This window comes from Legionella jamestowniensis (genome assembly GCF_001467745.1).
Lineage (GTDB): Bacteria > Pseudomonadota > Gammaproteobacteria > Legionellales > Legionellaceae > Tatlockia > Tatlockia jamestowniensis.
On record NZ_LNYG01000013.1, the window covers coordinates 1,537,240 to 1,591,109 of the forward strand.

Here is a 53,870-nt window from a genome sequence, read left to right on the forward strand (position 1 = left end):
ATTAACTTCCCTGGCGATAGGGGAAGCTTTGGTAAGTGCCTTGGATGCAAAAGGACAACCAACGCCATTGGTGGAGTGTTTGGTGAGAGCACCTGAGTCGCGTATGGGGGTGCTTAGTGAACAAGAATTGAATCGTGCAGTGGCAACATCGACACTGCTGCCTAAATACGAACAACGACAAGAACGAAGTTCCGCAAAAGAGATCTTAGCCGCTGGGGTAGCTATTAATCGTCAAACTGGCCCGTCTACCGATGCAAAAACTAAAAAAGCAAAAGAAGAGCCTTCAATGGTTGAACAAATCACTAAAAATACATTGTTTCGCCAAATAATAAGGCAAATTATGCGTGATCTGACGCGAGCAGTCATGTCGGCTTTAGGTATTAGGCGAAAACGCTGATCGAGTGTGTACTCTGATAAGCACCATACAAGAGGGGCTTCCCTTACTGGGTAGTAAGTAAGAATCGAAGTGTTAAGATTAGCGTTTCAGCGACCTGGGCTATCGATTGATCAGTATTCATCAAGGCCTGGTTATTTTCAACTTCCAAACCCACATAGTCCTCTTCATTAAATCGTGTACGTAAGAAACTGGTAAATCCATCGGCAATGCCCAGATAGGGATAATTAAGGCGTACCCGATATTGACCAAACTCCGCTTTAATAACAGCTTGCCATGCACGGGCTAAGATTTTTTCTTTATACCGCTTAGGATCATAAAGAAAACCTAGATCAGTATTTCGGGGGAGATCATTCATTACTGGAGTAAAACTGTGAATAGACAGGTGCCATACTTCGCACCCTAAATTAATATAGTATCGAACACTATTGATCACGGCTTCACGAAAAGGTTGGTAGTATTCTTCAATAATGACTTTTTTTTCTGCTTTAGGTAAAGCTGCAGTGATTTCTGAGAAACAGGCTGGATGAGTTAATCGACGGTTGCAATCAATCAATAATCTGGTCGCCTCCGCTTGTACTAAAAGGCAATCGAATGCTTTACTTAAATGCCTGGCAACGGCTAGAGCGCCAAAATCGATGCCACGATGCGTATGTAATAGTGCTTCATGACCATCAAAATATTGTTGGTAAGCTTCTGGTACGGTATTAACCGCATGCTCACAACTTAAAATAAGCACACGCTTTTTCATGTTGGATTAAATAATTGATTGGCCAATAAACAATGTGAAAGCTGTCGGTAAGTGCGCGTGAGCGTGGCATGATTAATTTCATTGCCACAGGCATTTAAAAGACGCTCACTTAAATTACCGTGGTTTAAAATAAACTCTAATGTCTTTTGGGTTGTATAATCGAGCTCATGGCTTATTTTTTCAATTAAATGCGACCAGATACTGCGTACGCTCATTGAGCGTTTAGGCAACAGCCATTGCCTGGCTAATTCTGCATCTTCTATCTGTACTTGAAAACCCGCATTCACGGTTTCTTCATAAACCGTTTTTAGACGTTTTGTTTCACAGGGATTATCTAAATAATAAGAGGACTTCATGGACCAATATTTTAAAATCGCATGAATTGTCAGTGCGATGGCTATATCTGCCTGTACACATTCCTGCGAGTCAAGAATGCGGATTTCAATGGCTTTATACTCAAATTTAGGGATGGCTGCCCTGGAATTCAGCCATTCATATTGCAAAATTCCCTGTGGATCATGAGGATGGATGGCCCGATACATCGGCTCTAATATCTCTTTTTTATATTGGTCTTCACTGCTTATAAATTCAGGAATAATATCGCCACTAATGGAGGGGATACGTTGCTGATTTTTTCCATAAAAGTATAAGCGGGAGTCATTTAAGCCCGTTTTTTTACCCTCTAAAAAAGGGGTACTGGCAGCTAACGCCGGCAATAAAGGAAGGACTAATCGAATCGCATTATGCAAATGGTTAAATTCCTCGTCATTAGCAAATGGCAAATTAACATGCATACTCTGTAGGTTTGACCAACCATGTCCCTGGCAATTAAAAATAGTATCAAACTGATGATAAATGTCCCTATTCCCATGTGGCCACCGCTTGGTTTCTTGCAAGGGATTCATCCAGGGATGGGCACCTGTTGGCAGTAGTTGTAAATTGCGTGCAGCAAGGTAAGGTTGCAATTTTTCGATGGCTTTTTGAAATTGCGCAGCAATAGAAGCATCAGGCGGTTTAGGACCGTTATTTTTTAGTTCAAGTACATGAAGCACCAGTTCATTGCTAATGGCAATGTCTCCTAATGCTACCTCGTTTACTAATTCACCGGCTAACTCTTTGAGAAGAAGATCACTTTGAGGTTGTACATTTAAGTGCTGGGAATCCACAAGCATATATTCAATTTCGATACCTAATACCGAAAAGAGTGAATAATCAGACATAGCCATGTTTCCTGCGGATGCGCTGCAAAAATACACTCATGACCAGTTGATAGAGTGATTCACCTAGAATTTTATCTTCAATGCCAAAATCGATGTTCGGATTGTCATTGACCTCGATAACATAATGTTTATCGCCTTGGCTTTTTATATCCACACCATATAAGCCATCACCTATTAGGCGTGTGCATTTTAAAGCGGTTTTTATAATGGCTTCCGGCACTTCATGTATAGGAATGGTTTCTGTATCCCCTTCCCGTTTCCCTTTGATAGCATCCCAGTTATAAATTTGCCAGTGGTTCGTTGCCATGTAGTAACGGCAAGCGAAAATAGGTTTATTGTCCAGGATGCCAATGCGCCAATCATATTCAGTAGGAATAAATGGCTGTACTAACACCAGATCGGAAATTTTAAAAAACTGGAGTAATGATTTTTGCAAAGCCTTATTATCATCAAGTTTAATCACCCCATGCGAAAAGGCACTGTCTGGTCTTTTTAATACGCAAGGAAATTGAATGTTTGGGATTTCTTTATCGTATTTGCTAATGAAGATAGTTTCTGGCGTTAAAATTTGATGACTGCGCATCAACTCTGCGAGGTAAACTTTGTTGCTACATTTTATAATGGATTGTGGGTCATCAATCACTACTAGATTTTCCTGGGCTGCCCGCCTTGCCATTCTATAAGTATAATGGTTGACGGAAGTGGTTGCTCGAATAAAAAGAGCATCGTATTCGGCCAGTGATTTTGTGTCGCTTTTCTCAATAAAATCAACATTTAACCCCATGGCTTCCCCGGTTGTTGCAAAAATATCAAGGGCTTTTTTATTCGAGGGTGCATTCGGTTCAACTGGATCAATTAAGATAGCAAGATCGTGATAGCGTTGTTTTTTGCGCCATTGGTGAAAGCGCTTTTTAGATAAATAATTTTTTGCTGCTTCTTGCATAAACTCTTTATGGTGTTCAGGAATGTCAGTTAATGACAGAACCTGAAGTGTTTTAATTCGCCACTGCTTCTTTTTTTCTAGGGTGAAACGCATTAATGGTAAAGGAAATAAACCATGCAATTTTTTAGCAAGATTGGCATGACACTTCGCCATGTTTTGCCCAAAATACAAACTTAAAACGAATTCTTCTCCTTTAATGTCATGCAAACTGTGCTGAATTTCTTCATCGACATCTTGAGAAATAAACTTGGATAATTCTGCATTAAGCGCATCCTGAATGCTATGTACAGAAGGAATGGCTTTATGATCACGGGCATGGGCGAGCAAAGATACATAATAGCCGATAGTCTGATGATTATAAGATTGGCAAAGATTAATAACGCGAATGGATTTACTTTGGTAATAACTTTCACTGGATAAATACTCTGACGCTTTAACAATGGCAGCAAGTGAGCCAAGAAATTTCCACCCCGAAGGGTCATCCGTTACGATTAATGTTTCCATTTAATCACTCTTTGGTTGAATTATTATTAAATTAGCATCATAGGTTAGAACACCGACCATGATAGCGTTAATTAAACGATTACTACTTACTTTATAATAGTTATCTTGGGAAATGGGATTTTCCCGATGTGGATCTGCGACAACAACAAGTCTTTTTTTGTCATCATAGCCACATAGAACAACAAAATGTCCACAGGGTGTACCACGGATATCATCGTAAATGGCTTCTCCATTTGCATAACGTTCGCGGGAGCTGCGATAGAGATAAGTAGCGCTTAACCCTGTAAGGATAGGAATTTTTTTTGAAAAATAGTCTTTTAGTAATTGTACGCTCAAGGTGCGAAAATGGACTTCACCGCCTAATTCAAGGTAGTCAAGATAAGCTTGGCTTGCTTGCAGGATGCCTTTAGTTCTTTTATACCTCATTTGCGCATGTAACTTAATTTTCAATAAATCGTGACAGGCCCTTCCTTGCTCAAAATCAAACCATGTTGGATCAAAAATATTAAGATTATTAATGTAGATTATCACCTGAAATCCGTGAAGGAGGGCATGTTTTCCCAACATGGGTGCCAAGGTACCTCCTGAAAGAGAGCGCTCTACATTTTTAATCACTTCTGACAAATCAAGATTCAAACCATAATAACGATAAATTGCGTGTAAACTAGTAGGACCGCATGTTTCATCATCAGGTTGTGTATGTATCGTCAGATCGATCATTCTTAAGACCAAAGTCAGTCAAAAATTTAATCCATTTATGCGTTTAACGTTAGACCTCGCCTAATCATTTGTCAATCGCTCTTTTACTGAGAGAAACATTAAAATTTCTTTCTTTCAATCGCTTATTTTTATGAAAGGAAGATCAAAGAGCCGTTCTAAAAAACTTAGTACAGGAATTAAAAAGCCAAAAGCAAAAATAATAATAATGACGGGATAATGTCTAGCACTTGCTGGAGCTCGATGAAAGCGTGTAATTGGTGTGTGTTCACGACTCAAGAGATAGATGAGAAGAAGTAAGCCATAAAAGTAGAATGAATAAATTGAAAATTTATTAAACAATTCGGTCATTTTTTTACTGGAAAGGTAATCAATAGGAAAATTCAGTAAAAACAGGCTTAAGAGCCATAAAATTTTTTGCTTGATGCTATCACCATGCAAAAAAAACATTTCCCAGGTTAATGCCAGGGGGAAAATAAGTAAGGAAAAATAATAAAGCCACCCAAATGGGCTTAATAACAGCATCATTGATAAAGTTAATGCAAAAAACTGTTTATCTCGGGAGGCGGTTAACAGCGTACTGGCTTTTTTTAAGTACCATAGAAGAAAGGCAATAAACAAAACTCCATAGAGAATATTGATATATAAGCGGCTTTGGGTCTTATCATGCACATCAACAAGGGTACGAAAAAGAAAACCATAAACTGAAGCATTCCAATTGTCACCATACCATTGAACCTTAGGCATCATTGCGAAATAGTAGGTATAAATATCTGTTCCATAGATGATCATAGGAAGAAGGGACAAGAACAATGCTATACCAAGCATTACAACAAAAACTCGGTAGCGTTTTTGCAGGAGGACATAAAAAAATAACAAGGCGGGAAAAAATTTAAGCGCAATAACAAATCCCCACAGTGCTCCTGCCCAATAATCCTTTTTTTTAGAATAAAAATGATAGCCGAGGATAATACCAAATAATAACAAGGCACCGAGTTGCGTAATCGCTCTATCCATTAAAATACCAAAAAATGCCAGGTAGAGAAGATAGAGGCTTGGCCAATTTTCTTGGTAAAAGTCGGCAGAAAAAACATGTTTAAATACAAGTCTGGCGGCAACCAAGGATAATATCAGCGAGATTATCCACCAAGTAGTGAGGGCTGCATGGTAATTCAGTTTGGCCAGGGGGCTGAATAACATCAGTACAAAAGGAGGATTTAAATTGCAAGCAAGTTTTTTTACTACCGGTAGATAGGTAGCCACTAGGGTTTGATAAGGATTATTCCCCAGCATTAACGTTTGTGAGGCAGAATAAAAGGAAGCAAAATCTATTCCTTGCTGGAAGGTGAGAATAAAATAGAACAGAACACCATAGCTAGCAAGGAGAAATAAAAATGCTGCACGCTGCCAAGAGGCTAAATTCATTAGGTAGTTTGGTTGTCACCAGAGTTTCATTTTATTGATAATTCAATAAAAATTGCAAATGGATACAGAATAATTACAACTATTAGGATATTCCTGAGGAGAAGTGCTAAATAATTTAATCGTATATGCCTACGTTCTGCGGCTTGCACGTAGAATTCAGCGATGTTGAGAGATTTTCGATGCTCTAGACAACCTTGACTGATAACTCAAGGATAAAATTTGCTACTTCCTCTGGACTATCTGGATAATTAATGAAGGCTTGAATGTCTATCGGTCTGTTAACCCGTTGCTGTGTCGCTTGAGATTCTTGAATCATCGCTTTAACAGTGTCGCCTTGAGAACAAATAAAATAAACATCGGTTTCCGGGCGACGTAAAAATTGGGCTTGAAAGGATTTAAAAACAACAGAAACTTTTAGTCTTGCTTGATCTGCATGATAAAAACTGTGCATGCCACCTGCCAAATCGGCCCCAACAGCTAAAGCGCCAAAATACATAGAATGTAAATGGTTTTTACTGCGACGAGTTAAAGGCAATTTAATAACGATTTGCTGATCAGTTAACTGAATTAATTTAGGTTTTAAATGACCAATTAAGGGAACTTTAAACCGTCCAAAGGTCCAAAGAAAAAGTTTAAAGCGAGTAAAGGTGTTCATGAAGCTTCCTTGTCAACCTCAAGATTTGAAATAATTTTCTTTACACCACGTACGGCGGCCACTCTTTTTATAATGGCGCTAATAGCTTTTTCTTGTTTTAAATGTCCAGATAAAGTTACTGTGCCGTTGGTAGTGGTTGCATTAATTCCAACTAAAGGGATTGACTCGTCATCGAATACTTTAGCCTTCAAAACTGCGGCTTCAACTTTGGTGGTAATATAGGCATCTGTAAAAGCAGTATTTACTTGTTTAATAATCAGTTCGTCCGTGTCTACTTCCTTCACGCCTTTTGTCATTTTTGCCAACCGTAATGCATCCACAAAGGCTTGGCGATCTTTAACATGCCCACGTAAAGAGACAACACCATTTTCAGTAGAAACATAAATTTTTAAAGGGTTTAAATGACGGTTTTTTGTAAATTTGGCAGTAATTTTTGTAGTAATGACTGAATCACTAAATTCTTGCTCGAATTCTTTTAAATTATTCTCAGCGTGTGCAAGGGCCACCCCAATGACAAGTATGAGACTAACAACAAATTTAAGGATTGTTTGCATACTAGGTTACCGTTAAAAAATCATGAAAAGAGTATACCATTTTCAACAGCTCTACCAAGGATTTTATCAGGAATTTACAAAATCTTAAAAGTTTAAAGACGTTGAAATATTTTTAAAAGTTTACTCAAAGAAAGTGGCCTTGTTCTGCTAAAACTATCGGCTTTCGTTTACTATTTAAGGCACCTTGGTTATTATTTGTCTTTTGATTGTTCAATAAGAAATTAAATGAAAATTACAGTTAAATACTTTCCAAGTGCTTGGACTTTTGAGTCAAAGGATTATAACCGGTGGCAAATAGAACAACGAATTGAATTGTCTTTATTAAATTATGTGAACGAGTGTAAAACAATTTTCCCAGAAAAATACCACCTTTTAGAAGAAATCGTTTTTACTGTGTCAAATCATGTGGCAATAGGAGATAATTGGTCCTTTGACTTTTATGAGCGCGGTGAGGGACTTTTAAAAAATGCTCTTATTAATCCTCGCAATCTAAACACACCAATAATTTCTGTTTATGAAAATCCCACTCACGGTGATGAAGAAAGCATGTCTTTGTCACAGTCTATTTAATTCTTACCACATTAATACTTTGGATGATAAATGGCGGGTTATTGGCTTTTATGACGATGAGAGAAAAATCTAATTTGGAATTCATCTCGGGAATTATAAAGGACTGATTAACGCGCCAATAATAAATTCCGGAAGTTACCCCTTCCTCAACAATGACAGGAGGGGTTAATGGAGAAGGATGTATAGCCAGATGTTTATTCTTGACCTCGGCAATTTCCTCGCTAAAAAAATTTTGCATTGCTAACCATGCATTTACCGTATAGCGTTTTCGCAAACCATCAAAATCAGCGGGGGTTTCTGTGTAGTTTATAGATAACGTGGCCATTAAAGTTTCTTGTGTCCAGGCTTTAACATTTAAATCATTGTCATTGCCATAATGGATAGAGGGGATAAAAAAGTAAATGAAAATTAGAAGGATTAGTCGCTCGTATTTCATAATGTTTCCTTATTATTTATCCCCGCGTTTTATCCTAAATTACTAATCGCAAAATGATTTGTTTAAAAAGTATAGCAGAGCTATAATTTGATTTTTTTTAAATCAAAATGTCCTATGCATTACATTAGTATCCGCGGCGCAAAAACTCACAATTTAAAAAATATCGATGTAGAAATTCCCCGCAATCAATTAACGGTAATTACAGGCCTTTCAGGGTCAGGAAAGTCCTCATTAGCCTTTGATACTTTATATGCGGAAGGACAGCGCCGTTATGTTGAATCTTTGTCAGCTTACGCACGGCAATTTTTATCGATGATGGAAAAGCCGGAAGTGGATGCCATTGAAGGATTATCCCCAGCAATTTCTATCGAGCAAAAGGCGACTTCACATAATCCCCGTTCAACTGTAGGTACTATCACAGAAATATACGATTATTTGCGCCTCTTATTTGCACGCGTTGGCGAGCCGCGTTGCCCTACCCATGGAATTAGTCTACATGCACAAACCATCAGTCAAATGGTCGATCAGGTTATTGCAATGCCTGAAGGGGCTAAAGCGATGATTCTCGCCCCCGTTATACGCGAACGTAAGGGGGAGCATGTGCAACTCTTGCAGCAATTACAGGCTCAAGGGTATGTTCGGGCGCGTATTGATGGTGAGATTTATGAGTTGGATGAGCCGCCAAAGCTTAGTTTAAGGCAAAAGCATACTATAGAAGTGGTGGTTGATCGCTTTAAGGTTCGCAAAGATTTAGCCCAACGCTTAAGTGAATCTTTTGAAAATGCTTTGAATTTGGCTGAGGGACTGGTAATGGTTTCTCCAGTTGACCATGAATTTGAAGAAATGGTTTTTTCATCAAAATTTGCATGCTCTGAGTGTGGCTACAGTTTAAGCGAATTAGAGCCCCGACTTTTTTCATTTAATAACCCAATGGGGGCTTGTCCATCTTGCGATGGTTTAGGAGTCAATCAATTTTTTGATCCCGAGCGAGTTGTCCATGAACCTACTGCAAGCCTGGCAGGGGGGGCTATTCGCGGTTGGGATAAAAAAACGACTTACTATTACCCCATGCTTGAATCATTGGCGCGTCATTTTAACTTTGATGTAGAAACCCCGTTTTGTGATCTGCCGGAAACCATTCAAACAATTATTCTCTATGGTAGTAAGGAAATGATTGATTTCCACTACCAGCGTCCCAATGGTGGCTTTATGTCTAAAAGACATAGCTTTGAGGGAATAATTCCCAACATGCAACGGCGCTACCGAGAATCGGATTCTTCCCTGGTGCGCGAAGAATTAGCCAAATACCTTTCGTCACGTCCCTGTGAAACGTGTAAAGGCGCACGTTTACGTGAGGAGGCAAGGCATGTTTTCGTTGATGATAAAAATTTACCAGAAATTACTGCCTACCCAATTGAACAAGCCTATGAATTTTTTCAAAATCTCGTGTTAACAGGCTATCGGGGTGAAATTGCAGCCAAGATTAATAAAGAAATCACCGAAAGGCTAGGCTTTTTAGTCAATGTAGGCCTGGATTATTTATCGTTGGCTCGTAGTGCTGAAACGTTATCTGGCGGAGAGGCGCAGCGTATTCGTTTAGCCAGTCAAATTGGCTCAGGGTTGGTTGGGGTAATGTATATTCTAGATGAGCCCTCTATTGGATTGCATCAACGCGATAATGATCGTTTGTTGAAAACCCTGCTGCATTTACGCGATTTAGGTAATACCGTTATTGTGGTGGAGCATGATGAAGATGCAATACGGGCAGCAGATTTTGTATTGGATATAGGCCCGGGTGCTGGTGTCCATGGTGGACAAATTGTGGCTCAAGGTGCACCTGAACGAATCATGCAAAATAAACAATCGCTCACTGGACAATACTTGGCAGGTATTCAATCAATCCCTATACCGGAACATCGTTTTCCAATGAATAAAGAGCGATTGTTACAGTTAAAAGGTGTCCAGTGTAATAATTTGCAAAATGTGGATGTAACTATTCCATTAGGTGTTATTACCTGCGTAACCGGTGTGTCTGGGTCTGGCAAGTCAAGTTTAATCAATGATACGTTGTATCCTATTGCCGCAAACAAATTAAACCGGGCAAGTTTATTAACGCCAGGTACGGTAAAAGAAATTAAGGGATTAGAATTTTGTGATAAAGTCATTGATATTGACCAAAGCCCGATTGGTCGCACACCTCGTTCAAATCCAGCCACCTATACTGGTCTATTTACACCGATTCGTGAATTATTTTCAGGCACACCTGAAGCCCGCGCCCGAGGTTATCAGCCAGGCCGCTTCAGTTTTAATGTTCGCGGCGGCCGTTGCGAGGCTTGTCAAGGCGACGGTTTAATTAAAGTAGAAATGCATTTCTTACCGGATATTTATGTGGCCTGTGATGTCTGTAAAGGGAAGCGTTACAATCGTGAAACATTGGAAATTCAGTACAAAGGCAAAAATATTCATGAAGTACTGGATATGACCGTTGAAGACGCACGACTTTTTTTCGATGCTATCCCTGTGGTCGCCCGAAAATGCCAAACACTAATCGATGTCGGGCTATCTTATATTCGCTTAGGGCAAAGTGCGACAACACTTTCAGGCGGTGAAGCCCAACGTATCAAACTCGCACGAGAATTGTCAAAAAGAGATACGGGTAATACGCTTTATATTCTTGACGAACCTACTACTGGCTTGCATTTCCACGATACCAAACAGCTACTTCATGTCCTTTTTCGTTTAAGGGAACAAGGAAATACCATTATTATTATTGAACACAATCTTGATGTGATTAAAACTGCAGATTGGATTATTGATCTAGGCCCTGAAGGCGGTAGCAAAGGAGGACAGATTATTGCTACCGGAACGCCAGAAGAGGTAGCTCATTGCAAGAAATCATACACTGGACAATTTCTAAAACTACTTCTGGTACGAAAATAAAAGAATAAAAAGTGGCTTGTCGGATATAGCCACTTTTTTAACCTCTGAATTTATAATGCTTTCATGAATGTTGTTAAGTCTTCTTTCTCTTGTTGTGTTAATTGCAGTTGCAAGATTACATTAAAGAACTCTACCGTATCCGCCAGAGTCAACAAGCGGCCATCATGAAGATAAGGTGGTGAATCTTTAATACCACGTAGAGGGAATGTTTTAATTGGACCATCGCCGATGGCTTTCATATTGTTAACCATGACCGGGTTAAAGAATCGCTCAGTTTTTAAATTATGCATGGTATTGTCGGTGTAATAGGGAGGAACATGACAAGTTGCGCATTTTGCTTTCCCAAAGAAGAGCGCTTCCCCCCGCAATTCAGCTTCAGTGGCTTTAGTAGGGTCTAATCGACCATAGATGTCTAATTTGGGTGCGGGTGGAAAATCTAATAACTCTTGGAATTCGGCCATAAAATGAACTTGGCTGCCTCGTTCAAGAATATTAACGCCTTTTTTGGTGGCTATGACTGGGTCACCATCGAAATAGGCGGCTCTTTGTTCAAATTCTGTAAAATCTTCAACACTTTTTAGCGCACGCTGTGAGCCAAAAAGACGTTGAATGTTAACTCCTCTTAAGGTAGGTGTGTCGATGCGATGCCTTATTTCTTGCGGGCGAATATCCCCCACAAGATGGGTGGCTGCGTTAGTATGGCCATTAGCATGACAGTCAAAGCAAGCAACACCGCGGCTTGGTATTTTTGTTCGTCGATCATCAGTTTGGTTAAATTGCTGTTGTGGGAACGGGGTTACCAGTAATCTTAAACCTTCCAATTGTTTAGGGTTGAGGATGCCATTAAACAATTCAAAATAGTTATTAATCGTAACTTCTTTGCCCTGTGAAACATCACCTAAATCAGGTCGAGTAGTTAAAAAAATGGGGGCAGGAAATGGGGGTAAGAAGTGATCTGGCAAGTCAAAATCCAAATCAAAACGCGTTAAGTCACGATTTTCCTGTTGATTATGTTCATCAATTACAAATTTGGGGAACAGCATTCCACCTTCAGGATGATTTGGATGAGGTAGAGGTAAAAAGCCTTGGGGATAGACTCCTTTTTCTTTAATTTCATCGGGTGTCATTTTCCCCAACATGTCCCAGGTAATGCCTTCTGGCAATTTAACCCGTACACCTTCCTGGATGGGCTTGCCGTTGGACATTTTAGTATCAGAGGAAGGTTTATTACTCAAGTCATAACGTTGCTTAAGTAAGTCTTGTTGGCGCTGATTAACGGCTGGTTTTGCGGCCACCATGCGATCCATAATCGTTTGGAACGTCTCTTTGATAACAACAGGCATATAACTGGATGGTGGGGGTGTTTGTGCTGCTTCAGCTGCCGGGGAGGATGCTGCAGCATAGACTGTTGACGTAAAACAGCAAGAAGTCATAGTAAACCATAAGGCTTTTTTTAGCATGGCAAAGTCCATTTTTCTGATAACTTCTTCCATCATAAAGAACTTATATTTCCATTTCAATATTATTTTAATAGCTTGTTTCTACAACATTTTATTAAAACTTGGCCATTGAATCTAAGGAACAATTAAATCAAGTTAATCATTTCACGCTAACTATATTGCAGCAAGTGCTTGTTTGTGCCTGACCAATATGGTGACGATGGATTTATGGGCAATAGTCTTTAGCATTAGGAGCGATGCCATAACTATCAATTTAGGAACACTTACCGCAATCGAGACAGCCAACACGTGAGTAACGGCGTGTAATTTACTCATCCTTTGTCTTCCTCTCAATTTTCTTCTACGCTTAAGCCATAGGAATTATTGCCATTTGGATTGTGCTATGAGGAAAACATGGAAGCTAAGCACATAGCTCTACCTAATAAACTTATCATCATTGGCTTCGGGAGTCTTGGTCAAGCATTATTACCGTTGCTATTTCGCCATGTAAAGCTTACGCCCTCACAAGTGATTATCATGGCTAAAGACAATCAAGGGATAGAGGTTGCTAATGAGTTTGGATTAACTTTGAAGATTCTTACGCTTACCCCCGAAAATTATCTTTCTTTATTATCTCCAGAACTTGATGAAGGTGATTTTTTATTAAACTTATCCGTGGATGTTTCCAGCTTAGCATTGATAAAACTTTGCCAGGAAAAAGCTGTTCTATACTTGGATGCTAGCACAGAGCCTTGGAAAGGTGGCTATACCAATAAGGCTTTACAACCATCGCAACGCTCCAATTATGCTCTGCGAGCAGAAGTGCTAAAATTAAAAAATAACAAAAAGACCACGGCTGTATTGACTCATGGCGCTAATCCCGGTTTGGCTTCACATTTTGTAAAGAAAGCACTGTGGAATTTAGCAGAGGAGCTGCAGTTAGAGAGTCAACATCCATCTAACGCAAGGGAATGGGGTTCTTTAGCCAAATTACTGGGCATTAAAGTGATTCATATTGCCGAACGAGACACGCAAATTACCCGGCGATTTAAGTTACCCAATGAGTTTGTTAATACATGGTCAGCTCATGGCTTTATTTCAGAGGCAAGTCAACCTGCTGAATTGAGTTGGGGTAACCATGAGCGTTATTGGCCAGAAGATGCTCATTATCACGAGTTTGACAAGCAAACTGCTATTTATCTGAATCGCCCTGGTGCCAGCGTAAAGGTTCGTTCCTGGACTCCCAGTTTAGGTGCTTATCATGGTTATTTGATAACGCATGCGGAATCGATTTCTATTGGTAGTTTTTTAGCATTAGAGAAGCAAGAGCCTTATTGTCCTACTGTGCATTACGCTTACCTGCCATGTCCCGATGCTATCCTTTCATTACACGAATTACAGGGGAATGAATGGTATGAGCAAGAATGCAAACGCCTTATTTTTTCAGAAATTGTGGAGGGTACAGATGAACTGGGCGTATTGTTGATGGGTCATAAAAAAGGCGCATACTGGTATGGTTCTCAACTCTCTATTCAGGAGGCAAGACAATTAGCGCCCCATAATAATGCGACCAGTTTACAAGTGGTTGCAGGTATTTTGGCCGGGTTAGTTTGGGCAATTCGCAATCCACAACAGGGAATTGTTGAACCAGAAGAAATAGACTATCAATACGTTTTGGAAATTGCTACACCTTATCTTGGCAAAGTAGCGGGCTACTACACTGATTGGACACCCCTGAAAAATAGAGAAAAATTGTTTAAAGAAAATCTTGATCGTGCTGATCCCTGGCAATTTATTAATATTCGTGTGCAATAACAAAATCAATCTTGAAGCAGAAGATAATATTTTTCCAGGTTTGCAAGTTTTTTTAAAAGTACTTTGATTAATACAGCTATAATAAAAATGACAAGGAACGCTGTTAAGAATGAAGTTCTTTAGGAGTAAGTTATGAAGAATAAGAATATTGGGATTACCACTCTGGTTGTTGTTATTTTGGTCTCCATGTTAGCCTTTTTATATTATCATCATGTTACAACGCCAGTTGCCAAACATATTGATTCTACTCCAGACATTCCTGCTGAAGTCCCTGAGCCTAATGTCGCTAATCCACAATAGTGAATAAATCAACTCTAAAAATGGGTAAGGTTACCCATTTTTAAGCATTACAAATTGTATTAAAATTGACTACTTAATTCATATTATTATCACAAAGTAATAAATTATGGCATTTGTATGCCATTGCCACGATTGTTTTTTCTTTGTCTATAATACCTCCCGGAGATTCCAATGCGTTTTTGTCTAACACATCTTGACCAAAAATCCCATCATGAGTTGCTGCAATCTTTTATAGAGATTCCTGACTATGTGACAGAACTTGAACTAGACGATAATGATTTGGGAAATCTGCCTAATCAAACAATAAAGGAAGCGCTAAAAATTCTGGCTACAAAAAAAAGTATTCATGCACTTTATTTAAACCAAAACAATCTTCATGAAAAGACAGCCGAAGAGCTGGCCACAATTCTTGCTGCCATTCCAGCCAATATTGTTGCTCTTGATTTAAGCATGAATCAGCTTGGTAACTATAGTGAAGAAGAACTGGAGCTGATTCTTAACGCGATTCCTCCCCATGTCAGGAAATTAAACTTAAGTGAAAACGGATTTGCGAAAAATGCTTCTGCACTGATTCGGGGCGTTGCTGTTTTAAGCCATGTGCATGAGCTTAGTTTAGGTTTTAGCAAACTAGACGAAATGAGCGCAGAGGAGTTAGTAAAGCTAATGAAATCTCTGTCTGATAGTATTGCTACTTTCAAATTAACAGGTAATCACTTTGCGAAAAAAACGAAAGGAGAGTGGGCAAGTATTATGGCCGCCATCAAGCCCACAATCATTTCTTTCCATCCCGGTATTCTCCCTGCAGATGTATTTTTTGCATTTAAGTTTTTCCCAAAAGGAGCCCGCGAAATTTATTTGGATGGCAATCCATTGTACCGAATTCCCGGACCTCTGTTAGGTCAAGCATTTGCAGCATTGGAAAATGTTGAATTACTAAGCCTGCATTCCGCTTGTTTTGGGCAAGGAAGAGATGGGGAATCAGCAACAGCCTTAAAACATTTAAATCCCTCAGTAAGAAAACTGTTATTGCAGAATAACATGCTGTTTAAAATGAGCATAAACGCCTTGACTAATGTCATAAAAAATATTCCTTTGACAGTGAATTTGTTAAGTTTTGCTAATAACAATTTAGGCGCCAGATCAAATGTTGAAGTAACAACAATACTCAATGCACTTCATGAGAAAGTTAGAACACTCGATTTAGAAGGGAATGGGCTTTTTCAAAATATCAAACTAAATGAAACGTTCTCTAACAATAACAATGAAAATTTATTCAACAAGAACAATGAAGAATTTTGTAAGGTTTGGGCGGCTATACCGTATAACGTTACCTCATTAAATTTGGGAAATAATATCTTTGAACCTGCAAAAATAAAATGGATCGCTAAATCCTTAAAGACGCTGCATAAAAATCTGGAAATTATTCACCTACACGAGGTCGAGTTTAATAAGTTGTCTACTGTTGAGCTTAAACAGTTAAAAAATGCTTTGCCGCAGGTAAAAACAGTCTATCTCAGTTATCATGAAGTATACCAAATGACACCTGAAAACCGAAAGATTTTATGGGCGATGCTTCCCAATGTAGAAACTGTTCTTTTGGTTGATAGCGATGGCATGGAGTTAGCGGATACACCTTATGAAAAAACAAATCTTGCCCGAGAATTTGGATTCAAAGGCGTACCAACATTACTAAGCAGAGTTAGTTTTTTTGTGAATAACCTAGGGGTTAACCTTAAAAATGCATCAATTCCTGATGAGTTAAAGGTTCTCTCCAGAGCGTCCGAACGGTTAAAATTTTAACCGTTCATGTGCGTTTAGTTGTATTTTCTATCGTGCATGGCCCAACTCTTGAAAAAAATAATAGTCTAACCATCCGCATTGAATGCCTGTAAAGCAAGAGATTTCCTGATAACTGTTTGCTTTTTGCTGCATTTTAGAGCTATAAATTAGGAGAAGATTAATCACAGGGAAGAAAAATGGGTACTTTTCTTATTGCCATTTTAATCATTGTCGCACTCTTGTTTCTTTGGTCAATTGGTATTTTCAATACCCTAATTGGGATGATTGAGGCTATTAACAATAATAAACGGCAAATCGATATCCAGCTTGATCGTCGTTTTAAAGTATTTGAATCGTTGATTGAAACGGTTAAAAAATACATGGATTATGAGCAAACCACCTTAAAGGATGTAGTTGCTTTGCGAAATCAAGCTCAGGCAGCCAAGGCTTCAGGCGATGAGAAAGCTCGGATTGCAGCGGAAAATGGTATTTCACAAATCGCGTCCGGGCTTAATGTTGTTTTTGAACAATACCCTGATTTAAAGGCCAATACTAATGCACTGCAATTGCAAGAAGAAATTGTAAACACAGAAAACAAACTTTCTTATGCCAAACAGGCTTATAATGATAGTGTTGAGCGCTACTATGCAAAAAAGAAATCATTTTTTGAATCCTTCGTTGTTAGTCTGTTTTCTAGCAAATTAGACAAAGAGTTTGAGTATTGGTCTTTACCTGAGGAACAAATTAAAGCACATGAAGATTACACGGTTAAATTCTGAGTTTAAAGATGGCATTAAGTGATTATCATGCGTCTGCTGCCGATTGGCGAGAGCAATTAAAACGCAATGAGCGTAAGACAAAGATTGTCATTGCGATTTTTTTTGCAGTCTATATTGGCGTAGGTCTATTGGCTGATACAGTTATTCTTGATAATTTAAACCCGGGTGCTACGCTTCTTGACTGTTATTTGGCTTTGATTACGTTAAAAGTCATCCCCTATGCCACGTTAATTATGATAGGTGTGGCTGTAATTTCTTTATTTATTACCTACACACTCTATGATCGTATTATGCTATTGGGTACCAATTATCGTTTAATCACACCAGGGACTGCCCAAAGTCTTGAAGAAAAGCAGTTATACAATGTGGTGGAAGAAATGAAAGTTGCGGCGGGATTAAAATTCATGCCTAAAGTTTATTTAATTGAAGCCAATTATATGAATGCTTTTGCCAGTGGTTATAGTGAAAAATCAGCCATGGTGGCCATCACCCGTGGATTAATGGAAAAATTAAATCGCGCTGAAATGCAGGCTGTGATGTCCCATGAGTTAAGCCATATCCGTCATCATGATATTAAATTGACACTGACGGTTGCGGTATTAAGCAACCTTTTGTTAATCGCGATTGATATCATGTTTTATAGCATGCTGTATAAGAGGGATAGACGTAACGATGACAATCGTCTGTTCATGGTAATTATGTTATTGCGCTATTTATTACCCATCATCACGGTGGTGCTCGCCCTCTTTTTAAGTCGTACTCGTGAATACATGGCTGATGCAGGCGCTGTCGAACTCATGCGCGATAATGAACCTATGGCAAGGGCATTGTTAAAGATTACTGAAGATCACCAGCGGCATGCAGAACAATACACGCAAGAATATGGTCAAACCCCCCATGAAGAGGTGCGACAGGCTTCTTATTTATTTGACCCTTCAAGCATTGATCCTATCAAATCATTGCACAATGCCTTTTCAACGCATCCAAGCACGGATGAGCGCTTACGTGCATTAGGCTTCAAGCGCAAAGCCAAGGTACAATAAGACACGCTACCAGGGTAAACATAACCAAATAATGGTCAGGGCTGTGATAACGCCTGCTATCCAAATAAGGCTACGTAAAGTCGCCCAATTGCACAAATAAAAAATGTGGTATATGACGCGAGAAATTAAATAGAAAATAGCAAGATTTTGAATTGTAGACGTCGTGTTATTGGTCGCAAGTGCTGTAAGAACTGCCGATGAAAAAAGAATCAATGATTCAAAACTATTTTGATGGGCAGCCACTGCTCGTGCTCCAAATCCTATAAGAATTGATTGCTGGGTTCGTGGATGATTATTGTCATATCCATGGGGTTGATTTTTCATTGCAATGATGACTGGAATGCGTGCTAGGTAAGGGAACAGGCAAGCGATGAACAGACATAAAACGAGTGTAAACATAGAATCCCTCTCTAATTTTTCTTTAATATTAGAGGATTAAGGGAATAAAAAATAGGTGTTGTATGGATGATTATTGATTCTTCCTACCTGGTCAACGTTGGTGGCAGGCCACACAACCATAGCCTGAGTTAAATAAAACAGCCTGATGGGGATTCGTGTGTTTTTTCCTGAAGTTATTTACATTGGCTTTAGCATTGACAATCCTTTTTTCCAGCAGATGTTTATAGGGCCAAATCGTATAGGTTTTGCTAAGTTTGGCATTTTGGTAAATGGCTACCCCAGTTTGCCAATCCCCGGATTTGACTAACATATCCCCCATATTTAAAAAGAATCCTTCAAAATTATGAGGAGCTATGGATGAATTCCAACAGGCACGCTGTTTGCCTTTGGAGGTTTCGCGATGCATGTAGTTGGCAAAGCTTGGCGACATGCGGTTAACTTTTTCACCTGCGCATAGGTTTAGGGTTTCCCATTGCCATTCTAAACCCTCTTTAAAATGGCTGGAATTATGGGGTAAGGTACTCATCGGATATCCGGCTGTAAAATAGTTGAACTCAGGCCATCTGGCGATAGCGTGTTTTAATCGAAAGTAACCCCGAACTTCCTCACGCTTATCGTGAAAAATTTTTCCTTCAATCAATTCACTGTCACCTAAGAAGCCTTCATAGATAGGCATATCTGGATTGAGTTGCAACGCATCTGAAAAATACTTCTTCGCCAGAATGATTTCATTCGTGATCAGTGGCGTTTCTTTAGGCAAGCGCTGTCTTTCGGTAATTTTCCAGATGTGAAGAAATCCAATATAAGCCGCTAACTTTTCATCATTGGGATTTTGTAAATAAGCTGCCATGAGTAAACTGTCTGCTCTAGTGATATCTTGATAATTTCCTTGATGTAAAATGTGCCAAAAATAATTTTTTGCCCGATGGGCTAGAGCGCTGGTGGAAGGGACAGGTTTTTTACTGGGTGTGGCCATAAGCGCTATTTTTTCACAGCCAGTTAAACTGAAAAAAAATGCCATAAGCAACATAGAGGATGACCGCATGTTAGTTTTGTCCTTGTAAAATAAAACCGATTAGAGCCATTTTTTATATTTAAAAAACTTGTAAGGAAGCAAGGCCGAAAGTAGCATGACAAGCAGTACAATCCAGTACGCCCATTTGACATCAAGTTCTGGCATCCACCTAAAGTTCATTCCATAGATACTGGCAATCAAAGTAGGCGGTAAAAAGATAACTGCAGCAACGGAGAAAATCTTAATAATCGCATTTTGCTCAATATTAATCAGTCCTAATGTGGCATCCAGGAGAAAATTAATTTTACTGGAAAGAAAACTGGCATGATCACTCAATGAATTGATATCTTTGCTTAATGTTGTAAGTCTTAATTGTCCTTCTGCATCTAATTGTGAGCCAGCGGATTGGCTAAAAAAAGCAATGAGACGACTAAACGTCACAAGAGATTCCCGTGTATTGGTGTTTAAATCAGCATGAACACCCACTTTTTGAATGATTCGTTGGTAATCGGTTTTCTCTTTACTAGGGGCATCTACAGGAGAATGAAAAATTATCTTGGATAATTTTTCTAAATGATGACCTACTGACTCTAAGATATCGGCTAGCCTATCTACTGTCACTTCGAGTAGAGTAATGAGTAAAAGTGCTGCGCTACTGTGATTTTCATCCGATTTCTGTAATTGCATAAGGAATAATTTAAAGGATAAAGGTTCAATATAGCGAATGGTAATTAATTTTTCTTTGGTAAGAACAAAACTAATTGCTTCGTGCTTGGGATCAGAAGTATCTGATTGAGCAATCATATTGGCAGTCATATAAAGGGCATCTTTATTCTTGTAAAGACGACTTGAAAGTTCTATCTCAAGCATTTCTTCACGTGATGGGATATTTAATCCTAGTTTGTGCGCAACAATTTGCTCTTCTTCCTGAGTTGGATAAACCAAGTCCAGCCATATTGCTTGATCGATTAAAGATAGATTGTCTTTGGTAATTTCCTGCGCTTGTAAAATTTGCTCATCCAGGTAAGCGACTATCATTCCAATCTCAATTGGATAAAAGAAATGCTTTTAAATTAACGCACTTGGAAAGGATAATCCAGTGGCAAGAGAAGTGCCTGCCAAAAATAGTGCTAATAAAAAAACAAGCAGTTTCATTATCCTGCAATGCGTTGCATTAATTTTGTTGTTGTTTAAATTTTAATAATTCAGTAAGCGTGCTATTTTTTTCAATCGCTTCACTTACCCACTGGCCCACTTGATGATGTGCTTCCCTGAAAGGCAGCCCCTGACATACTAACGACTCCAGGACATAAGTGGCATCTAAATAACCAGAGTTTGCTTTTGCATTCATTTCTTCAGTATTGAAATGGATACTTTTGAGGAAGGGAGTGATAAGGTTAAGACAGGCCAGTACAGTATTCGTGGTATCAAATAATGCTTCCTTATCTTCTTGCATATCTTTGTTGTAGGCCATCGGCAAGGCTTTCATAACAGTTAACACAGCAAGGAGATGTCCAAATACGCGCCCTGTTTTTCCACGAATAAGCTCTAGGACATCAGGATTTTTCTTATTAGGCATGAGAGAGGAGCCAGTTGAAAAAGCATCGTCAAGGGTTAAAAAATTAAATTCCTGGGTAGCCCATAAAATAAGATCTTCACATAACCTTGATAAATGCATCATGATGATGGAAGCAATGCTACAAAACTCGATTACAAAATCCCTGTCACTTACTGCATCCAAAGTGTTTTCAATAATGCCATTGAACTGAAGTGTTTGCGCCACCCAGTTTCTGTCGAGTGGTAAGCTACTGCCTGCCAAAGCCCCAGCGCCGAGAGGAGAAAAATTCATCCGCTCATACCAATCATCAACTCGGCTAATGTCACGTTTGAACATGGACAGATAAGCATTAAAAAACCAGCTTAAATGAATAGGTTGTGCTTGTTGCAAGTGAGTGTATCCTGGCATTTTATCATGTTCATGAATCCCTGCTAATTCATGTAACCCTTGAGTCAAGGTTTGCAGTAACTCTTTAACTTGTGTCCCTGCATGACGTAGATAAAGTCTAAGATCAAGGGCTACCTGATCATTACGGCTTCGTCCTGTATGCAATTTTTTCCCCGTTTCACCAATTTTAGCAATCAATAATTGCTCAATGAACATGTGGATATCTTCACACACATTTTCAAGAGGGTGTTTACCTTGTTCCAGTTCTAACTCAATTTCATCCAGCCCTACTAAGATGCTTTGCGCTTCTTCATGACTAATCAAACCCTGGCGTGCGAGCATTTGTGCATGCACTTTGCTGCCTGCTATATCATAAGGGAAGAGAATATAATCAAAGTGCAATGAAGCATTAAATTTCATCACCTCTGGTGTCAGTGGTTTTTTAAAACGTCCACCCCAGGTTTTATTGCTCATGCTTTTCTCCCGAATGAACCATGCCGTAAACTTTGGCCGATAGTGAAAATAAATTAATGAAACCTTCTGCGTCTTTTTGATTATAAACGTTGTCGGCTTCAAACGTTGCAAGTGCTGGATCATGCAAGCTAAAAGGTGAACTCATACCACAGGGAATTAAGTTTCCTTTAAATAATTTTAAGTGCACTGTTCCTGTGAGAGATTGTTGGCTTACTTCTATGAATGCATCAAGGGCTTCTTTGGCCGGGGAAAACCAACGCCCCTCATAGACAAGATTAGCGTAATGGGGTTGCAAGCTTTGTTTGAGATGCAGTAAATGTCTATCCAGACATAGACTTTCTAACATTTGATGTGCCTTATAAAGCACAGTTGCTGCTGGCGCTTCATAAACCCCTCTTATTTTCATTCCTACCAACCGATTTTCTACGATGTCGCTTACACCAATGCCATGAAAACCTGCTTTTTTATTGAGTGCTCTAAGCAATTCAACAGGTGTTAAGCGGTTGCCGTTTAAGGCAGTAGGTATTCCTTTTTTAAACGTTACACTGATTAGCTCAGCATTATCGGGTGTTTTTTCTAAGGGAGTTGTCATTAAAAGAAGATCAGCCGGAGGTTCTAAGCCTGGATCTTCTAAAACGCCTCCTTCATGAGAGATATACCAAAGGTTATGGTCTCTTGAATAAGGGGCTTTAGGCGTTACGGGTACTTCAATGCCATGTTGTTGTGCATAATGAATGGCTTCCTGTCGAGACTTAATTTCCCAGACTCGCCAAGGCGCTATGATAGTAATATTAGGTGCTAATGCCTTAATCGTATATTCAAAACGAACTTGATCATTCCCTTTTCCTGTTGCTCCATGAGCGACTGCTTGGGCTTTTTCTTTCAAAGCGATTTCTACTAATTTTTGTGCAATAAGTGGCCTCGAAACAGTACCTAACACATATTGATTTTCATAAATAGCGCCAGCCTTTATTAACTTCCATAAATAGTTCGCAACAAACTCTTCTTTAACATCGATAAGATAAGCTTTTGATGCTCCGCTTACGAGCGCTTTTTCTTTTATGGCTTCAAGGTCTTCCTGTTGTCCAACGTCACAAATGACAGCAATAATTTCTGCTTGCTGATAATTTTCCTTAAGCCAGGGAATCATAACGGACGTATCCAAACCTCCCGAATAGGCCAGAGCGATTTTGGTGATAGGGTTTGTCATCACAAATTCTCCTGATAATAGTGTTTTAATGCTTGTACTGGATTTATTAATGTTTGGGGCTTCACATCTGCAACCAGTTGCCCTTGTTTTAGGATAAGTAGGCGATCACTTATTTTAGTCAGGAAATTCAAATCATGAGAAGCAATAATCATGCTAACAGCCGATTCTTTCACTGAATTTAATAAAGTAATCACTTCATCAATTGCACTGAGATCCAATCCTGAAGTTGGTTCATCACAAAGCAACAATGAGGGTTTCATCATAAGGCTTCTGGCAAAAGCCACACGTTGCTTCTGGCCGCCCGACAATTGATGTGGAAAAGCATTCGCTTTATCACTGATCCCCAAACAATGGAGGAGTTTAAAGGCTTCTAACTGATGTTGCCTGTTTTTATCCTTTAGCGAAGGCGCATAAATTAAATTTTGTAGCACTGTCATGTGTGGGAAAAGTTGAAAATCTTGAAACATAAAGCCACTTGTTCCTTCAAACTGGATACTACCTGAATCGAGATTATCCAAGTGTTGTATACATCGTAATAAAGTCGATTTGCCACTTCCTGAAGGACCTGCGAGGCCAATGGTTTCTGAGGGTTTAATCCTAAAGCTTATATTTTGCAATATCGTTGAAGTACCAAAGGTTTTGCAGACTTGTTTAAGCGTTAGCATGAGACATCCTTAATTCGAATTTTTTACCCAGATATTCAATAAAAAGAACGAATCCATAGTAATAAAATCCTGCAATGCAAAGGGGAAGAAAATAAGTAAATTGTTCAGCAGCAATCAATTGTGCTTTGCGCATTAAATCCATACCACCAATAGTAGATATTAACGCTGTTTCCTTCAGCAAGGCGATCATCTCATTGGTTAATGAAGGCCAAATGATTTTTAAAACTTGCGGTAAAATAATATCTTTCCACAAGTAAAAATTAGGAATTTGTAAGACCTTTGCTGCCTCAAACTGTCCTCTAGGAATACCTTCTATTCCTGAGCGTATGATTTCAGCGATATAGGCAGAACTATTAAGACCAAAGGTTAGAATTCCTGCTACCATTACGTCTGCCCGTAAACCCAATAAGGAGGGCACTGCAAAATAAATAAAACTAAGTTGCAGGATTAAGGGCGTACCCCGCATGAGAGAAATGAAGCGATTAATGAGTAATTTTGCAATGTGTTGGTGACGCAGTATGGCAAGCCCAGTTCCAATCATAAGACCAATCATTAGACCTCCTGCCATAAGTTCAAGAGTAACAAGAATGCCTTGGGCGATAAAAAGAAACGTATCAGATAGAGTGGTCATTATGCACCTGCCAACCATTTTTGTTTAAGTTTTTCAATCTCACCCTGGGCTTTAAGCGTATTTAAAATGCGATTAATTTTTGCTTTAAGCGGAGAGTTTTTTGGCAAGACAATACCATAACCATCACGGGATTGAGCAATAATGGAATACCCTAAAGAGGAATTTTTTTGACTGAAAATAGCGCCTTGAGGTCCATCCATTAATACGAGATCAGCATGACCTGCCTTTACTGCTTCTATTGCCTGGGTATTATTGTCCATGGCAACAATAAAGGCGTCGGGAATAGTTTTTCTTAACCAAATCTCCATAGTACTGCCAAGTTGACAAGCGATGATTTTTCCTTTTAAAGCAGCCTTGGAATGCACGGGCTTGTTTTTTCTAAACACCGCGGCCATGGTTTCAAAATAATAAGGTGCAGTGAAATCAAAATGTTGTTGACGTGCTGGAGTAATGGTAATAGTCGATATGGCTGCATCGACTTGCCCTAAAGATAGTGCGGGCAAAATCGTACTAAATTGCATATTGTCAAAAACGGCTTGTTTACCTAAATGTTTAGCGATCAAGTTTGCTAAATCAATGTCAAATCCTTTGAGCTCGTTCTGTTCTATATATTCAAAAGGTGGATATTCCGCAGAGACAGCAAAATGCATGACGTTCTTGGATTTTTCACTTGTGCAACCAAAAATAAATAAAGTTAGAACGATAAGTATGATAGAAAATAGGGTTCTCATGGTTTTGTATCCAAAATTTATGCATTTTTTGACTATATAAAACTTATGCTTGTTTTGTCAATCACTAATGAATATACTTTCTAAAAATTGATTTTATATTCATTTTAATGAGGGAGTGATGTCATACGATAATGCGCTTGAAGGACATATTTTGAGTATTCTGCATAGTCAGGAAATCTCTGAGCAGGCTGATTTACAAAACAGCCTCAAAGAGAGAGGTTATGATATTCCTCAAGCTACTCTATCGCGACGATTAAAAAAATTAAAAATAGCGAAAGTAGCGGGTGTTTATCGTGTGGTTGATTTTAATAGTCCAACGTTGCCCTTGGTGCTTAATTTGCAAGTTTCTGATTTCGGGCTTATCGTTTTACATACACATCCTGGTAGTGCAAGCAGTCTTGCTTCTTTTCTTGATAAAAAATATGTCTCTTTTTCACTGCAGCAAGAAAATCTCTGTGGAATTTTGGGGACGATTGCCGGAGATGACACCGTAGCTTTAATTATTAAAAGCCAGCCTGATACACAAAAAGTATTAGAGCTGCTGCAGGATGACTTTCCCTATTTAAAAACGCCTTAGTGCTTACGTTTTGCGAGAAGATGCTTTTCAATGTTTTGAATTCAAAGGGATTTAATTTCTTCATTAACGCTAGGTTTACCCTAACCCTAAAAAAAGCCCTCAGACTGTTGCTGCCAAAGGGAATAAAAAATCCCTTTCCGTTTTAATAAAGCTTGGTGAGTACCCATCTCTACCACTTGCCCGTCTTGCAATACGATTATTCTGTCCATTTGTTTTAAGGTAGATAAACGATGAGCGATGACAACCGCTGTTTTATCTTGGATTAAAGTATTGAATGCCTGTTGTATAGTTGCTTCTGTTTCAGAGTCTAAGGCGGATGTGGCTTCATCTAATAATAAGATGGGCGCGTCTTTTAAGATAGCCTTTGCGATGGCAATACGTTGACGTTGTCCTCCGGATAGACGAGTACCTTGTTCACCAACGATAGTATCAAACTGATCAGGGAGAGCTTTTATAAAAGATAAACAATTGGCTTCAGAGCAAGCCTTTTCAATGGCTTCCTGCGATTTTTCGCCACAGCCATAGGTAATATTCTCTTTAAGCGTGCGATTAAAAAGACGAAGATCTTGAGGCACAAAGGCAAGGTGAGCATGTAAGGTTTGGATATCTACTTCTTGAATGTCTGTATTACCAATCAGGATTTGCCCGCTATTAGGTTGATATAACCGCAGGAGAAGTTTCAGAAGTGTTGATTTTCCAGCCCCCGAAAGACCAACGATCCCTACTTTCTCAGCGGGTGCTATCTCTAAAGACAAGTTGCGAATCACTGGTGAATGAGGACGATAATAAAAACTGACATTTTTAAAACTAATACTACTCCCTTTAAGTTTAGTCGATAATTTTTTTATAACTTTAGGTTCAACGCTATCAATCAAACTGTATCCATCTTGAACTTTCCCTAAATTTTTATGAAATTCAGCGATAGTCGATCCTAAATTAAAAAAAACGCCTGAAATGTTAAATGTCAAACTGAATACAAAAGCAAAATCCCCAAGACTTACAGTTCGCAACCAAAAACCATACAGCAGAGTCGCCATGGTTGCTAAAACAAACAGGTCAGTACAGAGACCTTGTTTAAATCGGGAGCGCTCTAAAAACATTCGTAGTTTAATATACCGTTCTGACATGTAATCGGTTGACTGTTTTAACCGTTCCTGTTCTTGAATTTGGGATGAATGCGTTAATACAGTCTGCATATTCATCAAAGTATCAGTGAGATTAGCGCTTAATTGACTTTGCGAATTGGCATAGGATGCAGCATATTGACTTGATAATTTAGAGCTTTTGTAAGTCAAATAAATGACAGAACCTGCCCATGTCCAGAATAGCAAGGACAGTAAAGGGGTAATAAATGACATAATAATGCCAGCCAAAGTGACTGCAATAATCTGTGGCATGATAATAATGAAAAAACTGGTTATGAGAGGGTCAAGTCCAGTTAAAACGTTATTGATTTTGCCACTCAATGCGCCTGAAGCCTGTTGATCAAAATAATCGAGAGGTTTGCGACAGAGGTAAGAAAAAAGCTCAGCAACAGCAAGAGACTGGCTTTGGGCTAGTCCTTCCGTATAGTTTTTTGTGATTAAATAATAATTACAATTTCTTAAAAATTGCACCAAAAAAAAAGCTAATCCGGATAAAATAACTGGTATATAGTTTTGTGCTGCTGACGAAACGATTGCTTTCAATTGATCAATTATCAATCCTAGAAGTAAAGGCGCAATAGGAAAGGTGAACGCCCAGAATAAGCTACCGGCGATTAGGAGGCTTGCTGCTTTTTTATTATTTTTATAGAAGTCTTTTATAAAAAATAAAAATGACTGTTTCATATTACCTTATTTGGACCGTCCTTGTTTTATCATACAGTAGCACCTTAAGTGATTTCCAATGTGAGAAGGATAAAATTTTCAAGAAGTGAACCCAACTCGTTATTAATTACTATTCCCATGTCATTAAAAAGCCAGTAAAGATAGCGCATTGCAGTAACCTTATCTTTTTTATGAGTGACTACACGCTTAGAAAAATGTGAATAAAGCAAGTGCTGCTGATAAGCCTCAGAGTTAATTTCTTGGGTTAATACTTGCTTATAAAAGTGATCAAGCATGCTACTATGACAATGTGTTTTAATGTATTGGCGAGCATGACGAAGCGATTTAGTGACTTCTTGATCCCATTCTTTAATTGCAACGCTGGCTTTTTTGAATTCAGTATAAGTAATTGGTTCTTCGAGATAGGATAACCAGCAGCAAAATAACAATAAGTTGATATTCACACCCTTGCTGTTTTGTAACAATAAACAATATTTTTTAATGTCTGGGTGCTGATAGACCTTAAGTGAAAATTGCCAAAAAGGATTATTTTTCTCCGTTGGGAGGTCTGAAGGAGGCTTATCATATGTCATTTGAAATTCCTATAAAGGCTTGACTAAACGCTAGAAGCACGAAAGACGGTTAGACCTTGAGAGCGAAACCAATCATCTTCGGCGACAGCATAGGGATGTAATTCCGGGATAGCATGGATGGTTTCATACCCACTGGTCACAAAATAGCGCTTGCCCCAAAAATAAAACTCTTTAATATCCCTGGATGGAGTTATCAAAATCTTCCCATGTGGGACGAGCTTAAAGAGTTGCTCCATGAACGCTACTATTTCTCCTTTTTTCTCAATCCCATTTTTTACACCTAGGAGATAGGGAATAAATGCGGTATCGAAAAGGGGTTGTGGCGAAGATTTTGTTAACTGTTCAATTTCGCCGACTTGAAACTGGATGTTTTTATTTAATTCAAAATGCTCTTGAGCGTTTTCTTCCAGCGCTTTACGAACAAGGCTTAGCATGTAAAAAAGATAAGAACGCCGCAGCAATTGAGGATTGATTATCCAACCTATTAAATGGACGTATTTTCCAACAGGTAATTTTAGTAAAGGAGGGTACCAACGGGTGAGAGCTGACAATAATTCACCAATAGATGGATACGGTTTTTTCTCTGAGTCGAATTCTCGATAGTGATAAAATTTTTTAAATGCCTTCATCCAAGTAATAGTAACCGGGTCTTTATCATAAACAGTGATTGATTTTGCACCTGCATTCGCCAATAAAAAGCTACTGTTTCCATAACCGGGGATAACTAAGACATCTTTATTTTCAATATCAGGACGTAGGTCATACTGTTTATTTCTATGCCCAGACAATCTTGACGATAAATACCTTTCTGCACCCATGGGATAAATTTGTACTTCCTTGTTATCGGTTAACCGTGTAACACGTTGTTCGCTTAACCATTTTATTTCCTGGGCGCTTAAACTGATTGGGGGTATTGTCATATTAATTTTTATCTCAAATTGGTATGCGCATCAAAAAAAAGAAGGTGCTGGATAAAAGAAAGTTGCCTCATGCTTATTATAAAATAAATTAGTTATATACGAATTAGGGATGGCTTGAAATGGTTTGATAGATGCTAAATCATTTTTGCCTTGTAATTTAATAGTAAAAATCAGTTGTTTTGCTTTTCCGGATTCTATCCATTTGTTAATCAGTGTATAGGCTCGCTCAGGATAGCAGGCAACATCAGAGAGTACCCAATCATAGCGTCTATCCAACTGGGCGGGTTCAAGAGCAAAAGCACTTTGTTGTATAAAATTGACGTTAGAAAGCGTGGCGATTTTGATATCCAAAGGCGCTTTATCGATAGCAGTAACGTTAGCTCCTAAAGAATGCATGACATAAGTCCAACCACCAGGAGAAGCTCCCAAATCCAAAGCCCATTCTCCCGGTATAGGATGTTTTTCTAATAAAGTTAGGGCTTCCCAAAGTTTTAAATAAGCCCGGTTAGGTGGATTTATCTTGTCTTCAATAAAAAAGCACTGTCCCTGGGGCCATTTTTTTAGGCGTTGGACACTATAAACGAGCGTGTGTTGATCCAACAAACTAAAACAACCAATCGAGGGGATTTCAGTCACGGGAAAATGGCGCAGAAGAAGTGGACATTTACGCAATTGCTCCTCGATTAGGCGTGAGCGTCTGATATGTGCAATTGGATGCAAATACCAAAATTTACCCGCTTGCCGTAGAATTTTCACAGCTTCAGAAATGGATTGAAATTTTACAAATTGTGGTTCTAGCCAAATATCTTGGGCAAAACATGCTTTAAAGTATTTACGAGGTGAGAAAACCAAATTTTCAATAACTGCTGTAACCTCACCTACTTCTTCGCAAAGCGTATGAAGAAATTCTGGTTTTGCCACATAGATGGCAGCAATATTATTTTCTATATTCACATCAATTTTGTTGGCCAAATTGCAAATTATAATTTATGTGATTTATTCCCACAATGATGCAAAGCAAAAGCCACATGTCATTGAATTACAATTTTAAAAAATGAGTCTTTTTAAATTAAAATACATTGAGACGATGATTCATTTTCTTCGGTTTTAGGTTGGGGCATTAATTTTTGATCTTTGTACATATCCTGATAAATAAGTAAGGCGGATTGTAAAAGATTGTTCGCTAAAGTCTGTTTATTATTCTTTTCATTAAAATTTATTGAATTTTTTGTAAGTAAGTACTTACAAGCAGCATGTTTTCTACTCAAAGAGGGTGATTGATCGAAGGTCCCTAAAGTAGCAGAAGAATAGGCTGCGCCCATCGATAGGTCATTAAGATAATTCAAGGTATCCTGAAGGGTTTCATCATTTAGATAACTCAACAAACTTTTGGCCCGGGCATGAAAAAGATAATCATCCCGAGCAAAAACTTGTTCCAGCATTCTTTTAAATGGTTGAACATGTTCTCCAAAGTAGAAGGCTGGAAATTTAGCTAGAACGGTTTTTTCAAGACATTGCAATTCTTGCAACTCCTTCTCCCACGTAATGATTTGCACGGTTAATGGAGATACTGAAGAGCCTATAGAGGCAGAGAACCGGGTAAGTGTGTGCTGTAAGCTTGAAATAGAGGTGAGGGAGCGCAATTGTGTAAGCAATTCTTTGGCGAATGAGAGAATCTCTTTATTGCTTTCCTGGTTAATAAGCAGCCTTAATCTATGAATATAATTATCAAGTAAATCACTAACCATAACCACCTCAACCGCTAATCACGCAAGCCGACTCCTTTCTTCAATAAAACCATGTTAAGAGCAGCAAGTAAAATAACTATTATGCAAATGATGACCATTGCGGTCAAGATATTTACTTCTTGTTGGCCAATCATCGCATAACGCAGGGCATTTACCATGTAAAGAATAGGATTAAAATGTGAAACAGTACGCCAAAAGGGGGAAAGCATATCCGTGGCATAAAATACCCCCCCTAAATAAGTTAGTGGGGCAAGGACAAAGGTGGGAATGATCATGACATCGTCAAAATTACGGGCTACCATTGCATTGGTAAAACCCGCAAGAGAAAATAGCGCCGATACCAATAAAACAACAAATATACTGAGTATAAGATTGGTAAATTCAATGGTTAAGAAAAAACAGGAGACGAGATAAACTAGAATAGCAACGATGAAACCCCGCAGTACACCACCCAGAACATAACCTAATAACAAGAGACCATCATGCATGGGACTAACCAGTATTTCTTCTATGCTTTTCTGGAAACGTACACTAAATAATGAGGTTGATACATTACTATAAGCGTTAGTAATAACAGACATCATGATTAGACCAGGAGCGATAAACTCAGGATAGCTCACGCCTTGTATAGCACCAATACGTTGACCAATCAGACTGCCAAAAATTAAAAAGTACAAGGCGGTTGTAATAACCGGCGGCAGAAATACCTGGCTTGCTATGCGAAACATTCTGACCAATTCCCGTTTAACGAGAGTATAGAGAGCGATAGTTTGCTTTTTAATGGCCATGGTTAATAAGATCCAAAAAAAGTTCTTCCAAGCGGTTTGTTTTGTTACGCATACTTTGAATGCTAAGACCATGCTTGGTGAGTTCAGCAAAAACATCATTCAAGGCCCATCGGTTATCGACGCGCAATTCAAAGGTATTATTGTCAATTAACGTGACAACAAAAGGTTCCATCTGAGGAAGCTTCTGAATGGGTGTTAAGGTATTAAAAACAAACGTTTGATGGGTTAAAGACTTTAATAAACTTTTCATTGACGTATTCTCAATGATTTGCCCTTGATCAATGATGGCAATGTGTTTACAGAGCTGCTCAGCCTCTTCCAGATAATGCGTCGTTAAAATAATAGTGGTCCCTTCTTCATTGGTGCGGGTTAAAAAATCCCACATACTGCGGCGAATTTCTATATCAACGCCAGCTGTAGGCTCATCAAGAATTAAGACTTTAGGTTGATGGATTAAAGCTCGGGCAATCATTAAGCGACGTTTCATGCCGCCTGATAAATGTCTAACGATAGTATTTCTTTTTTCCCATAAACCCAATTGTTGCAGTAATAATTCAGCACGCAAGCTTGCTTCCCGTGCTGGAATCCCATAAAACCCTGCTTGATGAATGAGAATTTGCTCGCAAGTTTCAAAGATGTTCAAGTTAAATTCTTGTGGCACCAAACCAAGGCAGGCTTTGGCGGCTTCTGGATTTTCATCTAGATCATAATCATGTATACGAATATTACCCGATGTTTTAGTGAGCAAAGTCGTAATGAGGCCTATCGTTGTTGACTTTCCAGCGCCATTGGCCCCAAGTAATGCAAAAAAGTCCCCTTTTTTTACCGATAAATCAATGCCCTTAAGTGCTTCAACACCATTGCTATAAACTTTTCGTAATTGATTAATTTCCAGGGCGTACATACAATTTATTGAGAGAAAAAACTCGATTATACACGAGAAATGAAACCCTCAAACAATCTTGGCTATATTGTCAGGTCAATGCATCTAAATAAATCTTATAAAAATAAAAAATATTTACCTTCCAGGTATACATGAATGTCGTGCATAAATCACGTCAAGTGGGCTTTATATGCAAATTAGGGATTTAAAAGCAATACAAAGGTTGTAAAAGTTGAGACAACATCTAAAATTTTAAAAGGATCTATGCAAAAGCATTCAGATGGATACCATACAAGGAATAATAAAATGAACACGAAAAATACCACCAATGTCGCTCATTTAATGATTAAATGTTTAGAAGAGGAGGGTGTTGAATATATTTTTGGATTGCCTGGCGAAGAAAATATAGATTTTATTGAAGCGCTTTCCAGTTCAAAAAAAATTCGGTTCATTTTAACGCGTCATGAACAGGCTGCTTCTTTTATGGCTGATATCTATGGGCGGTTAACAGGAAAACCAGGGGTTTGTCTGGCAACGTTAGGCCCTGGAGCTATCAATCTTTTATTGGGTACGGCAGATGCTAATTTGGATAGTTCGCCATTAATTGCAATTGCTGCTCAGGCTTCTTTGGATCGATTAAATAAAGAATCGCATCAGATTATTGATTTAAATCGATTGTTTGCACCGGTGACTAAATGGAATGCCATGATTTCCTTGCCTTCTGTTGCCCCTGAATTGATACGCAAAGCGTTTAAACTTGCGCAATCAGAACGAAGTGGTGCTGTAGCCCTTATTCTTCCTGAAGATGTTGCAAAACAAAGTGCTTCTGGTCAGCCACTAAAACCACAATGGCCAAAACAAACCATGCCTAATTTGGATCAAATAAAAAAAGCCGCTGATTATATAAATGAAGCGAAAAGAGCCATTATTTTGGCTGGAGCAGGTGTTTATCGCCATCATGCTGAAGAAGCGCTGACTCGTTTTGTTAATCAAACTAAAATTCCTGTAGCAATGACGTTTATGGCAAAGGGTGTTGTTCCTGCTGATAACCCTTTAGTGGTTGGGACTATTGGGTTTATGCGACACGACTACAGTAATTTTGGTTTTGATGACGCCGATGTGGTTATTACGGTTGGTTATGACCTGGTTGAGTATTCGCCAAAATCATGGAATCCAGAATCTAATAAAAAAATTATTCATATTCATGGTATTGTGGCGGAAGTAGATAGTCATTATTCATTGGCAGTAGGTATTGAAGGAAGCATTACTGCTGCGCTGGATACACTGGCAAAAGAAATCAAGCCCCATGATCACCGCACAAAAGATACGCAGGCCTTGCGTGCCATGCTCCAAAAAGAAGTCACTGATCATGAAAATGATGATGCTTTCCCCTTAAAACCACAACGCATTATTGCTGATTTACGTAAAGCCATGGCTGAGTCTGATATTGTGCTTTGTGATACCGGCGCGTTAAAAATGTGGATGGCGCGTCTTTATCCTTGTTATCAATCCAATACTTGTATTATTTCCAATAGCTTGGCTACCATGGGATTCACTTTGCCAGGAGCCATTGCGGCCAAACTCGTTCATCCAGGTAGAAAAGTGGTGGCAGTGATGGGGGATGGTTCATTTTTGATGAATTCGCAAGAAATCGAAACCGCCAAACGTGAAAAAATTCCATTCGTGATTCTGATTTGGCGCGATGAAGCCTATGGTCTTATACAATGGAAACAGGATCTAGAGTTCGGACACTCAGCTCACGTGAGGTTTACCAACCCTGATTTTGTAAAATATGCAGAAAGTTTTGGCATTAAGGCCTATAGCATAAAAGCGGCCAAGGATTTATTACCGACACTGCAGTCAGCTTTGGCCAGTAATGAACTTGTCCTCATTGATTGCCCCGTGGACTATTCTGAGAATGTTAAATTGACTGATAAATTGGGTCATTTAACGGGAACAATTTAAGGGTGAGCATATGCCCTGCTTTTTATCCAGCCAGTCAGACTGTAACGGGTTTTTTTTGTTTCATGAACTTCATGGGGTAAGTCGCTGGTAAAACATACAAAGCGATTGCCCTGTGGCAAAATACGTGCAAGCTGATGGTTATCACCATTATAGAGGATTAATTCGCCTGAATATTCTTTAGTCCAATTTTTATTCAAATAGTAAACACAAGAGATACGTCTGCTTTTTGTGGTGGCGAATTGATCAACATGTTTTCTATAAAAAGTACCGGGTTGATAAATTGCAAAATGCATTTCAAATTCAACGAGGCCTAAAAAAAATCGTTGGTTCAGCCTGTTTGCGATGTCTTTAATTTTTGTAAGAAAAGCAATGGCCGCCGGATTATCTTGAGGTTCATCAAGCCAACAAATTTCATCTGTTCGTATTAAATTATTACGGACAGCACTTTGTGTTTGGCCTATTTTGGCTTGTCTAAATTGGCCATCGTGATAAAAAGATTCAGCCATCGCTCTTAAGGTTTGAAAATGAGAGGGTTCGAGAAAATTATCAATAATGTGGAAACCAAATTGATGAATATCCTCTTCAAGAGTATTTATATTTAAAATAGCATTAATTTCAACACCTCCTATTGCTCTAACAACATTTGGCGATGGCGCCAATCGGGTAAAAATTTATCCATTAGCGTATAAAATCGTTTGTTATGATTTTTTTCTATTAAATGAATCATTTCATGAATAACAACGTATTCAAGACATGCCAAAGGTTTCGTCATCAAGCGCAAATTTAGCCAAATGCGATGTGCGCTAATATTACACGATCCCCAGCGGGTTTTCATACTTTTAATACCCCATTCCTTAACTTGCACACCAAGAATAGGTTCCCATTGATGAATCAGGTCTGGCAGTAGTGACTTCATTTCTTGCCTGTGCCAATTTTGAATAAGTTTCTCTTTTTCTTCGCGAGTGGCATTTGCGCTGGCAAAACAGTGAATCTGATCATTCACCACGCTAACTTGTGAACGCGTGTTTTGTGGTAAATTAATGAGGGTATAGGCTTTTCCTAAAAAATAGAGTTGTTCACCCGTGTTATAGCTAAGCGGTGGGTGTTGCGCTCTAAGTTGTTTTCGCTGATGATGGATCCAATTTATTTTTGCCTGTATTTGAGCACGAATAGTATCCAAACGATAGCGTAAAGGTGCACTTACTTTCACTTGTCCATCAGGAGGATAAATGCGTAAGTGTAAATTTTTGATAGGTTTTCGTGAGATTTCAACGATAATGCCATCAATTTCAATGGTATGTTTATTCATAGAAAATAATATCGTTTACAATGGAAAGGTATAATAACATTGCTAATCTAAAACTTTTATAAAAGGATGGTAGAGTTATGCAACCCCAAATCGTGTTAATCACTGGTTGTTCAAGCGGTATAGGCTATGATACTGCTTTGGCTTTATTACAACGAGGGCACCGCGTATTTGCAACTTGCCGCAAGGAAGAGGATGTAAAACGATTAAAATCTTTAGGCTTGGACGCTGTACAAATGAATATGGATGATACCCATTCCATTACGCTCGCTTTTTATGAAATTATCAAGAAAACCTCAGGCCGCTTGGATGTTTTAATTAATAATGCGGGTTACGGCCAAGCCGGCGCATTAGAGGATGTGCCGCGTGAAGCTTTACGTTCTCAATTTGAAACCAATGTCTTTGGTTTGATGGATTTAACGCGTTTAGCTATACCTATCATGCGTAACCAGGGACATGGGCGGATTATTAATATTAGTTCCATTTTAGGCTTAATTAGCATGCCGTTTCGCGGTGCTTATAATGCGTCCAAATATGCAGTAGAAGGTTTAAGTGATACGCTGCGGCTAGAGCTTAAGCCTTCCGGAATAAACGTAATCACGATTGAACCTGGACCGATTGAAAGCCGTTTCAGGGATAATGTGATAGAAAACTCCCTAAAAAAAATTAACCGTGAGCAAAGTCATTTTCAAGCGCAATACCAGTTTATGTTGGGAGATTATCGAAACAACAAAAAGCAATCTGTTTTTACGCGCGGGACAGATGCTGTCATCAGCAAAATTATGCATGCTATTGAGTCACGCAGGCCAAGAATGAAATATCGTGTGACCTTCCCAGCACATCTTTTTGCCATTTTAAAGCGTGTTTTAAGTGTGAGATTGCTTGATGCAGCCCTTGCCTATGTATCCAAAAAGGAATTAAATCAAGTGGGTACTAAACGTAGTTAATAACCCATGTTATAGGGGTTATTCGGGAAAAGATAAAAAGCGATCGGCAGGAATACAAGGACTATCAATGTATTCGCCATTGATTTTTAATACCATGTTCACATTGGCTCTTTGATAACGAGCCAACACCTCATATTGAGCTTGGCTAATATAAAGTCGGGTATTGCCGCAATAAACTAAAGAGTAAGAAGAGGGTGCCGGTTTTACACGAGCAGGTAAGTCGCATTCCCAGCGAAAACGGGTCAAGTCACAATTTGCAAAAGCACTACTTAGTGGCAATATGAATAATATTGTGGCTATACTCAAATTTTTCATGTTACCACTCCGCTGATTGTTTTTAACATTATCGTCGGCATTAAGAAATTCTTTAGACAAAAGGAGGTGCCATGCAAGCTACGGAAAGGTATCTGGAATTGTTAAGGCAAGGGGATTATTTAGGTGCGCTTCAATGGTTGAAATGTTTGGTTGAGCATTACTCTGTGGCGGATTGTGATGCTGATACACTGTTGCAGCTTGCTATTTTTGAGTTGGTTCAGCATGGTTTTTCCTCTGACGATTTTTTGCATATCGAATTATTGTACACCTTGCTTTATGAACAAGTGCCACCTTTTGTAGAGCAAATTGGTTATTATGCAACCGTTTTTTGTAATGCCGCGATGCAATGTCTGGTTTTTGAAGAAAATGATTTACTTAAGTTTTATAAAACCCCCCAATCTTTGGATGCTAAAGCTATCAATGAATGGATGCAACGTAATCCTCCGGAGTTTGATTCAGCAAAAAATAGTAGCTTATTAATGGAAAAATTCACGGCATTAGACAAATCTGTTTTTAATTTAAAAAAACAAGCTCAAATTATCCGTAATAAAATAAATTACATCTTGCAATGTCAAGCTACTCTTAAAGAGTATGTAATAAAATTGGCAAATTCTGAGGATAAAGAGGGATTTTATCCTGTGCGGCAAGGTTTAATAAATTCGTTGTATAGCTTTATCATGGAAAAGACAATGATCACTCCAGATGTCATTGAAACATTAAATTGTTTTGCTGAAAAAGTTTTAAAAATGGAGCCTTACCCTTGGGAAAAAGAAATTTTAGAAAAACTAATTATAAAGAATAAAGAATCTTTCTTTTCTTCATTTTTTGACCTTTCCGCAGGAAAGTTGCAATTTTTCGTGGTTAAGGTGATCAGTTCGATTTTACCTGTCGTGGAGGGTGAACATTCGGAGCATTCTCCACGCCCTGAATAATCGCTTCATGTGCAAGTAAATTGATTTTATATTGCAGCGCGTCAATGCGCCCCATATAGCCGCCTTGGCTATTTTTGCCGATGACTCGGTGACAGGGAATAAATAAAGCGATGGGGTTGCTTTTGCAAGCTTGGCCAATAGCCCGAGGGCTGGATTGTAACGTGGCTGCTAACTCCCCATAAGTTATTGTACGGCCGACTGGAATTACCAATAGGGCGTTCCAAACTAATTGTTGATAGGGGGTGCCTTGAGGTTTTAAAGCTAATTGAAAGCGATGATTAGGATTATTGAAATAATTCTCTAATTCTTTAGTAATTAGGGCTGTTAATTGATTAGTGTTAGCGCTGAATTGAGGGGATTCAGTAAAGGTTACATGGTAAACATAATGCTCATCATATTCAACTTCAAGCCAACCTACAGGTGTATTGAAAGGAGTTGTGATGAGCATTGAATTTAATTAATCTTCTTTTTTAGTAGTCAATTTTTCTTTAATACGTGCTGCACGGCCAGCCAGATCACGCAAATAATACAGTTTTGCACGACGTACATCACCACGGCGCTTAACAATAATACTGTCAACGATTGGGCTATAAGTTTGGAAGACACGCTCAACGCCAACACTGTGGGAAATTTTGCGTACAGTAAAAGCAGAGTTCAAACCGCGGTTTCTTTTAGCAATCACAATACCTTCAAAAGCCTGTAAACGCTCACGAGTACCTTCTTTCACTTTTACCTGGACTAAAACAGTATCACCTGGACTAAAATCTGGAATGTTTTTACCTTGCATTTGCTCAGCATTTAATTGATCAATAATGTTGCTCATGGTCACTCCTCAAATTGGTCATTCCTTCAGCAGGAAGTCCCGTGTTCGTTTTTAAACTCGATAAGCAATTGCTTATCTGTATCACTTAACTCAATTTGTTCTAATAAATCCGGGCGTTTAAGCCAGGTTTTACCAAGACACTGTTTTCGGCGCCAGCGTTCAATATCTCGATGATTACCACCCAGCAAAACAGGTGGCACATCAAGACCATTTATTGAGGCTGGTCTTGTGTAGTGGGGGCAATCAAGGAGGCCGTTCATAAATGAATCTTGCTCAGCTGATCTTAAATGCCCTAAGCTACCCGGTATGAGACGAATAATCGCATCAATAAACACCATGGCTGCTAATTCACCGCCACTTAACACAAAATCACCTAGCGACCATTCTTCATCCACATGATGAGTAATGATGCGCTCATCTATTCCTTCATACCGTCCTGCCACAAAAAGCAGCGACTGTTTTTTATTGACCACCTGATTCAAATCAGATTGTCGAATATTTTTACCTTGCGGACTTAAGTATATGGTCTTGCAAGAGGCAGGCATATTACTCTTTGCATGATTAATTGCACCATGCAAAGGTTCATAAAGCATTACCATGCCTGGTCCACCGCCGTAAGGTTTATCATCAACTTGCCGGTATGGCCTTGGTGCCCATTCTCGTGGATTCCAGTAGTCTACCTTCACTAAGCCTTGTTCAATTGCCCGCCCCACAACGCCATGTTTTAAAACATCAAACATTTCGGGCATCAGGGTTATTACACCCAAATGTAACATCATTAAAATTCCGCGTCCCAGTCAACAGTAATAATACGCCGGCTGGGATTTATGTCAGCGACAAACTGACCTGGCAAATAGGGTACCAAATGCCGTTTTTCGCCTTCAATTATTAAAACATCATTGGCACCAGTAGGCATAATTTCCACTACTGTGCCAAGCAATGTCCCTTGCTGGTTAACTACTTGCATACCAACTAATTCATGCCAGTAGTACTCTCCCTCTTCCAAGGCGGGTAACTGAGCACGACTAACAGCAATCTCCACGTTTGTCAGTGCAGCTACTTGCTCACGCTCACTATAACCGGCAACTTGCGCAAGAATGAATTTTTCATTCATTTCTACATGCAAGAGTTTAAGTGGCTGCCATTGCTTATTAATGTAAGCCTGCCAATCCGTGTAGCGTAAAATATTATCGCGCGGGTCCGTAAAAGAATGTACTGTAATAAATCCTTTAATCCCATGTGGGCGACCAAAACGACCAATAACAATTCTGTCTATAGCTTTATCCACTACTATTTAGCGTCTTGAGCGTTCTTCTTGTTGTATTCTTTAACTAATGAGCGAACACGATCAGAAAGTTGTGCTCCAACGCTTTGCCAGTGAGCTAATTTATCCATTTCCAAATGGAGACGGACTTCTTGGCCACGTGCGATTGGGTTAAAGTAACCAATGCGCTCAATGTAGTTACCATCGCGGCGTTTGCGGCTATCAGTAACAACCATATTGTAAAAAGGACGCTTTTTTGCGCCAGCTCGTGATAAACGTATAACTACCATTATGTCCTCTACTTTAAGAGTGTTTACGTAAAAATGCCGTGTATTGTACGAAAATTAACTTGGCATTGGAAGTCATTTTGAAATTATTTACTTATCTTCCGGAAATAAGCCTTTGAGTCCTGCTAGTCCTGGCATGCCACCCATGCCTCGCATCATTTGCTTGATACCACCTGGTTTGGTGAATTTTTTCATCATCTTTTGCATTTGCTCAAATTGTTTTAATAAACGATTAACGTCTTGGATTTGCGTTCCAGAGCCAAGGGCAATACGTTTTTTACGGGAACCTACAATAATTTTGGGAATGCGTCGTTCCTTGGGGGTCATAGAGTTAATTATAGCTACCGTTTGAGCCATTGCTTTGTCATTCACTTGACTCATTGCTTGTTGCGGTAATTGACCTATGCCGGGCAGCTTACTCATCATTCCAGTGATGCCTCCCATTTTATCCATTTGGAGTAACTGTTGTTTAAAGTCCTCCAAGTCAAATCCTTTTCCTTTTTTAAGTTTTTTGGCTAGTTTTTCACTGGCTTGTTTATCAGCTTTGCGTTCAACTTCCTCAATTAAAGTAAGAATGTCGCCCATACCCAAAATACGTGAAGCAATTCGGTCTGGATGGAAGGGCTCAAGGGCTTCTATTTTTTCCCCTTTCCCTAAAAATTTAATAGGTTGACCTGTTATATATTTAACAGAAAGCGCGGCACCACCCCGAGCATCACCATCAGTTTTGGTTAAAATCACACCGGTTAAGGGTAAAGCCTCATGGAATGCTTTAGCCGTATTGGCAGCATCCTGCCCAGTCATGCTATCGACGACAAATAAGGTTTCAGCGGGATTAACGGCTTGATATATAGCTTTGATCTCCGTCATCATTTCTTCATCAATATGCAAACGACCCGCAGTATCAAAGATTACAACATCAATGAATTGTTTTTTTGCACTTTCCAAGGCTTTAGCGGCAATGGTTAAGGGTAGTTCATGCGATTCTGCAGGAAAAAAGGTGACATCCAGTTGCTCAGCGAGCAGTTTAAGCTGCTCAATAGCAGCTGGCCTGTATACATCCAGGCTTACCAGCATTACCTTTTTATTTTCGGTCTCTTTTAAGTAGCAAGCCAATTTGGCGGAACTGGTCGTTTTACCGGAGCCTTGCAAACCAGCCATTAGGAAAACGGCGGGGGGTTGTGTTTTAAAATTTAATTCCGCACGTGAGTCCCCTAAAACATGAACCAATTCATCATGAACTATTTTGACAAAGGCTTGCTCTGGTTTCAGATTAGGGGTAACTTCTTGCCCTAAGGCTTTTTGTTTTACTTCGTCGATAAACTCTTTGACAACAGGAAACGCCACATCCGCTTCAAGTAGAGAAAGCCTCACTTCTCGCAGTGCATCGTGAACATTTTCTTCTGTTAAGCGTCCTTGACCACTTAAGGTTTTAAAGGCGCGGGTTAAGCGTTCGGTTAAATTCTCAAACATGACAATTACTCTAATGCAAAAAGGATTACTATAACATAGTAGACAGTGCCGCCAAAACTAGCAAAGACTAGAAATAGATAATTTAAGAATAATGATGGGGTTGTGTGTGTTTTATCCTAAAAAGAATGTAAATACAATATGTTTCTTGCTGTACAAGAGAGTCATATTTCCCTATTATCACCACCGTGATTAAATCAGTTGGGATGAATAATGTTATTTTTATTTATTGCCGGTGCTTCGGCTTCGGGAAAAACAGAAGTTGCCAATAAAGTTGTCGAAATACTTAATGAAAATAAAATTAAAACAGCAACCCTTTCCATGGATCATTACTATAAAAGCCAGCAAGAAAGAGGTGGCGTTATTGAGATAAATTTTGATATTCCTGAGGCTTGTAATTGGGAGTTATTAGAGAATCAGTTAAAAATGTTGTCTGAAGGCCAAATAATTAATAGACCCACCTATTGTTTCCTGGCCAAAGATAGACTGCCAACTACTCAGACGATTAATCCTAAAGATGTCCAAGTCGTTGTTGTTGAAGGTATTTTGGCGTTGCATAATGTAACAAATCTAAACCTTGTCAATAAACTGGCCATTTTTGTAGAAACAAACAGCTATCGTTCCATTCTTGCACGACGAAAAGAAAGGGATCAACAATTTCGGGCGACTTCGCCTGAAGAAACTGCAGCCAGAGAACGTAAGACAGTGGGTCCTGCATTTTTTAGATACATTGCACCAAGTAAGGCCAATGCAGACTTAACTGTCACTAATAATGACAGCGATGTGGTTGTAAATGAGCAGTTGCCAATAAATTCCGGTGTAAAAAATGGCATTGAAAAAGCTGCGGAAGAAATTATTGATAAAATAAGGGAAACACATGCGCAGCTTTTCCCTGCTGCAAAGATAGCCACGATTTAACAATATTTCCGATATTCTTATGTTAAAAAAATTTGCACCTGAAGATTATGAGGTTGTGGAATTTACTAACCATATACATCCACGTATTAAAGTACAACCTAGGTATTTTAATCAGGGTTTCTGCGCTTCTGCGTTAATGGTTGGTCGCCGTGCGGTATTGGATGGTTTATTAGAAGCGCTGAAAAGGGTACCTCAAACATATGGTTTTCTTATTTGGGATGTGTATAGGCCTAGAGAAGTTCAGCGAAAACTGTTTGATTGGATGTCTGAAAAAATTCGTAAGCAATATCCTGATTTAAGCGAAGAAGACCATTATAGGGAGGTTTTAAAATATGTGGCTCTTCCTGCAGAGGCAGGGGATGAGTATTGTTCACCTCATCTAAGTGGGGGTGCCATTGATTTGACGTTCTATGATCTTAAGACTGGACAAGAACTAAACATGGGGACGCCTTTTGATGATTGTAGTGAAAGAGCGCACAGTGGTTATTTTAATTTAAAATCGTTTCTATCTACGGAGGAAACTCAAATTAAACAGCGACGAGATTTCCTGCGGACAGCCATGGAGAGTGCTGGTTTTACGGCATACCACTATGAATGGTGGCATTTTGATGTAGGTAACATGTTTTGGGCTAATGTAACGGGACAAGCTGCTGTCTTTGGGCCTTTGTTTGGTGATGATGAGTGGCCTTCTTTATAGGCCAATCGCAGTTTGTTATGATGAGGTTTCTTGTTACCTAAGGAGACATGGTGCAGTTCTCTCTAACAACCCTTTCACTGGTACTAGCAGCATTGATTCTTATTTCAGCTTTTTTTTCAGGCTCAGAAATTGGAATGATGTCTTTAAACCGCTACCGCTTACGTTATTTAGTCAAACAAAATCATAAGCAAGCCATCCGTGTCAATCAGATGCTGGCAAGACCGGATAGACTGTTAAGTGTTATTTTAATTGGTAATACCTTTGCAAATATTGTTGCCTCAATGGTTGCCACCTTAATTGGCCAACGACTTTATGGTGACGTAGGCGTGCTTGTTGCAACTATTTTCCTCACCCTCATTATATTAGTATTCTCTGAATTAACCCCCAAAACAATAGCTGCACTACATCCTCAACAAGTTGCTTTTAAAGCTTCTTTCCTTTTAAAGATGCTGCAAAGTTTTTTTGCTCCCGTTATACACATTATAAGCTGGATAACTAACTTAATTTTAAGATTATTTGGTATTTCTATAGAAAAAAATCAACGTGAGGCATTATCCGGAGAGGAATTGCGTTCTGTAGTACATGAAGCGGGTGGGTTGCTACCGGTTGAACATAAGAGCATGGTTTTAGGTCTGCTGGATTTAGAGCAAGCAACTGTAGAAGATATTATGATTCCCAAGGCGGACATTGTAGGCATCGATTTAGAGCAACCTTGGCACAAAATCCTAGAGGAATTAGAAACTGCACAACATACTCGCCTACCTCTTTATAAAGATACTATCGATAATTTAGTAGGACTTGTCCATGTAAGAAGTATTCTCAACTTAATGCTCGAAGAGCGTTTAGATATGGAGAATTTACTCAAAATTGCAGATGCTCCCTATTTCATTCCTGAAGCTACCCCTCTTAATGTGCAAATTTTGAATTTTCAAAAGATGAAAAAAAGAAGTTGTTTTGTAGTTGATGAGTATGGTGATTTATTAGGTTTGGTCACCATGGAGGATATTCTTGAAGAAGTCGTGGGAGAGTTTACCACCGACATGGCTAATCTAAGTAAGGATATTATTCAACAGGAAGGTGGGTCGGTCATAGCTGATGCTAGCGTTACACTACGTCAATTAAATCGTCTGCTGGGTTGGCAACTACCTGCGATTGGCCCGCGAACCCTAAGCGGTCTTATTATCGAATATTTGGGTTATATCCCACCGGCTGATTGTTGTTTGCAAATTGAAAATTTTCAAATTGAAATTTTGAAAGTTAGTGAAAATACCATTAAAACTGTGCGAATGCTGAAAGTAGGCAAGAAGAAATAATTAATTAGCTCTGATCAGATTGTTCTTTAATAGATAATACTCGGGCAGTAAACAAATAACCGCCGTTACGGATGGTTTTAATGAGTGCGGGTTTTTTTGCATCCGTCTCAATTTTTTGTCTTAGTCTGCTAATCTGTACGTCAATACGGCGATCAAACGGGGTAAGATCACTATTTTTAGTGAGCTGTAATAAAAATTCTCGACCTAAAACTCGTTGAGGTTGGCGAACAAACGCTAAAAGTAAATCATACTCTCCTGCGCTAAGCTGTAATTCTTCGTGGGTGTTACTGTCAAACACTTGTCGCGAAGCAGGATATAAGCGCCAGTTGGCGAAAAGGAGCACCTCCTTTTCTTGTTCCATTTCTTTGGCTGCTCGTTGCACCCTTCGAGAGATTGCACTAATTCGCGCATGTAGCTCTCTAGGATGAATGGGTTTGACTAAAAAATCATCGGCGCCGATTTCCAACATATGAACACAAATATCTTCATCAACGTTGTCACTAATTACCAAGAGCGGCACAGTATAGCGGTGATACAATTTATTAATTATACTTTCGTCGTTTTTTTGAATAAGTGACCAGTTAATTAGTAATGCAGCAGGAGGCGGAGAGATTCCTTTATTAAGCTGGGTGAAATCGGGCTGTTGAATAATGTTAAAATCAAATTTGGCAAAATAATCCACCAACTGCTCATCCAGGGGGGCATCGTCGATAATAAGCAAATATTTTCGATGCGACATTTGTCTATCCCCTTCACTAGTGGCCCCTAAACTAGCAAATTATACACTGCATAGAAAGTATTTTACATCCTGTAGTAATCAGGCAAGTTCAAACTATTTAAAATTAATTTAAAACAGTCATCTTGCAAAGTTACTGGTTATTTTGGGCAAATTTTCATTGAGGCACTTTTTATATGCATTAGAAAACCTCAATATCTGCACTGGCAATAAAGAACGCTAATTTGTAGAATAGGACAGTTTTTTACCGGGACTATTACTGTTTTGTACCGAGAAGTCAACAAACCCTATTCCCGATTTAAATTTTAACGCAGGAGATAAAAGAATGAAGAAACTGTTTTATGCCCTAGGGGTAGTGTTATGTTTGGTCTTGGGGGCATGCTCCAAAGATGTACCCCCTGGAGATTATGATGTCAATGAAGTGGGTAAATTAAAAAAAGTTGCCTCGGGGGTCATTATTTCCAAACGCCCTGTTAAATTCCATAGTCAGGCGGCTACTGGTAGTAGTAATAAAGCACCGGGTAGTGAGTATCTTGATGGTGGCCATGGTTATGTTTATGTCATTAAATTAAATAGTGGCGCGATTGTTTCAGTAGCACAAGCAGAAGATTTAAACCTGAAAGTCAAACAAAAAGTATTGGTTGTATATGGTAAGACCACTCGGATTTTACCCGATAGCAGTACCAATTTATAATCCTGTCAGGAGAGGCCCTTGGGCATCTCCTGTTCTCCTGAAGTGGCAAAAATAAAGCCATCATGCTTAAATGATATTAAGAGAGATTATTTTATCTTTCTGTATCGTATATAAAAGTATCAAGCTCAGTATAAAGCGTTTCTAGCTACGAATGATGGTTAGGAGTCACTATGGGTGATGCAAAAGGATTTGCTAAAGACTGGCTGGTTAATGATTTCTATCGCACCAAGGCCTTAATAAAATATACCATCAAGCATATTGAAAACCGCTTACAAAAAGCGATGGGGGATGGGAAAAATACGAGGATGCGTATTGCGGATGCGGCGCAGTGTTGTTCTGAACTGGCCTTAAGATATGAGGAATTATTAAATTTATTAAAACCTACTGGCTCACAAGAACCCAATGTACCAAGTTCTCTTTCTGAGAATAGCCCCTCTCGATGCTATATAACAATTCAAACACTTAAACAGCAGTTTAACTCGAGTATGACTTTATCGGATGAAATAAGAATGGTCCGAAAGTTAAAATTTTATTACCAATTATTGCAGGAACAATTAAATAGAATGCAGCCTCAGTCACTAGAATATATTCAACGCTCATTAACAGGACAGCTTAAAATTCTGATTGAATCTCAGTCTTGTGCAGAATGGCTACATGCAACAGTAGCTTTTGCCAATGACTCCGGAGAAAATATTCTTTCTGCCTTAGCTTTATTGGCTAAACTGGATGACACAGAAATACTGCAGTTAGCTTCTTTGTTTAAACGCCCTGAAATTATATTTACAATTAATAATCTGTTCTTCTATAAGTCAAATCCTCATCAACTTTTTAAACAGGCTTTACACCCGGAAAAATTATTATCGGTAAAAGCAAGACTTTCTATGCTTCATCAATTTATTGAAAGCATGCATCAAACAATCATGCAATCCTTAAAACAGCGTGGTCTTGGTGAGTTACATGATTATTTACTGCATGGCGATGATCTACCGCAAGGGATTACTGTTGCAATAGAAGAAGAGATTCATAAATTGATTATTACCGCCTTAAAGGAATGGCGTCTGCCTAATATTATTCTGTCGGATGAGTTAGTCGCTAAAAATAAATTAAATAATTTATTCCGCGCCTACAAGTTTTGGTTTAATCCTAATCGTTTAATTGATACGGTAATGGCACTACAGCAACAATCTGGCCATAACTGTGATACTAGTGATGATTGCATGAAGTTTTCTGCTTACGTACAAGAATTATTTCAGCAATTATCGACTACAGAATGTCTGGATCTGTATGGTTATTTTTCAAATAAGGATAGTTGTTATCTGATGCGAAGCCTTGTGGCAGTGTTAGAAGATCAAAAAATTGCTGCTTTACCTTTGGCTACACAAGTACAAAAAGAGGCAATTGGCCGAGTTTTTCACACGCTTGATTGTACAATGGAGGCTCTCCGTCAAGAGTTACTGAATCGACATATCAACACGGCGCCCTATTCAAGAAGTAGTACACACAAACCACTAAAACCTGGTCGTCGCAACTTGGAAGCAATAAGCCGTATTATGGCACTTTATGCAAATCCTCCCGTACTGGAAAATAAAACGCTTGAGCAGTTATTCCAGGAGGTCGGGGGTCACATTTGACTTCGGATAAGAAGCCAGTTCCTTCTGGTAAAATTGCAACAATTGTTTGAGCATCGATTTGGCGGGGGAGGAGCGCGCAAAGGTTGAGTTTAAGTTATCAGTCCATTGGTTATCACTAAGGCGCAAAATAACGGTAATGTATTGATAATCATCAGGGTATAAAGCAACCAGCCAATTGCCATCAAGAATGGCATATAGTTTTAAGGCATCCAGTAAAGGTAATTTATCGCTTCTTAGCTGCAGTTGGTTGTTATTTGCATTTACTTCATACAATAGTTTTCCTAGAATCTTTGCCCTTTCCCGAGAAACAATCTGGTTAGGTAGCTCGCCGCTTTCTAAGAAAAAGGCACGTTTTTCAGGGCGCTCATTGGTGAGGATGGCATTCAGTAATGAAACGCCATCAAAGTTTGGCTTCAAAGCTATTTTTAAATAAGAATAAATGGTAGGTGCTATATCAATTAACGCCACTCTGGCATCAACCACCTTTGGTTTTAACGTTAGTTGGTTGTTATTAAAAAAATTAAAACTTAGCAAGCAATGAAATTGGACGGGACTAAGCAGGTCTGAACCGTGACCTGCACTCATGTCCAGTTCTGTGGATGTTTTGCGTTTAAAATAATCCGCAAGTTTACTTTGTCCCTCTCCCTGGTAATTGGCGATTTTCGTCCTTCTACTTCCGGATTGATATAATGATTCGCCATGGTCACTTAAAATAACCACCATCGCATTTTGCAATAAGCCAGTCTCTTTTAGCTGTTTAAAAAGTAATCCTACTTGTTTATCGGCTTCATAAACAGCGGAGAAATAGAGCCCTTCCCTTTCCTGTACGCTGTAGACATCACCGACTTCCGCGGGTGATGAGGTGGCCCAAGCGTAGGGCCAGTGGGGGAGTGCAAAATGTACGGCGAGAAAGAGCGGCTTTTGAGGGGAAGCATCTCTTAAGGTTTGATGCAATGCACGATTAAAACTATCAGGATAATAGGAAAAATGGCTGGCGCGGTTTAAATAATTATAGGGAAATAACCAACGACTGAGAGAGTAATTAATTAAAAAATTACTTAGGGGAAAATCATAAAAAGTTCCTAACAGTATGTCATTGACGCCTAAACGTGGCCCCACAATTTTTTGAAATCCGAACTCTTTATCGATTGTACTGAATCGACGTTCATCCGTTGCAAATATCGTTTCGTAACCTTTCTGTTGTAAAACCCAGGCAATACTTTTTGAACTTTTGACAAGACCAGAGGGCATTAAATTATAGCGGGCGTTATGATGAAGAGGATATAACCCTGTAAGAATACTGGCCCAGGCAGAATAGGTCCTAGCTAAAGGGGTAATGGCTTCTTTAAAAGACACACTGTTATTAATGAATTGATAAAGATTAGGCGTATCTGATGGATTAATTCGTTCGGGGCTGAGAGAGTCGATACCAATAAGAATGATATTAGGTTGTTGGGTTTGGTGTTTATTTGCCAACGGGGTATGCAGATAACGAAAAAAGCTTAATAAAAATACTACTAGGAATACCGCTGTTAGAAGTATTGGAAACCGTAAAAATGTCTTAATAAGAGCCAGGATAGTAAATAAGCCAAGCAATAGCAAAGAAACTATCATCAATCCTTTTATCAAAGGAATTGGAGTCTCGGGGAGAAACACGCGACTAAATAAGCTTAAAGGAAAAAAGAAGCAGTTGGCACTCAGTATTGCGATAACAGAAAGCGCATAAATAATGAGCTGCCAACGATCCAGGGCGATTTTTGCTAAATAGCTATCTTTTATCCCCCAAAGCCAAAACAGTTGTAGCAACGTTAATAAACAATAAAAAATAATTTGTATAGTGGCAGCGACCGCAATTTGTAAATAAACAGGTAGTGGAAGTGGGATTGCATTAAGAAAGCCCCCACTTTGACTAAGTACATAAGCAAACTGCAAACTTAGAAATAACAAGTTAAACAGAATGAAGTTGATAAAATAGTGGTAAAAAAAATTTTTATTCACGGTTTAGGTACAATAGTACTATTTAAATGCCAATTATAGACATAACCATCAATGGTATTAATATGTTTCAATTGGCTGCGCAGCGGTTCTTTAGCAAATTGTTTTAGGTGAGTAATAATATCTGCTTTAGATCCACCAAAGTCTTCGTTATACCATTCATAAATTTTAGAAACGATGAGTTCGCCTTCAATGACTTGGGCTCCCCGCAGAGAATTGATGTATTCTGAGGCATCTTCATTTAAGTCAGTTTCGATTGTGGAACCGCGATAAGCTTTTTTACTTAAATTAGCAGCGCCGATAGTGCCATTATTTATGGCATAGTGTGTACGCGGATCATTCCAGATAGGTCTAATTATTCGATTATTGATTTCGTCAAGTGATAATGGGGTCCCATTAATGGTAATGAGTTTGGCGCCCCAAGGACCGATACTAAATAATCCTGGTGAAATGTTAATTTCTTCAATGCTACCTACGGGGTAATAGTCAGCAATGATTTGTACTGTAAGCGCATTGTAAAGGTTTATCCAAAAAGCAAGTTGTTCGTCGCGATTGTAGGCATCGATATCAACCTTGCTCATTTTTGTGAGATAGCTTTTTAATAAATCGTAATCAGCATCCGTAAGGTTTGCATAATCAACGAGGTTAATGCCTTCTTCATTAGTCACAACGCGTTTATTTAGAAATTGTTGCCATTCGTCATGTGAAATAGTGGCCTTGGATAAAGGATTATTGGTTTCCCAAATAGGCCAAAGGCTTTTATTAAATGAAGCAAATACACTGGTACTAATAAGAAATAAAATAAAAAAGCTACAACCTTGTAGTAATCGACAAATCTTATGCATCTTTATATATTCACTATAGCTCGATTTCGCAATGCATTACTTATAGTATTACCATCCAAAAACTCTAGTTCTCCTCCAGAAGGAATACCATGTGCAAGCTGACTTATTTGTACTGGCTGATCATTCAGTAATTCATGAATAAAATGGACTGTAGTTTGGCCTTCGATAGAGGGGCTTAAGGCAAGAATTACTTCTGTAATGTTTTCTTCAATCACTAACCTGCGTAATTGAGGCAATCCTATGTCCTCTGGACCCATACCATCAAGCGGTGAAATTTTTCCCATTAATACATAATAACTTCCATTAAACGAGTTACTTTGTTCGATGGCTGTAACATCTGCAGGCGTTTCCACTATACATAGGATTTTTGAATCTCGTTCTGGATTTTGACAGAGCGTACATAACTCATATTCGGTATAATTTTTACAACGCTTACAGTGTTGAATAGTATGCATGGCCTCTTCGAGACAAGAAGCCAAATGCAAACCACGTTGACGTTGGTGTTGCAACAAATGAAACACCATTCGCTGAGCTGATTTTGGACCTACTCCAGGCAAACAGCGCAATGCATCCACCAAACGATTCAATGCATCCATTACTAAAATTATTCCTTCTCGCCATCCTTCAGGAAGTCAGTAGGAATATTAAGACCGGCAGTCAGTTCACTAATTTTTTGCTTGGAAGCTTGTTCTACCTTACGGGCTGCATCATTGAAAGCTGCAGTTACCAAGTCTTCCAGCATTTCCACATCATCCATTAATGAGGGGTTAATTTTAACTTTATTGACTTCATGGCGACCGTTCATTTCAACTTCAACCATGCCACTGCCAGAAACGCCTCTTACAACTAATTGACTTAATTGCTTTTGAGCTTCCTGCATGCGCTGTTGCATTTTTTGCGCTTCTTTCATAATGTTGCCAAGATTTTGATTAATATCCATGTTGACCTCTCATTTGGATTTATTTCGTTAATTATAATTCATCTTTAATGGATTCAATAGAATTTTTGACCAATTCGGCCGAAAACTCTTGTTTTAACTGCTGAAAAAAAGCATCTTCTTTTAAAGAATGTTCTGCTTCTTGCTGGCGTTGATGTTGTGCTATCTGCTTTTGTTGAGCGGGTGATGAATGTATCATCTCTTCGCAGGTTAATGCAATTTTAATTGTTTCTTTAAGATAGTTTGTCAAAGCCTGTTCGATGCGACTGGTAATTGCAGGAGTAAATAGCGACTGATGGCCCTTAGCTACACGCAAGTTTATCGCCTGCCCTTTTTTGGCAATAAATTCAGCATTTTCTGCCGCATTTAATGCTAAACCGGTAAGTTTAAGCTGGCTTAGTAATTGTGCCCAACCTTCTGCGTTGAGTGGCTGTTCTGGGACAGCATGCTCTACCGGCGAATCGATTTTTTCTTCAGCAGGAATTGGCTCCGATTCTTTTAGCGGTTGCTTTACGACAATGTCTGTAACTTCTAATGCAGCGGAGAAGTCTGGTGTCGAAGATTCATGCTTGAAATTATCCATTGTAGTATTCGTGGCTTTCTCATGAGGAGTTGACATTTCGTAAGCCAATGTAGGCGGTTTGGTTTGCGGAGCCGGTCTGAAAGTTAGCATCCGTAGGACAGTCATTTCAAAGCCCATTGCCAATGTAGGTGCCAAATACATCTCTTCTGAACCCTTTATACCTATTTGATAAAATAGCTGAATGTCTTCTGGGCTGAATTGTTTAGCTAATGTTTTAGCCTGTGAATTAATTTCAATTAAAGAACCATCCCCAATATTTTGATAGATGGTAATGTCGTGTATATGGTGCAGAAACTCATCCAGCACATAACGAAAATGCCCGCCTTCAGCTGCAATTTGTTGGCTAATTCGCAAAATTGTTTGAGGATTTGAAGTAGCCAAAGCATCTAATAATTGAATGGCGTAATCCTGTTGAGTGTAACCTAAAATTGCTTTCACTTCGGAAGCTACTAAATTTCCATTACAAGAGGCAATCGCTTGATCTAATAAACTTAAAGCATCACGCATACTGCCCTTGGCGGCTTTAGCCAAAATTTCCAGGGCTTCTGTTTCAAATTGTAAATGCTCTGCATCAAGTACCTGTTGCAAATGCAGACTAATTAATCCTGTGGTCAGATGTTTAAGATGAAATTGCAAACAGCGTGAAAGCACAGTGACAGGCAATTTTTGTGGGTCAGTTGTTGCCAGTAAAAATTTGACATGGGCCGGCGGCTCTTCAAGTGTTTTTAACAAGGCATTAAAGCTATGCTGCGAAAGCATATGCACTTCATCTATGAGATAGATTTTAAAACGGCCATGGGTGGGGGCGTATTGTACATTTTCTAATAGTTCTCGTGTATCTTCGACCCGTGTTCTGGATGCACCATCAATTTCAATTAAATCTAAAAAGCGCCCTTGCTCAATTGCCAAGCAGGACTCACAGTTTAAACAAGGCTCTGCGCTTACACCCTGCTCACAATTCAGTGCTTTCGCTAAAAGACGAGCTACGCTCGTCTTCCCCACACCACGAGTGCCAGTAAAAAGATAAGCATGGTGTAATCGCTGTTGATTAAGCGAATTAATTAATGCTTTATTAACGTGTTCCTGGCCAACCAGTTGAGAAAATGTACGTGGTCGCCATTTACGTGCTAGTGCCAAATAGCTCATAGGGCTTCACAAGTTGGGCGGCAGCTCTAAGAGCCACACCCCGGCGCCCGAATCAACTGCTACCGCTGCTCCCTTCCGGGCCTGACGGGGTTCACAATCTATCGTCGCGGGGGGACCAATAGAGCCACCATTGTTGAATTGCGAAGAGTAACAAAAAAAAACGAAGAGTGCCAGCGTTATTGTTTGATGCTATAAACTGACTCTGCTAATTTGTTACAGCAATACGTATCTATGAAGAAGTGAAAATCATTTAAAATGATTTTGTTCAAACAACTAATTAGATATCTCATTATATATAGCACATGCTTTTGGAAAGGAAATTCAAACAAACGAAAAAAGTTATGATTTAGCAAAAAAGTGTTTGACAAGGAAGTGTAGATGAGTAGAATACGCATCACGCCTTCGGGGCGGTTTC

At 39.0% G+C, this 53,870-nt stretch carries 57 protein-coding genes and 1 other RNA gene (1 of these 58 running past the window's edge); 17 read left to right on the top strand and 41 right to left on the bottom strand.

Annotated features, from left to right (window positions below):
- On the top strand, positions 1 to 397 hold the end of the coding sequence (locus tag Ljam_RS11150; protein WP_058450093.1) for a helicase HerA-like domain-containing protein. Its footprint begins 1,118 nt before the window's first position; 397 of the gene's 1,515 nt are visible here — the last part of the coding sequence; the start codon falls outside the window, past its left edge; it ends in the stop codon at positions 395 to 397.
- A gap of 43 nt (positions 398 to 440) precedes the next feature.
- Here the strand turns inward: Ljam_RS11150 and Ljam_RS11155 are convergent, their stop codons facing one another.
- The 7 genes from Ljam_RS11155 to Ljam_RS11185 form a co-directional block, all read right to left on the bottom strand.
- Positions 441 to 1,145 carry an N-formylglutamate amidohydrolase gene (locus Ljam_RS11155; RefSeq protein ID WP_058450094.1) on the bottom strand — a complete coding sequence of 235 codons (705 nt, stop codon included), beginning with the start codon at positions 1,143 to 1,145 and terminating at the stop codon, positions 441 to 443.
- Positions 1,142 to 2,365, bottom strand: a complete 1,224-nt coding sequence (locus tag Ljam_RS11160) for a carboxylate-amine ligase (protein ID WP_058450095.1) — start codon at positions 2,363 to 2,365, stop codon at positions 1,142 to 1,144. The genes Ljam_RS11155 and Ljam_RS11160 overlap by 4 nt, the downstream gene beginning before the upstream one ends.
- Positions 2,358 to 3,812 (bottom strand): RimK family protein, encoded by a 1,455-nt coding sequence (locus tag Ljam_RS11165; protein ID WP_058450096.1) that lies wholly within the window; start codon positions 3,810 to 3,812, stop codon positions 2,358 to 2,360. Before Ljam_RS11165 ends, Ljam_RS11160 begins: the two co-directional genes overlap by 8 nt.
- Entirely contained in the window at positions 3,813 to 4,532 is a 720-nt protein-coding gene (locus Ljam_RS11170) for a C39 family peptidase (protein WP_058450097.1), read from the bottom strand.
- Between the two features lie 114 nt (positions 4,533 to 4,646).
- The gene (locus Ljam_RS11175) at positions 4,647 to 5,954 is read right to left on the bottom strand and encodes a glycosyltransferase family 87 protein (protein ID WP_058450098.1); all 1,308 of its coding nucleotides are present in this window, start codon (positions 5,952 to 5,954) and stop codon (positions 4,647 to 4,649) included.
- A gap of 184 nt (positions 5,955 to 6,138) precedes the next feature.
- Positions 6,139 to 6,609 (bottom strand): PaaI family thioesterase, encoded by a 471-nt coding sequence (locus tag Ljam_RS11180; protein ID WP_058450099.1) that lies wholly within the window; start codon positions 6,607 to 6,609, stop codon positions 6,139 to 6,141.
- Positions 6,606 to 7,163, bottom strand: coding sequence for a BON domain-containing protein (locus Ljam_RS11185; protein ID WP_058450100.1), 558 nt, complete (start codon positions 7,161 to 7,163; stop codon positions 6,606 to 6,608). Before Ljam_RS11185 ends, Ljam_RS11180 begins: the two co-directional genes overlap by 4 nt.
- A gap of 225 nt (positions 7,164 to 7,388) precedes the next feature.
- On the opposite strand from Ljam_RS11185, the gene Ljam_RS11190 reads away from it, so the two are divergent.
- Positions 7,389 to 7,733, top strand: a complete 345-nt coding sequence (locus Ljam_RS11190) for a hypothetical protein (protein ID WP_058450101.1) — start codon at positions 7,389 to 7,391, stop codon at positions 7,731 to 7,733.
- On the opposite strand, the gene Ljam_RS11195 is transcribed toward Ljam_RS11190, so the two are convergent.
- A complete protein-coding gene (locus tag Ljam_RS11195) occupies positions 7,726 to 8,169 on the bottom strand; it encodes a DotI/IcmL/TraM family protein (RefSeq protein WP_058450102.1) in 444 nt (147 codons plus the stop codon). The two genes, Ljam_RS11190 and Ljam_RS11195, sit on opposite strands and share 8 nt — an antisense overlap.
- A 114-nt stretch (positions 8,170 to 8,283) precedes the next feature.
- On the opposite strand from Ljam_RS11195, the gene uvrA reads away from it, so the two are divergent.
- Complete coding sequence (uvrA, locus tag Ljam_RS11200) at positions 8,284 to 11,109, top strand: excinuclease ABC subunit UvrA (protein ID WP_058450103.1); 2,826 nt, start codon at positions 8,284 to 8,286, stop codon at positions 11,107 to 11,109.
- A 50-nt stretch (positions 11,110 to 11,159) separates the two neighbouring features.
- Here the strand turns inward: uvrA and Ljam_RS11205 are convergent, their stop codons facing one another.
- Both Ljam_RS11205 and Ljam_RS15230 read right to left on the bottom strand, forming a co-directional pair.
- Entirely contained in the window at positions 11,160 to 12,569 is a 1,410-nt protein-coding gene (locus Ljam_RS11205) for a hypothetical protein (protein WP_058450806.1), read from the bottom strand.
- A 153-nt stretch (positions 12,570 to 12,722) separates the two neighbouring features.
- Entirely contained in the window at positions 12,723 to 12,884 is a 162-nt protein-coding gene (locus tag Ljam_RS15230) for a hypothetical protein (RefSeq protein WP_156411927.1), read from the bottom strand.
- Between the two features lie 78 nt (positions 12,885 to 12,962).
- Here Ljam_RS15230 and Ljam_RS11210 point away from each other — a divergent pair, with 78 nt between their 5' ends.
- From Ljam_RS11210 to htpX, 5 genes are all read left to right on the top strand, one after another.
- On the top strand, positions 12,963 to 14,363 hold the full coding sequence (locus Ljam_RS11210) for a homospermidine synthase (protein WP_058450104.1): 1,401 nt from the start codon (positions 12,963 to 12,965) through the stop codon (positions 14,361 to 14,363).
- A 132-nt stretch (positions 14,364 to 14,495) separates the two neighbouring features.
- Positions 14,496 to 14,663: a hypothetical protein gene (locus Ljam_RS15235; RefSeq protein ID WP_156411928.1), complete on the top strand. Its 168-nt coding sequence runs from the start codon at positions 14,496 to 14,498 to the stop codon at positions 14,661 to 14,663.
- Positions 14,664 to 14,834: 171 nt separating this feature from the next.
- Complete coding sequence (locus Ljam_RS11215; RefSeq protein ID WP_058450105.1) at positions 14,835 to 16,463, top strand: leucine-rich repeat domain-containing protein; 1,629 nt, start codon at positions 14,835 to 14,837, stop codon at positions 16,461 to 16,463.
- 176 nt (positions 16,464 to 16,639) lie between these two features.
- Positions 16,640 to 17,221 (top strand): LemA family protein, encoded by a 582-nt coding sequence (locus tag Ljam_RS11220; protein WP_058450106.1) that lies wholly within the window; start codon positions 16,640 to 16,642, stop codon positions 17,219 to 17,221.
- Positions 17,222 to 17,229: 8 nt separating this feature from the next.
- A complete protein-coding gene (htpX, locus tag Ljam_RS11225) occupies positions 17,230 to 18,264 on the top strand; it encodes a zinc metalloprotease HtpX (protein ID WP_058450107.1) in 1,035 nt (344 codons plus the stop codon).
- 6 nt (positions 18,265 to 18,270) lie between these two features.
- Here the strand turns inward: htpX and Ljam_RS11230 are convergent, their stop codons facing one another.
- The 8 genes from Ljam_RS11230 to Ljam_RS11265 form a co-directional block, all read right to left on the bottom strand.
- Positions 18,271 to 18,663, bottom strand: a complete 393-nt coding sequence (locus tag Ljam_RS11230) for an MAPEG family protein (RefSeq protein ID WP_058450108.1) — start codon at positions 18,661 to 18,663, stop codon at positions 18,271 to 18,273.
- A gap of 91 nt (positions 18,664 to 18,754) precedes the next feature.
- Entirely contained in the window at positions 18,755 to 19,708 is a 954-nt protein-coding gene (locus Ljam_RS11235; protein ID WP_058450109.1) for a hypothetical protein, read from the bottom strand.
- 30 nt (positions 19,709 to 19,738) lie between these two features.
- Positions 19,739 to 20,716, bottom strand: a complete 978-nt coding sequence (locus tag Ljam_RS11240) for a magnesium transporter CorA family protein (RefSeq protein ID WP_058450110.1) — start codon at positions 20,714 to 20,716, stop codon at positions 19,739 to 19,741.
- A 136-nt stretch (positions 20,717 to 20,852) separates the two neighbouring features.
- Positions 20,853 to 22,097: an argininosuccinate lyase gene (gene argH / locus Ljam_RS11245; RefSeq protein WP_058450111.1), complete on the bottom strand. Its 1,245-nt coding sequence runs from the start codon at positions 22,095 to 22,097 to the stop codon at positions 20,853 to 20,855.
- Complete coding sequence (locus Ljam_RS11250) at positions 22,087 to 23,307, bottom strand: argininosuccinate synthase (protein WP_058450112.1); 1,221 nt, start codon at positions 23,305 to 23,307, stop codon at positions 22,087 to 22,089. Before Ljam_RS11250 ends, argH begins: the two co-directional genes overlap by 11 nt.
- Positions 23,307 to 23,972, bottom strand: coding sequence for an amino acid ABC transporter ATP-binding protein (locus Ljam_RS11255; RefSeq protein WP_058450113.1), 666 nt, complete (start codon positions 23,970 to 23,972; stop codon positions 23,307 to 23,309). Before Ljam_RS11255 ends, Ljam_RS11250 begins: the two co-directional genes overlap by 1 nt.
- A complete protein-coding gene (locus tag Ljam_RS11260; protein WP_058450114.1) occupies positions 23,959 to 24,603 on the bottom strand; it encodes an amino acid ABC transporter permease in 645 nt (214 codons plus the stop codon). Before Ljam_RS11260 ends, Ljam_RS11255 begins: the two co-directional genes overlap by 14 nt.
- Complete coding sequence (locus tag Ljam_RS11265; RefSeq protein WP_058450115.1) at positions 24,603 to 25,334, bottom strand: ABC transporter substrate-binding protein; 732 nt, start codon at positions 25,332 to 25,334, stop codon at positions 24,603 to 24,605. Before Ljam_RS11265 ends, Ljam_RS11260 begins: the two co-directional genes overlap by 1 nt.
- Before the next feature lie 118 nt (positions 25,335 to 25,452).
- Between Ljam_RS11265 and Ljam_RS11270 the strand changes: the two genes are divergently transcribed.
- Positions 25,453 to 25,911 (top strand): arginine repressor, encoded by a 459-nt coding sequence (locus Ljam_RS11270; RefSeq protein ID WP_058450116.1) that lies wholly within the window; start codon positions 25,453 to 25,455, stop codon positions 25,909 to 25,911.
- A gap of 86 nt (positions 25,912 to 25,997) precedes the next feature.
- Here Ljam_RS11270 and Ljam_RS11275 read toward each other — a convergent pair whose 3' ends face one another.
- From Ljam_RS11275 to Ljam_RS11305, 7 genes are all read right to left on the bottom strand, one after another.
- The gene (locus tag Ljam_RS11275) at positions 25,998 to 27,740 is read right to left on the bottom strand and encodes an ABC transporter ATP-binding protein (protein WP_058450117.1); all 1,743 of its coding nucleotides are present in this window, start codon (positions 27,738 to 27,740) and stop codon (positions 25,998 to 26,000) included.
- Between the two features lie 44 nt (positions 27,741 to 27,784).
- On the bottom strand, positions 27,785 to 28,312 hold the full coding sequence (locus Ljam_RS11280) for a TIGR02444 family protein (protein ID WP_058450118.1): 528 nt from the start codon (positions 28,310 to 28,312) through the stop codon (positions 27,785 to 27,787).
- A gap of 23 nt (positions 28,313 to 28,335) precedes the next feature.
- Positions 28,336 to 29,232 carry a hypothetical protein gene (locus tag Ljam_RS11285; protein WP_058450119.1) on the bottom strand — a complete coding sequence of 299 codons (897 nt, stop codon included), beginning with the start codon at positions 29,230 to 29,232 and terminating at the stop codon, positions 28,336 to 28,338.
- Positions 29,233 to 29,262: 30 nt separating this feature from the next.
- On the bottom strand, positions 29,263 to 30,180 hold the full coding sequence (locus Ljam_RS11290) for an SAM-dependent methyltransferase (RefSeq protein ID WP_058450807.1): 918 nt from the start codon (positions 30,178 to 30,180) through the stop codon (positions 29,263 to 29,265).
- Between the two features lie 116 nt (positions 30,181 to 30,296).
- Entirely contained in the window at positions 30,297 to 30,980 is a 684-nt protein-coding gene (locus Ljam_RS11295) for a hypothetical protein (protein WP_058450120.1), read from the bottom strand.
- 14 nt (positions 30,981 to 30,994) lie between these two features.
- The gene (locus tag Ljam_RS11300; protein ID WP_058450121.1) at positions 30,995 to 31,768 is read right to left on the bottom strand and encodes an ABC transporter permease; all 774 of its coding nucleotides are present in this window, start codon (positions 31,766 to 31,768) and stop codon (positions 30,995 to 30,997) included.
- Positions 31,758 to 32,672, bottom strand: a complete 915-nt coding sequence (locus Ljam_RS11305) for an ABC transporter ATP-binding protein (protein ID WP_058450122.1) — start codon at positions 32,670 to 32,672, stop codon at positions 31,758 to 31,760. Before Ljam_RS11305 ends, Ljam_RS11300 begins: the two co-directional genes overlap by 11 nt.
- Before the next feature lie 285 nt (positions 32,673 to 32,957).
- Here Ljam_RS11305 and Ljam_RS11310 point away from each other — a divergent pair, with 285 nt between their 5' ends.
- Entirely contained in the window at positions 32,958 to 34,616 is a 1,659-nt protein-coding gene (locus Ljam_RS11310) for an acetolactate synthase large subunit (RefSeq protein ID WP_058450123.1), read from the top strand.
- Here the strand turns inward: Ljam_RS11310 and Ljam_RS11315 are convergent.
- Together Ljam_RS11315 and Ljam_RS11320 are read right to left on the bottom strand one after the other, a co-directional pair.
- Positions 34,613 to 35,275: a 2OG-Fe(II) oxygenase gene (locus Ljam_RS11315; RefSeq protein WP_338011348.1), complete on the bottom strand. Its 663-nt coding sequence runs from the start codon at positions 35,273 to 35,275 to the stop codon at positions 34,613 to 34,615. The genes Ljam_RS11310 and Ljam_RS11315 overlap by 4 nt on opposite strands.
- Positions 35,242 to 35,925, bottom strand: coding sequence for a M48 family metallopeptidase (locus Ljam_RS11320; RefSeq protein WP_058450124.1), 684 nt, complete (start codon positions 35,923 to 35,925; stop codon positions 35,242 to 35,244). Before Ljam_RS11320 ends, Ljam_RS11315 begins: the two co-directional genes overlap by 34 nt.
- A gap of 77 nt (positions 35,926 to 36,002) precedes the next feature.
- Here Ljam_RS11320 and Ljam_RS11325 point away from each other — a divergent pair, with 77 nt between their 5' ends.
- Entirely contained in the window at positions 36,003 to 36,869 is an 867-nt protein-coding gene (locus tag Ljam_RS11325) for an SDR family NAD(P)-dependent oxidoreductase (protein WP_058450125.1), read from the top strand.
- An 18-nt stretch (positions 36,870 to 36,887) separates the two neighbouring features.
- Here the strand turns inward: Ljam_RS11325 and Ljam_RS11330 are convergent, their stop codons facing one another.
- Positions 36,888 to 37,184, bottom strand: a complete 297-nt coding sequence (locus Ljam_RS11330; protein WP_058450809.1) for a hypothetical protein — start codon at positions 37,182 to 37,184, stop codon at positions 36,888 to 36,890.
- A gap of 71 nt (positions 37,185 to 37,255) precedes the next feature.
- Between Ljam_RS11330 and Ljam_RS11335 the strand changes: the two genes are divergently transcribed.
- Positions 37,256 to 38,116, top strand: coding sequence for a helical bundle domain-containing protein (locus Ljam_RS11335; protein WP_058450126.1), 861 nt, complete (start codon positions 37,256 to 37,258; stop codon positions 38,114 to 38,116).
- On the opposite strand, the gene Ljam_RS11340 is transcribed toward Ljam_RS11335, so the two are convergent.
- The 6 genes from Ljam_RS11340 to ffh form a co-directional block, all read right to left on the bottom strand.
- Positions 38,055 to 38,564 (bottom strand): methylated-DNA--[protein]-cysteine S-methyltransferase, encoded by a 510-nt coding sequence (locus tag Ljam_RS11340; RefSeq protein WP_058450127.1) that lies wholly within the window; start codon positions 38,562 to 38,564, stop codon positions 38,055 to 38,057. The two genes, Ljam_RS11335 and Ljam_RS11340, sit on opposite strands and share 62 nt — an antisense overlap.
- A 9-nt stretch (positions 38,565 to 38,573) precedes the next feature.
- Positions 38,574 to 38,939: a 50S ribosomal protein L19 gene (gene rplS / locus Ljam_RS11345; protein ID WP_058450128.1), complete on the bottom strand. Its 366-nt coding sequence runs from the start codon at positions 38,937 to 38,939 to the stop codon at positions 38,574 to 38,576.
- A 26-nt stretch (positions 38,940 to 38,965) separates the two neighbouring features.
- Positions 38,966 to 39,718 carry a tRNA (guanosine(37)-N1)-methyltransferase TrmD gene (gene trmD, locus Ljam_RS11350; protein WP_058450129.1) on the bottom strand — a complete coding sequence of 251 codons (753 nt, stop codon included), beginning with the start codon at positions 39,716 to 39,718 and terminating at the stop codon, positions 38,966 to 38,968.
- A complete protein-coding gene (gene rimM, locus Ljam_RS11355) occupies positions 39,718 to 40,227 on the bottom strand; it encodes a ribosome maturation factor RimM (RefSeq protein ID WP_058450130.1) in 510 nt (169 codons plus the stop codon). The genes trmD and rimM overlap by 1 nt, the downstream gene beginning before the upstream one ends.
- A gap of 2 nt (positions 40,228 to 40,229) precedes the next feature.
- Positions 40,230 to 40,493, bottom strand: a complete 264-nt coding sequence (rpsP, locus tag Ljam_RS11360) for a 30S ribosomal protein S16 (RefSeq protein ID WP_058450131.1) — start codon at positions 40,491 to 40,493, stop codon at positions 40,230 to 40,232.
- 87 nt (positions 40,494 to 40,580) lie between these two features.
- A complete protein-coding gene (gene ffh / locus Ljam_RS11365; RefSeq protein ID WP_058450132.1) occupies positions 40,581 to 41,963 on the bottom strand; it encodes a signal recognition particle protein in 1,383 nt (460 codons plus the stop codon).
- Positions 41,964 to 42,173: 210 nt separating this feature from the next.
- On the opposite strand from ffh, the gene Ljam_RS11370 reads away from it, so the two are divergent.
- Genes Ljam_RS11370 through Ljam_RS11380 form a run of 3 tightly spaced genes read left to right on the top strand, consistent with a single transcriptional unit; the run spans position 42,174 to position 44,888 of the window.
- The gene (locus tag Ljam_RS11370; protein ID WP_058450133.1) at positions 42,174 to 42,878 is read left to right on the top strand and encodes a uridine kinase family protein; all 705 of its coding nucleotides are present in this window, start codon (positions 42,174 to 42,176) and stop codon (positions 42,876 to 42,878) included.
- 19 nt (positions 42,879 to 42,897) lie between these two features.
- On the top strand, positions 42,898 to 43,575 hold the full coding sequence (locus Ljam_RS11375; protein WP_058450134.1) for a M15 family metallopeptidase: 678 nt from the start codon (positions 42,898 to 42,900) through the stop codon (positions 43,573 to 43,575).
- A gap of 50 nt (positions 43,576 to 43,625) precedes the next feature.
- Complete coding sequence (locus tag Ljam_RS11380; protein ID WP_058450810.1) at positions 43,626 to 44,888, top strand: HlyC/CorC family transporter; 1,263 nt, start codon at positions 43,626 to 43,628, stop codon at positions 44,886 to 44,888.
- Positions 44,889 to 44,892: 4 nt separating this feature from the next.
- Here the strand turns inward: Ljam_RS11380 and Ljam_RS11385 are convergent, their stop codons facing one another.
- Positions 44,893 to 45,627, bottom strand: a complete 735-nt coding sequence (locus tag Ljam_RS11385) for a response regulator transcription factor (protein ID WP_058450135.1) — start codon at positions 45,625 to 45,627, stop codon at positions 44,893 to 44,895.
- Between the two features lie 322 nt (positions 45,628 to 45,949).
- Between Ljam_RS11385 and Ljam_RS11390 the strand changes: the two genes are divergently transcribed.
- Positions 45,950 to 46,318 carry a hypothetical protein gene (locus Ljam_RS11390; protein ID WP_058450136.1) on the top strand — a complete coding sequence of 123 codons (369 nt, stop codon included), beginning with the start codon at positions 45,950 to 45,952 and terminating at the stop codon, positions 46,316 to 46,318.
- 170 nt (positions 46,319 to 46,488) lie between these two features.
- A complete protein-coding gene (locus Ljam_RS11395; protein WP_058450137.1) occupies positions 46,489 to 47,949 on the top strand; it encodes a hypothetical protein in 1,461 nt (486 codons plus the stop codon).
- Here Ljam_RS11395 and Ljam_RS11400 read toward each other — a convergent pair.
- The 6 genes from Ljam_RS11400 to ffs form a co-directional block, all read right to left on the bottom strand.
- A complete protein-coding gene (locus tag Ljam_RS11400) occupies positions 47,920 to 49,947 on the bottom strand; it encodes a sulfatase-like hydrolase/transferase (RefSeq protein ID WP_058450138.1) in 2,028 nt (675 codons plus the stop codon). The genes Ljam_RS11395 and Ljam_RS11400 overlap by 30 nt on opposite strands.
- Positions 49,944 to 50,789 carry a DUF547 domain-containing protein gene (locus Ljam_RS11405; RefSeq protein WP_058450139.1) on the bottom strand — a complete coding sequence of 282 codons (846 nt, stop codon included), beginning with the start codon at positions 50,787 to 50,789 and terminating at the stop codon, positions 49,944 to 49,946. The genes Ljam_RS11400 and Ljam_RS11405 overlap by 4 nt, the downstream gene beginning before the upstream one ends.
- A gap of 2 nt (positions 50,790 to 50,791) precedes the next feature.
- Entirely contained in the window at positions 50,792 to 51,385 is a 594-nt protein-coding gene (gene recR, locus Ljam_RS11410; RefSeq protein ID WP_058450140.1) for a recombination mediator RecR, read from the bottom strand.
- Positions 51,386 to 51,393: 8 nt separating this feature from the next.
- The gene (locus Ljam_RS11415; RefSeq protein WP_058450141.1) at positions 51,394 to 51,729 is read right to left on the bottom strand and encodes a YbaB/EbfC family nucleoid-associated protein; all 336 of its coding nucleotides are present in this window, start codon (positions 51,727 to 51,729) and stop codon (positions 51,394 to 51,396) included.
- Positions 51,730 to 51,760: 31 nt separating this feature from the next.
- Positions 51,761 to 53,455 (bottom strand): DNA polymerase III subunit gamma/tau, encoded by a 1,695-nt coding sequence (gene dnaX / locus Ljam_RS11420; protein ID WP_058450142.1) that lies wholly within the window; start codon positions 53,453 to 53,455, stop codon positions 51,761 to 51,763.
- Between the two features lie 24 nt (positions 53,456 to 53,479).
- Positions 53,480 to 53,576, bottom strand: an RNA gene (gene ffs / locus Ljam_RS14805) — signal recognition particle sRNA small type.
- Positions 53,577 to 53,870: the final 294 nt, after the last annotated feature.

What these genes read in the sequence shown, in the direction of transcription:
- Ljam_RS11190 (WP_058450101.1), top strand. Translation starts at nt 7,389, where the DNA reads ATGAAAATTACAGTTAAATACTTTCCAAGTGCTTGGACTTTTGAGTCA.
- Ljam_RS11340 (WP_058450127.1), bottom strand. Translation starts at nt 38,564, where the DNA reads ATGCTCATCACAACTCCTTTCAATACACCTGTAGGTTGGCTTGAAGTT.
- dnaX (WP_058450142.1), bottom strand. Translation starts at nt 53,455, where the DNA reads ATGAGCTATTTGGCACTAGCACGTAAATGGCGACCACGTACATTTTCT.
- htpX (WP_058450107.1), top strand. Translation starts at nt 17,230, where the DNA reads ATGGCATTAAGTGATTATCATGCGTCTGCTGCCGATTGGCGAGAGCAA.
- Ljam_RS11325 (WP_058450125.1), top strand. Translation starts at nt 36,003, where the DNA reads ATGCAACCCCAAATCGTGTTAATCACTGGTTGTTCAAGCGGTATAGGC.
- Ljam_RS11195 (WP_058450102.1), bottom strand. Translation starts at nt 8,169, where the DNA reads ATGAAATACGAGCGACTAATCCTTCTAATTTTCATTTACTTTTTTATC.
- Ljam_RS11395 (WP_058450137.1), top strand. Translation starts at nt 46,489, where the DNA reads ATGGGTGATGCAAAAGGATTTGCTAAAGACTGGCTGGTTAATGATTTC.
- Ljam_RS11275 (WP_058450117.1), bottom strand. Translation starts at nt 27,740, where the DNA reads ATGAAACAGTCATTTTTATTTTTTATAAAAGACTTCTATAAAAATAAT.
- Ljam_RS11415 (WP_058450141.1), bottom strand. Translation starts at nt 51,729, where the DNA reads ATGGATATTAATCAAAATCTTGGCAACATTATGAAAGAAGCGCAAAAA.
- Ljam_RS11220 (WP_058450106.1), top strand. Translation starts at nt 16,640, where the DNA reads ATGGGTACTTTTCTTATTGCCATTTTAATCATTGTCGCACTCTTGTTT.
- ffh (WP_058450132.1), bottom strand. Translation starts at nt 41,963, where the DNA reads ATGTTTGAGAATTTAACCGAACGCTTAACCCGCGCCTTTAAAACCTTA.
- Ljam_RS11205 (WP_058450806.1), bottom strand. Translation starts at nt 12,569, where the DNA reads ATGCTAAAAAAAGCCTTATGGTTTACTATGACTTCTTGCTGTTTTACG.
- Ljam_RS11170 (WP_058450097.1), bottom strand. Translation starts at nt 4,532, where the DNA reads ATGATCGATCTGACGATACATACACAACCTGATGATGAAACATGCGGT.
- Ljam_RS11370 (WP_058450133.1), top strand. Translation starts at nt 42,174, where the DNA reads ATGTTATTTTTATTTATTGCCGGTGCTTCGGCTTCGGGAAAAACAGAA.
- Ljam_RS11330 (WP_058450809.1), bottom strand. Translation starts at nt 37,184, where the DNA reads ATGAAAAATTTGAGTATAGCCACAATATTATTCATATTGCCACTAAGT.
- Ljam_RS11295 (WP_058450120.1), bottom strand. Translation starts at nt 30,980, where the DNA reads ATGGTTAGTGATTTACTTGATAATTATATTCATAGATTAAGGCTGCTT.
- Ljam_RS11265 (WP_058450115.1), bottom strand. Translation starts at nt 25,334, where the DNA reads ATGAGAACCCTATTTTCTATCATACTTATCGTTCTAACTTTATTTATT.
- Ljam_RS11310 (WP_058450123.1), top strand. Translation starts at nt 32,958, where the DNA reads ATGAACACGAAAAATACCACCAATGTCGCTCATTTAATGATTAAATGT.
- Ljam_RS11300 (WP_058450121.1), bottom strand. Translation starts at nt 31,768, where the DNA reads ATGGCCATTAAAAAGCAAACTATCGCTCTCTATACTCTCGTTAAACGG.
- argH (WP_058450111.1), bottom strand. Translation starts at nt 22,097, where the DNA reads ATGAGCAATAAAACCTGGGGTGGACGTTTTAAAAAACCACTGACACCA.
- Ljam_RS11385 (WP_058450135.1), bottom strand. Translation starts at nt 45,627, where the DNA reads ATGTCGCATCGAAAATATTTGCTTATTATCGACGATGCCCCCCTGGAT.
- Ljam_RS11320 (WP_058450124.1), bottom strand. Translation starts at nt 35,925, where the DNA reads ATGAATAAACATACCATTGAAATTGATGGCATTATCGTTGAAATCTCA.
- Ljam_RS11375 (WP_058450134.1), top strand. Translation starts at nt 42,898, where the DNA reads ATGTTAAAAAAATTTGCACCTGAAGATTATGAGGTTGTGGAATTTACT.
- Ljam_RS11405 (WP_058450139.1), bottom strand. Translation starts at nt 50,789, where the DNA reads ATGCATAAGATTTGTCGATTACTACAAGGTTGTAGCTTTTTTATTTTA.
- Ljam_RS11390 (WP_058450136.1), top strand. Translation starts at nt 45,950, where the DNA reads ATGAAGAAACTGTTTTATGCCCTAGGGGTAGTGTTATGTTTGGTCTTG.
- uvrA (WP_058450103.1), top strand. Translation starts at nt 8,284, where the DNA reads ATGCATTACATTAGTATCCGCGGCGCAAAAACTCACAATTTAAAAAAT.
- trmD (WP_058450129.1), bottom strand. Translation starts at nt 39,718, where the DNA reads ATGATGTTACATTTGGGTGTAATAACCCTGATGCCCGAAATGTTTGAT.
- Ljam_RS11255 (WP_058450113.1), bottom strand. Translation starts at nt 23,972, where the DNA reads ATGCTAACGCTTAAACAAGTCTGCAAAACCTTTGGTACTTCAACGATA.
- Ljam_RS11160 (WP_058450095.1), bottom strand. Translation starts at nt 2,365, where the DNA reads ATGTCTGATTATTCACTCTTTTCGGTATTAGGTATCGAAATTGAATAT.
- Ljam_RS11210 (WP_058450104.1), top strand. Translation starts at nt 12,963, where the DNA reads ATGGAAGCTAAGCACATAGCTCTACCTAATAAACTTATCATCATTGGC.
- Ljam_RS11175 (WP_058450098.1), bottom strand. Translation starts at nt 5,954, where the DNA reads ATGAATTTAGCCTCTTGGCAGCGTGCAGCATTTTTATTTCTCCTTGCT.
- Ljam_RS11180 (WP_058450099.1), bottom strand. Translation starts at nt 6,609, where the DNA reads ATGAACACCTTTACTCGCTTTAAACTTTTTCTTTGGACCTTTGGACGG.
- Ljam_RS15235 (WP_156411928.1), top strand. Translation starts at nt 14,496, where the DNA reads ATGAAGAATAAGAATATTGGGATTACCACTCTGGTTGTTGTTATTTTG.
- Ljam_RS11270 (WP_058450116.1), top strand. Translation starts at nt 25,453, where the DNA reads ATGTCATACGATAATGCGCTTGAAGGACATATTTTGAGTATTCTGCAT.
- recR (WP_058450140.1), bottom strand. Translation starts at nt 51,385, where the DNA reads ATGGATGCATTGAATCGTTTGGTGGATGCATTGCGCTGTTTGCCTGGA.
- Ljam_RS11335 (WP_058450126.1), top strand. Translation starts at nt 37,256, where the DNA reads ATGCAAGCTACGGAAAGGTATCTGGAATTGTTAAGGCAAGGGGATTAT.
- Ljam_RS11230 (WP_058450108.1), bottom strand. Translation starts at nt 18,663, where the DNA reads ATGTTTACACTCGTTTTATGTCTGTTCATCGCTTGCCTGTTCCCTTAC.
- Ljam_RS15230 (WP_156411927.1), bottom strand. Translation starts at nt 12,884, where the DNA reads ATGAGTAAATTACACGCCGTTACTCACGTGTTGGCTGTCTCGATTGCG.
- rplS (WP_058450128.1), bottom strand. Translation starts at nt 38,939, where the DNA reads ATGAGCAACATTATTGATCAATTAAATGCTGAGCAAATGCAAGGTAAA.
- Ljam_RS11235 (WP_058450109.1), bottom strand. Translation starts at nt 19,708, where the DNA reads ATGCGGTCATCCTCTATGTTGCTTATGGCATTTTTTTTCAGTTTAACT.
- Ljam_RS11240 (WP_058450110.1), bottom strand. Translation starts at nt 20,716, where the DNA reads ATGATAGTCGCTTACCTGGATGAGCAAATTTTACAAGCGCAGGAAATT.
- rpsP (WP_058450131.1), bottom strand. Translation starts at nt 40,493, where the DNA reads ATGGTAGTTATACGTTTATCACGAGCTGGCGCAAAAAAGCGTCCTTTT.
- Ljam_RS11215 (WP_058450105.1), top strand. Translation starts at nt 14,835, where the DNA reads ATGCGTTTTTGTCTAACACATCTTGACCAAAAATCCCATCATGAGTTG.
- Ljam_RS11260 (WP_058450114.1), bottom strand. Translation starts at nt 24,603, where the DNA reads ATGACCACTCTATCTGATACGTTTCTTTTTATCGCCCAAGGCATTCTT.
- Ljam_RS11280 (WP_058450118.1), bottom strand. Translation starts at nt 28,312, where the DNA reads ATGACATATGATAAGCCTCCTTCAGACCTCCCAACGGAGAAAAATAAT.
- Ljam_RS11185 (WP_058450100.1), bottom strand. Translation starts at nt 7,163, where the DNA reads ATGCAAACAATCCTTAAATTTGTTGTTAGTCTCATACTTGTCATTGGG.
- Ljam_RS11285 (WP_058450119.1), bottom strand. Translation starts at nt 29,232, where the DNA reads ATGACAATACCCCCAATCAGTTTAAGCGCCCAGGAAATAAAATGGTTA.
- Ljam_RS11155 (WP_058450094.1), bottom strand. Translation starts at nt 1,145, where the DNA reads ATGAAAAAGCGTGTGCTTATTTTAAGTTGTGAGCATGCGGTTAATACC.
- Ljam_RS11305 (WP_058450122.1), bottom strand. Translation starts at nt 32,672, where the DNA reads ATGTACGCCCTGGAAATTAATCAATTACGAAAAGTTTATAGCAATGGT.
- Ljam_RS11165 (WP_058450096.1), bottom strand. Translation starts at nt 3,812, where the DNA reads ATGGAAACATTAATCGTAACGGATGACCCTTCGGGGTGGAAATTTCTT.
- Ljam_RS11250 (WP_058450112.1), bottom strand. Translation starts at nt 23,307, where the DNA reads ATGACAAACCCTATCACCAAAATCGCTCTGGCCTATTCGGGAGGTTTG.